Origin of the sequence: Streptomyces cinerochromogenes, from assembly GCF_014648635.1 — a bacterium.
Classification (GTDB): domain Bacteria; phylum Actinomycetota; class Actinomycetes; order Streptomycetales; family Streptomycetaceae; genus Streptomyces; species Streptomyces cinerochromogenes.
This window is the reverse complement of the sequence record NZ_BMRM01000007.1, coordinates 288,358-345,235: the sequence shown is the minus strand read 5'-3', so window position 1 is coordinate 345,235 and position 56,878 is coordinate 288,358. Positions and strand designations below refer to the sequence as shown.

General features: G+C 73.7%; 46 protein-coding genes and 2 pseudogenes (2 of these 48 running past the window's edge). 24 read left to right on the top strand and 24 right to left on the bottom strand.

What is annotated here, in order from left to right:
* Together IEZ20_RS16505 and IEZ20_RS16500 are read left to right on the top strand one after the other, a co-directional pair.
* A protein-coding gene (locus IEZ20_RS16505; RefSeq protein WP_189299080.1) for a PucR family transcriptional regulator crosses the window boundary here: on the top strand, positions 1-367 show its 3' portion. It extends 1,307 nt beyond the left edge of the window; only the last 367 of its 1,674 coding nucleotides appear in the window; its start codon lies beyond the left edge, outside the window; it ends in the stop codon at positions 365-367.
* 176 nt (positions 368-543) lie between these two features.
* Complete coding sequence (locus IEZ20_RS16500; protein ID WP_189299077.1) at positions 544-1,311, top strand: hypothetical protein; 768 nt, start codon at positions 544-546, stop codon at positions 1,309-1,311.
* A 251-nt stretch (positions 1,312-1,562) separates the two neighbouring features.
* Here the strand turns inward: IEZ20_RS16500 and IEZ20_RS16495 are convergent, their stop codons facing one another.
* A complete protein-coding gene (locus IEZ20_RS16495) occupies positions 1,563-2,345 on the bottom strand; it encodes a GntR family transcriptional regulator (RefSeq protein ID WP_229896097.1) in 783 nt (260 codons plus the stop codon).
* Between the two features lie 179 nt (positions 2,346-2,524).
* On the opposite strand from IEZ20_RS16495, the gene IEZ20_RS16490 reads away from it, so the two are divergent.
* Both IEZ20_RS16490 and IEZ20_RS16485 read left to right on the top strand, forming a co-directional pair.
* On the top strand, positions 2,525-3,367 hold the full coding sequence (locus IEZ20_RS16490; protein ID WP_189299073.1) for a (2Fe-2S)-binding protein: 843 nt from the start codon (positions 2,525-2,527) through the stop codon (positions 3,365-3,367).
* A 227-nt stretch (positions 3,368-3,594) separates the two neighbouring features.
* The gene (locus IEZ20_RS16485) at positions 3,595-4,635 is read left to right on the top strand and encodes a DUF2637 domain-containing protein (protein ID WP_189299071.1); all 1,041 of its coding nucleotides are present in this window, start codon (positions 3,595-3,597) and stop codon (positions 4,633-4,635) included.
* 187 nt (positions 4,636-4,822) lie between these two features.
* Here IEZ20_RS16485 and IEZ20_RS16480 read toward each other — a convergent pair whose 3' ends face one another.
* From IEZ20_RS16480 to IEZ20_RS16470, 3 genes are all read right to left on the bottom strand, one after another.
* On the bottom strand, positions 4,823-5,266 hold the full coding sequence (locus tag IEZ20_RS16480) for an ATP-binding protein (protein WP_189299069.1): 444 nt from the start codon (positions 5,264-5,266) through the stop codon (positions 4,823-4,825).
* A gap of 317 nt (positions 5,267-5,583) precedes the next feature.
* Complete coding sequence (locus IEZ20_RS16475; protein ID WP_189299067.1) at positions 5,584-7,326, bottom strand: pyruvate dehydrogenase; 1,743 nt, start codon at positions 7,324-7,326, stop codon at positions 5,584-5,586.
* Positions 7,327-7,354: 28 nt separating this feature from the next.
* Positions 7,355-8,731: a protein phosphatase 2C domain-containing protein gene (locus IEZ20_RS16470; protein ID WP_189299065.1), complete on the bottom strand. Its 1,377-nt coding sequence runs from the start codon at positions 8,729-8,731 to the stop codon at positions 7,355-7,357.
* Between the two features lie 156 nt (positions 8,732-8,887).
* On the opposite strand from IEZ20_RS16470, the pseudogene IEZ20_RS16465 reads away from it, so the two are divergent.
* Positions 8,888-9,025, top strand: a pseudogene (locus tag IEZ20_RS16465) (helix-turn-helix transcriptional regulator); the annotation flags it as partial.
* Positions 9,026-9,047: 22 nt separating this feature from the next.
* On the opposite strand, the gene IEZ20_RS16460 reads toward IEZ20_RS16465, so the two are convergent.
* The 6 genes from IEZ20_RS16460 to IEZ20_RS16435 all read right to left on the bottom strand — a co-directional run bounded on the left by IEZ20_RS16460 (position 9,048) and on the right by IEZ20_RS16435 (position 17,508).
* Positions 9,048-10,286: an SGNH/GDSL hydrolase family protein gene (locus tag IEZ20_RS16460; RefSeq protein WP_189299063.1), complete on the bottom strand. Its 1,239-nt coding sequence runs from the start codon at positions 10,284-10,286 to the stop codon at positions 9,048-9,050.
* Positions 10,287-10,537: 251 nt separating this feature from the next.
* The gene (locus tag IEZ20_RS16455; RefSeq protein ID WP_189299061.1) at positions 10,538-11,935 is read right to left on the bottom strand and encodes a DNA-3-methyladenine glycosylase 2 family protein; all 1,398 of its coding nucleotides are present in this window, start codon (positions 11,933-11,935) and stop codon (positions 10,538-10,540) included.
* Positions 11,936-12,414: 479 nt separating this feature from the next.
* Complete coding sequence (gene rsgA / locus IEZ20_RS16450) at positions 12,415-13,509, bottom strand: ribosome small subunit-dependent GTPase A (protein ID WP_189299059.1); 1,095 nt, start codon at positions 13,507-13,509, stop codon at positions 12,415-12,417.
* Positions 13,510-13,764: 255 nt separating this feature from the next.
* Positions 13,765-15,246, bottom strand: coding sequence for a cellulose-binding domain-containing protein (locus IEZ20_RS16445; RefSeq protein ID WP_189299057.1), 1,482 nt, complete (start codon positions 15,244-15,246; stop codon positions 13,765-13,767).
* Between the two features lie 209 nt (positions 15,247-15,455).
* Positions 15,456-16,775 carry a radical SAM protein gene (locus IEZ20_RS16440; RefSeq protein WP_189299055.1) on the bottom strand — a complete coding sequence of 440 codons (1,320 nt, stop codon included), beginning with the start codon at positions 16,773-16,775 and terminating at the stop codon, positions 15,456-15,458.
* A 58-nt stretch (positions 16,776-16,833) separates the two neighbouring features.
* Entirely contained in the window at positions 16,834-17,508 is a 675-nt protein-coding gene (locus IEZ20_RS16435) for a pyridoxamine 5'-phosphate oxidase family protein (protein ID WP_189299053.1), read from the bottom strand.
* Between the two features lie 173 nt (positions 17,509-17,681).
* Here IEZ20_RS16435 and IEZ20_RS16430 point away from each other — a divergent pair, with 173 nt between their 5' ends.
* From IEZ20_RS16430 to IEZ20_RS16385, 10 genes are all read left to right on the top strand, one after another.
* Positions 17,682-18,971, top strand: a complete 1,290-nt coding sequence (locus IEZ20_RS16430) for an FAD-binding protein (protein ID WP_308434669.1) — start codon at positions 17,682-17,684, stop codon at positions 18,969-18,971.
* Positions 18,972-19,115: 144 nt separating this feature from the next.
* Positions 19,116-20,357: an ROK family transcriptional regulator gene (locus IEZ20_RS16425; RefSeq protein WP_189299051.1), complete on the top strand. Its 1,242-nt coding sequence runs from the start codon at positions 19,116-19,118 to the stop codon at positions 20,355-20,357.
* Positions 20,358-20,368: 11 nt separating this feature from the next.
* Entirely contained in the window at positions 20,369-22,267 is a 1,899-nt protein-coding gene (locus tag IEZ20_RS16420) for a glycoside hydrolase (protein WP_189299049.1), read from the top strand.
* Positions 22,268-22,532: 265 nt separating this feature from the next.
* Positions 22,533-23,795, top strand: coding sequence for an ABC transporter substrate-binding protein (locus IEZ20_RS16415; RefSeq protein WP_189299047.1), 1,263 nt, complete (start codon positions 22,533-22,535; stop codon positions 23,793-23,795).
* A gap of 20 nt (positions 23,796-23,815) precedes the next feature.
* Complete coding sequence (locus tag IEZ20_RS16410; protein ID WP_189299045.1) at positions 23,816-24,781, top strand: carbohydrate ABC transporter permease; 966 nt, start codon at positions 23,816-23,818, stop codon at positions 24,779-24,781.
* Positions 24,778-25,644 (top strand): carbohydrate ABC transporter permease, encoded by an 867-nt coding sequence (locus IEZ20_RS16405; protein ID WP_189299043.1) that lies wholly within the window; start codon positions 24,778-24,780, stop codon positions 25,642-25,644. The genes IEZ20_RS16410 and IEZ20_RS16405 overlap by 4 nt, the downstream gene beginning before the upstream one ends.
* Positions 25,645-25,656: 12 nt before the next feature.
* Positions 25,657-28,560: a glycoside hydrolase family 2 TIM barrel-domain containing protein gene (locus IEZ20_RS16400; protein WP_189299042.1), complete on the top strand. Its 2,904-nt coding sequence runs from the start codon at positions 25,657-25,659 to the stop codon at positions 28,558-28,560.
* 25 nt (positions 28,561-28,585) lie between these two features.
* Positions 28,586-29,902 (top strand): jacalin-like lectin, encoded by a 1,317-nt coding sequence (locus IEZ20_RS16395; RefSeq protein ID WP_189299234.1) that lies wholly within the window; start codon positions 28,586-28,588, stop codon positions 29,900-29,902.
* A 56-nt stretch (positions 29,903-29,958) separates the two neighbouring features.
* Positions 29,959-30,558: a TetR/AcrR family transcriptional regulator gene (locus IEZ20_RS16390; RefSeq protein ID WP_189299040.1), complete on the top strand. Its 600-nt coding sequence runs from the start codon at positions 29,959-29,961 to the stop codon at positions 30,556-30,558.
* Positions 30,555-31,271: an alpha/beta fold hydrolase gene (locus IEZ20_RS16385; protein ID WP_189299038.1), complete on the top strand. Its 717-nt coding sequence runs from the start codon at positions 30,555-30,557 to the stop codon at positions 31,269-31,271. Before IEZ20_RS16390 ends, IEZ20_RS16385 begins: the two co-directional genes overlap by 4 nt.
* On the opposite strand, the gene IEZ20_RS16380 is transcribed toward IEZ20_RS16385, so the two are convergent.
* The 3 genes from IEZ20_RS16380 to IEZ20_RS16370 all read right to left on the bottom strand — a co-directional run bounded on the left by IEZ20_RS16380 (position 31,205) and on the right by IEZ20_RS16370 (position 34,921).
* Positions 31,205-32,017, bottom strand: a complete 813-nt coding sequence (locus IEZ20_RS16380) for an isocitrate lyase/PEP mutase family protein (RefSeq protein WP_189299036.1) — start codon at positions 32,015-32,017, stop codon at positions 31,205-31,207. The genes IEZ20_RS16385 and IEZ20_RS16380 overlap by 67 nt on opposite strands.
* A 9-nt stretch (positions 32,018-32,026) precedes the next feature.
* Positions 32,027-33,814 carry a DUF2264 domain-containing protein gene (locus IEZ20_RS16375; protein ID WP_189299232.1) on the bottom strand — a complete coding sequence of 596 codons (1,788 nt, stop codon included), beginning with the start codon at positions 33,812-33,814 and terminating at the stop codon, positions 32,027-32,029.
* Between the two features lie 66 nt (positions 33,815-33,880).
* The gene (locus tag IEZ20_RS16370; RefSeq protein ID WP_189299034.1) at positions 33,881-34,921 is read right to left on the bottom strand and encodes a rhamnogalacturonan acetylesterase; all 1,041 of its coding nucleotides are present in this window, start codon (positions 34,919-34,921) and stop codon (positions 33,881-33,883) included.
* 221 nt (positions 34,922-35,142) lie between these two features.
* Here IEZ20_RS16370 and IEZ20_RS16365 point away from each other — a divergent pair, with 221 nt between their 5' ends.
* Entirely contained in the window at positions 35,143-36,822 is a 1,680-nt protein-coding gene (locus tag IEZ20_RS16365) for a rhamnogalacturonan lyase B N-terminal domain-containing protein (protein ID WP_189299032.1), read from the top strand.
* Between the two features lie 5 nt (positions 36,823-36,827).
* Here the strand turns inward: IEZ20_RS16365 and IEZ20_RS16360 are convergent, their stop codons facing one another.
* From IEZ20_RS16360 to IEZ20_RS16350, 3 genes are all read right to left on the bottom strand, one after another.
* On the bottom strand, positions 36,828-38,237 hold the full coding sequence (locus tag IEZ20_RS16360; protein ID WP_189299030.1) for an RICIN domain-containing protein: 1,410 nt from the start codon (positions 38,235-38,237) through the stop codon (positions 36,828-36,830).
* 1 nt (position 38,238) lies between these two features.
* Positions 38,239-39,339, bottom strand: coding sequence for a glycoside hydrolase family 43 protein (locus IEZ20_RS16355; protein WP_189299028.1), 1,101 nt, complete (start codon positions 39,337-39,339; stop codon positions 38,239-38,241).
* 137 nt (positions 39,340-39,476) lie between these two features.
* Entirely contained in the window at positions 39,477-40,898 is a 1,422-nt protein-coding gene (locus IEZ20_RS16350) for an amino acid permease (RefSeq protein WP_189299026.1), read from the bottom strand.
* Positions 40,899-41,092: 194 nt separating this feature from the next.
* On the opposite strand from IEZ20_RS16350, the gene mmuM reads away from it, so the two are divergent.
* Positions 41,093-42,019: a homocysteine S-methyltransferase gene (mmuM, locus tag IEZ20_RS16345; protein WP_189299024.1), complete on the top strand. Its 927-nt coding sequence runs from the start codon at positions 41,093-41,095 to the stop codon at positions 42,017-42,019.
* 442 nt (positions 42,020-42,461) lie between these two features.
* Here the strand turns inward: mmuM and IEZ20_RS16340 are convergent, their stop codons facing one another.
* On the bottom strand, positions 42,462-44,033 hold the full coding sequence (locus IEZ20_RS16340) for a carboxylesterase/lipase family protein (RefSeq protein WP_189299023.1): 1,572 nt from the start codon (positions 44,031-44,033) through the stop codon (positions 42,462-42,464).
* A gap of 461 nt (positions 44,034-44,494) precedes the next feature.
* Between IEZ20_RS16340 and IEZ20_RS16335 the strand changes: the two genes are divergently transcribed.
* The 3 genes from IEZ20_RS16335 (at position 44,495) to IEZ20_RS16325 (ending at position 47,107) form a co-directional block, all read left to right on the top strand.
* A complete protein-coding gene (locus tag IEZ20_RS16335) occupies positions 44,495-45,508 on the top strand; it encodes a hydroxyacid dehydrogenase (protein ID WP_189299021.1) in 1,014 nt (337 codons plus the stop codon).
* A 236-nt stretch (positions 45,509-45,744) separates the two neighbouring features.
* A complete protein-coding gene (locus tag IEZ20_RS16330) occupies positions 45,745-46,806 on the top strand; it encodes a LacI family DNA-binding transcriptional regulator (RefSeq protein WP_189299019.1) in 1,062 nt (353 codons plus the stop codon).
* A 97-nt stretch (positions 46,807-46,903) separates the two neighbouring features.
* Positions 46,904-47,107: a hypothetical protein gene (locus IEZ20_RS16325; RefSeq protein ID WP_189299017.1), complete on the top strand. Its 204-nt coding sequence runs from the start codon at positions 46,904-46,906 to the stop codon at positions 47,105-47,107.
* A gap of 83 nt (positions 47,108-47,190) precedes the next feature.
* On the opposite strand, the gene IEZ20_RS16320 is transcribed toward IEZ20_RS16325, so the two are convergent.
* From IEZ20_RS16320 to IEZ20_RS16305, 4 genes are all read right to left on the bottom strand, one after another.
* Positions 47,191-47,466 (bottom strand): hypothetical protein, encoded by a 276-nt coding sequence (locus IEZ20_RS16320; RefSeq protein WP_229896096.1) that lies wholly within the window; start codon positions 47,464-47,466, stop codon positions 47,191-47,193.
* The gene (locus tag IEZ20_RS16315; RefSeq protein ID WP_189299015.1) at positions 47,463-48,326 is read right to left on the bottom strand and encodes an isocitrate lyase/PEP mutase family protein; all 864 of its coding nucleotides are present in this window, start codon (positions 48,324-48,326) and stop codon (positions 47,463-47,465) included. Before IEZ20_RS16315 ends, IEZ20_RS16320 begins: the two co-directional genes overlap by 4 nt.
* Positions 48,327-48,485: 159 nt before the next feature.
* Positions 48,486-49,124, bottom strand: a complete 639-nt coding sequence (locus tag IEZ20_RS16310) for a ThuA domain-containing protein (protein ID WP_229896095.1) — start codon at positions 49,122-49,124, stop codon at positions 48,486-48,488.
* 86 nt (positions 49,125-49,210) lie between these two features.
* Positions 49,211-49,780: a membrane lipoprotein gene (locus IEZ20_RS16305; protein ID WP_189299011.1), complete on the bottom strand. Its 570-nt coding sequence runs from the start codon at positions 49,778-49,780 to the stop codon at positions 49,211-49,213.
* Positions 49,781-49,857: 77 nt separating this feature from the next.
* Between IEZ20_RS16305 and IEZ20_RS16300 the strand changes: the two are divergent.
* A pseudogene (locus tag IEZ20_RS16300) lies at positions 49,858-49,986 on the top strand (VOC family protein); the annotation flags it as partial.
* 28 nt (positions 49,987-50,014) lie between these two features.
* On the opposite strand, the gene IEZ20_RS16295 reads toward IEZ20_RS16300, so the two are convergent.
* A complete protein-coding gene (locus IEZ20_RS16295) occupies positions 50,015-51,469 on the bottom strand; it encodes an MFS transporter (RefSeq protein ID WP_189299009.1) in 1,455 nt (484 codons plus the stop codon).
* A gap of 130 nt (positions 51,470-51,599) precedes the next feature.
* On the opposite strand from IEZ20_RS16295, the gene IEZ20_RS16290 reads away from it, so the two are divergent.
* Together IEZ20_RS16290 and IEZ20_RS16285 are read left to right on the top strand one after the other, a co-directional pair.
* On the top strand, positions 51,600-52,583 hold the full coding sequence (locus IEZ20_RS16290; RefSeq protein WP_189299007.1) for a LysR family transcriptional regulator: 984 nt from the start codon (positions 51,600-51,602) through the stop codon (positions 52,581-52,583).
* Positions 52,584-52,640: 57 nt separating this feature from the next.
* A complete protein-coding gene (locus IEZ20_RS16285; RefSeq protein ID WP_229896094.1) occupies positions 52,641-53,528 on the top strand; it encodes a DUF817 domain-containing protein in 888 nt (295 codons plus the stop codon).
* 74 nt (positions 53,529-53,602) lie between these two features.
* On the opposite strand, the gene IEZ20_RS16280 is transcribed toward IEZ20_RS16285, so the two are convergent.
* Positions 53,603-54,532: a VC0807 family protein gene (locus IEZ20_RS16280; protein ID WP_308434668.1), complete on the bottom strand. Its 930-nt coding sequence runs from the start codon at positions 54,530-54,532 to the stop codon at positions 53,603-53,605.
* A gap of 208 nt (positions 54,533-54,740) precedes the next feature.
* Positions 54,741-55,982 (bottom strand): YihY/virulence factor BrkB family protein, encoded by a 1,242-nt coding sequence (locus tag IEZ20_RS16275; protein WP_229896092.1) that lies wholly within the window; start codon positions 55,980-55,982, stop codon positions 54,741-54,743.
* Positions 55,983-56,122: 140 nt separating this feature from the next.
* Here IEZ20_RS16275 and IEZ20_RS16270 point away from each other — a divergent pair, with 140 nt between their 5' ends.
* Positions 56,123-56,878, top strand: partial view of an acyl-CoA dehydrogenase family protein gene (locus IEZ20_RS16270; RefSeq protein ID WP_189299005.1) — the beginning only. The gene runs 879 nt beyond the window's last position; 756 of the gene's 1,635 nt are visible here — the first part of the coding sequence; it begins with the start codon at positions 56,123-56,125; its stop codon lies off the right edge, out of view.

Here is a 56,878-nt window from a genome sequence, read left to right as displayed (position 1 = left end):
GGAGGAGGCCCGGCACGCCCGCCGGGTCGCCGCCGCCCGCTCCGGCCGGGTCTGCGCGGCCGGCCACCAGGAGCTGGCCAGCCACGTCCTGCTGCTGCCCTTCGTCCCGGACGACGTGCGCCGCGCGTTCACGGCCCGGCTGCTGGACCCGCTGAAGGACTACGACCGCCGGCACCGGGCCGAGCTGATACCGACCCTGGAGGCGTTCCTCGACTCCGACGGCTCCTGGACCCGCTGCGCCACCCGGCTCCACCTGCACGTCAACACCCTGCGCTACCGGGTGGGCCGCATCGAGCAGTTGACGGGACGGGACCTGTCCCGCCTGGAGGACAAGCTGGACTTCTTCCTGGCCCTGCGCATGAGCTGAGGTCAGCGGGGGCGTACGGCGGCCGAACCGGCCGGCCCCGGTCACGCGCGCGCCCCACGACTTTGTGAATTCTTTCACCCACCCTCTTGGCCAGGCCCCGCGATTGGTGCTGGAATGCCGCCACCACTCAACAGCTCGATGGCGCGCTCGGGGAGGGCAACGTGGCGCATACCGCCATGTCTGGTAACGGAACCACCGGTGACGATCCGCTCCAGACCGCGGTATGGCGGTTGCGCAGCCGGGCCTGCTGGGCCGACGCGGCGGCCCTGCTGCCCGCCGACCGGCCCGGCCCGGCGTTGCAGCGGGCCGCCCTGCTGACCGAACGGTGTCTGTACACCGAGCGGGGCTGGGAGGAGGCGGAGGACGCGCTGCGGACGGCGGAGGCGCTGGCCCACGGCGACGAGGAGCGGGGAGCCGCCGCGTGCGAGCGGGGCTACCTGGCGTACGCGTCCACGCTGCTCGGGGTGCGCGACCGGGCCGACGAGGCGCGGGCCGCGCTGGGCCGGGCGGCGGCGCTGATCCCTCCGGGGGTGGCGGGGCGGGCCCTGCTGGACTTCCGGCGCGGGCTGGTGGCCCAGAACCTGGCCGGCGCCCCGCAGGCGGCCCGCGCCGCGTTCCGCCGTGCCCACGCGGGCGCCGCCGCGCACGGCGACGATCTGCTGCTGTCCTTCACCTGGCGGCACCTGGCGGGACTCGCCCTGCGCGACGGCGAGTTGACCGAGGCGCGGCGGGGCTTCGCCGAGTCCCTGCGGATCCGGGAGGAGCTGGGCTACCTGGTCGGCACGGCACCGGCGCTGGCGTCGCTGGCCGACACGGAGGAGGAGCCGGAGGCGTCCCGCCTGCGCGAGGAGGCCCGCCGCCTCTTCCGGTTGCTGGGCGGGGTGCCCACGTGGCTGGCGAGGCAGCTGGCACCGCCGCCCGCGCCGGGGGCGGCGACGGCGTAGGGGGCGGTGGGGGCTTAGGGGGCGGGCCGCCGGGTTCGGCGCCGTAGGGCACGGGCCGCCGGATTCGGGAACGGGCCGCCGGGTTCGTCGCCGGGTGCGGGTCCGCGGGGGTCGCTCGCGCAGTTCCCCGCGCCCCTTCGGGGGCGCTTCAGCCGCGAGCCCCCAGGGGCGCGGGGAACTGCGCGGCCGGCCGCGAGGGGTCCGCACCCGGCAGGCGGCCCCCGCCCCCGACGGCGTCGCCCCGTGACGGCTCAGCTCGTGCCCGCGAAGTGCTCCCCCGCAAGCCCGCGCACCACGTCCACGTCCCCCGCCGCCAACGCGTCCAGCAGAGCCAGGTGTTCCGTCGCGTCGGCGACCAGCTCGGCCCGGTCACGCCGTACCGGCGGCCACTGGGACCGCCGGTGCAGGTCCTCGGCGATGCGGACCAGCTGCTCGTTGCCGGCGAGGGCGAGCAGTGCGCGGTGGAAGGCACGGTCGGACTCGGCGTACGTCGCCGGGCAGCCGGAGGCGGCCGCGCGGACCGTCTCCTCCGCGAGCGGCCGCAGCCCGGCCCACCGCTCGGCCGGCACCGTGCGGGCGAGCCGCAGCATCACCGGCACCTCGATGAGCGCGCGCACCTCGGCCAGCTCGGCCCGCTCCCGCGCCCCGCGCTCGACGACCCGGAAGCCCCGGTTGGGGACGACCTCGACGGCGCCCTCCTGGGCGAGCTGCTGCATGGCCTCCCGCACGGGCGTGGCCGAGACGCCGAAGCGCTCGCCGAGCACCGGCGCCGAGTAGACCTCCCCGGGCTTCAGCTCGCCGGTGACGAGCGCCGTGCGCAGCGCGTCGAGGATCTGCCCGCGCACCGAGGAGCGCTGCACCGCGGCCCGCTGCTCGGGGACCGACCGCTCGCCGTGGGTGTGCTCGCCGCGTGCCGCGCCCGGCACCGCGGCGTCCCGCTCCCGGCCGCACTCCTCGCCGTCCGCGGGCCGCTGCTGCGCCGGCACCGGGGCTGCCGCCGGAGTGCCCGGGGAGCCCTGCGCGCCCTGCTTCACGGGTCCTCCTGGCGGCTTGTCGGCACTTGGGGTCATTAACGACGGGTTGTCGCTTGTCCGTCAAGCACCTTAGGCGCACCGGGCGGCAGTTCAAACTCCGACGACCTTGGGTAAGGTAAGCCTTACCTGTGCAGCCCAGTCCGTGTTCACGGACGCGTCCAAGGACCGGTGGTCCCGCCATGCCCGCTGCGGCCTCGCCGCTCACCGCCGCGTACGACCGCCTCACCGCGGCCTTCCCGGGCCTGACCGTGACCGAGCGGGGCCCGGACGAGCCGATGCCCGCCGGAGCGGGCTGGGTGGGCGCCGACGGGCTCGCCGCGGGCGGCGCGGAGCTGGACGCCTTCCTGGCCTGGGACGCGGCCCAGGTGGTGCGGGACCACGGCCGGCCCGCCCGCCCGGACGTCGTCGCGAGCTTCGGCCTGCACCGCTACGCCTGGCCGGCCTGCCTGCTGTTCACCATCCCGTGGTTCCTGCACCGCCGGGTCCCCCGGCTGCCCGTGACCCACGTCCGCTACGACCGCACGGCCGGCCGGATGGCCGTACGCCGCCCCGTCTCCCTCGCCTGCCTGCCGGGCGACCCCGCCGCCGCGCTGCCCGGCAGCGTGGTCGTACCGGACGAGGAGGCCCTGCGGGCCGAGGTGCGGGCGGCCGTGGCCGAGCACCTGGAGCCGGTGCTCGCCGCGTTCGGGCCGCGGATGCGGCGGCGCGGGCGCGCGCTGTGGGGCATGGCGACCGACGAGGTCGTGGAGGGGCTGTGGTACGTGGCCGGGCTGTTCGGCGAGCGGGAGGCGGAGCGGGCCGTGCGGGAGCTGGAGCTGCTGCTGCCCGGGGCCACCCGGCCGTACGCCGGCGCCGCCGGGTTCCGCACCCTGACCGGGCCGGACGGCACCCCGCTCGCCACCCGGGACCGGGCGAGCTGCTGCATGTTCTACACCGTCCGCCCGGAGGACACCTGCGCCACCTGCCCGCGCACCTGCGACGGCGACCGGGTCGCCCGCCTCACGGCCACCGCCGCCGCTTGATTTCACACGACCCCCTCGTGCCGCACGAAGTTCCCACGGAACCATCCGTCCGGGTAGTCTTATTCGAACTCAACTCCTGCCGGTCATGCGGCAGTTCGAGCAGAACGCCGTCCCGGGCATCCCCTTGCACCTTTATGGCGGCCTCTTGCCCCGAAACCGCCTGAGGGCCCTCAGGAGTGGGCCACTATGGCGGGCGTTACGCCCTATCCCAATGCAAGGGACCCCTGATGAGACTGACCGACATATCGCTGAACTGGCTGCTTCCGGGCGCCGTACTGCTCCTGGGGATGCTGGCGGCGGTGGCGGTGCTCGCGCGCGGCAAGCGCTCCTCCGGGGAGACCGCGAGTGCGGACGACTCGTGGGAGCGCAGCGAGGAGCGCCGCAGGCGCAAGGAGGCCATCTACGGCACGGCCTCCTACGTGCTCCTGTTCTGCTGTGCGGCGGTCGCGGCAGCCCTGTCCTTCCACGGCCTCGTCGGCTTCGGCGAACAGAATCTCGGGCTGACCGACGGCTGGCAGTACCTGGTGCCGTTCGGCCTGGACGGCGCGGCGATGTTCTGCTCCGTCCTCGCGGTGCGCGAGGCGAGCCACGGTGACGCGGCCCTCGGCTCGCGGATACTGGTCTGGCTGTTCGCGGCCGCCGCGGCCTGGTTCAACTGGGTGCACGCGCCGCGGGGCGCGGGTCACGCCGGCGCCCCGCAGTTCTTCTCCGGCATGTCGCTGTCGGCGGCGGTGCTGTTCGACCGGGCGCTGAAGCAGACCCGCCGGGCGGCGCTGCGCGAGCAGGGACTGGTGCCGCGTCCGCTGCCGCAGATCCGCATCGTGCGCTGGGTGCGGGCGCCCCGTGAGACCTACAGGGCCTGGTCGCTGATGCTCCTGGAGGGCGTGCGCAGCCTCGACGAGGCGGTCGAGGAGGTCCGCGACGACAAGCGGCAGAAGGAGGAGGCCCGGCAGCGCCGGCGGGACCAGCAGCGGGTGGAGCGTGCCCAGCTCAAGGCGATCAGCCGGGGCCACCGCGGCTTCGTCGGCCGGGGGGCCGGCCGGGAGGTCGAGGTGCAGGTCGAGCGTGGGCCGGCGCCGGCGACCGCGGAGCCTGCCATATCGAGCGCGGAGCAGCTGCCCGTCCGCGCTCGGCCCTCCCTTCAGCCGGTCCGCAGCGCGGCTGAACCGGTGACCGTCGACCTCACCGCCGAGGACGACACCATGGCCCTGCCGCGCCTGGACTCCCTGGAGCGCAAGCTCAAGGACCTGGAGCAGCAGTTCGGCTGACCGCCCGAACCGCGGCGGGACCGCGGTACCGGGACGGGGGCGTGACCCGCGCGGTCACGCCCCCGTCCCGTTGCCACCGCGCTCTCGCCGACGCCGCGCCCGTCCGTCCGTCCGTCCGTCGGCGGCGTGCCCGTCCGTGGGCCGCGTGCCCGCCCATCGGTCCCGTGCCCTCCGTCGGGGCCGCGCCTCACGCCGCCTCGGCGCCGAGTTCGAACCACACCGACTTGCCCACCCCGTGCGACCGTACGCCCCAGGCGTCGGCGAGGGACTGCACCAGCACCAGGCCGCGGCCGTGGGTGTCGTCGTCCGTGTCCTGGGCGCGCAGCTCGGGTCTGCGGGCCACGAAGTCCCGTACCTCCACGCGCAGTCCGCCGTCCTCCACGACCGCCGTGAGGACGGCGTCGTCGTCGGTGTGGACGAGGGCGTTGGTGACGAGTTCGCTGGTGAGCAGTTCGGCGATCTCGGAGCGGCCGGGTTTGCCCCAGTGCCGCAGCAGTTCGCGCAGCGCCCGGCGCGTCTCCGGGACCGCCCTGAGGTCGGCCCGGCCGAGCCTGCGCCTCAGGCGCCGCGCGTGATCGGTGATGGTGTCGGTCTCTTCCCCCGCTGTCGCCGAGAAGGCCCCTACCGCCATGGGACCGCCTCCTCGTGCCTGCCTCTTCATGACCCCCGCCCGCACGCCGCCGGTCCCTGCCCCTCCTGGTCGAACACGTTCACGGGGGGATGCTTGCCCAGCAGACTCCGGGGCAGTCCTGACGTATGCCCGATCACCGGCGGTTCGGCCATATCCGCACACCGTCCCGGCCGGCCGCCCGGCCGCTCCTGGCCCCTGCCCCGGGCACCACGGACGCCGCTGTACGCCACCGACGCCCCGGGACACCGGTCCGGCCGCCTCCGGCACCGGCTGCCGTCACATCGTCACGCCACGTGAAACTGGCCGAAATCATTCCCCTACGGCCGCGGGACGTTGCGCAGGTTGGAGCGGGCCATCTGGAGCATCCGCCCCACCCCGCCGTCCAGCACGATCTTGGAGGCGGACAGCGCGAACCCGGTGACCATCTCGGCGCTGATCCTCGGCGGGATGGACAGCGCGTTGGGGTCGGTGACGATGTCCACCAGGGCCGGCCCCTTGTGCCGGAAGGCGTCCTTGAGCGCCCCGGCGAGTTGCCTGGGCTTCTCCACCCGCACCCCGTGGGCCCCGCAGGCGCGGGCGACGGCGGCGAAGTCGGGGTTGGTGTTGGTGGTGCCGTACGAGGGCAGGCCGGCGACGAGCATCTCCAACTCGACCATGCCGAGGGAGGAGTTGTTGAACAGCACCACCTTGACCGGCAGGTCGTACTGCACCAGGGTGAGGAACTCGCCCAGCAGCATGGAGAGTCCGCCGTCCCCGCTCATGGAGACAACCTGCCGGCGCCGGTCGGTGAACTGCGCGCCGATCGCCATCGGCAGCGCGTTCGCCATCGACCCGTGCGAGAACGAACCGATGATCCGGCGGCGGCCGTTGGGCGAGATGTACCGGGCGGCCCACACGTTGCACATCCCGGTGTCGACGGTGAACACGGCGTCGTCGTCGGCGACCTCGTCCAGTACGGCGGCCACGTACTCGGGGTGGATCGGGATGTGCTTGTCGACCTTCCGGGTGTACGCCTTGACCACGCCCTCCAGCGCGTCCGCGTGTTTCCTCAGCATCCGGTCGAGGAACCGTCGGTTCGTCTTCTCCTTCACCCGCGGGATCAGGCACCGCAGGGTCTCGCGCACGTCGCCCCACACGGCGAGGTCGAGCCGGGAGCGGCGGCCGAGCACCTCGGGCCGCACGTCGACCTGTGCGATCCGCACGTCGTCGGGCAGGAAGGCGTTGTAGGGGAAGTCGGTGCCGAGCAGGAGCAGCAGATCGCACTCGTGGGTGGCCTCGTAGGCGGCGCCGTAGCCGAGCAGTCCGCTCATGCCGACGTCGTACGGGTTGTCGTACTGGATGTGTTCCTTGCCGCGCAGGGCGTGCCCGACCGGTGACTTGATCCGCCCGGCGAACTCCATGACCTCGGCGTGGGCGCCGGCCGTGCCGCTGCCGCAGAAGAGGGTGACCTTGCCGGCTGCGTCGATCATCTCCACGAGCCGGTCGATCTCGGCGTCACTGGGCCGAACGGTGGGCCGGGAGGTGACCAGCGCGCTCTGCGCGGCCTTCTCCGGGGCCGGTTCGTCGGCGATGTCCCCGGGCAGCGACACCACGCTCACCCCGCTCCGCCCGACCGCGTGCTGGATGGCGGTCTGCAGCAGCCGGGGCATCTGCTTCGGGCTGGAGATCAGCTCGCTGTAGTGACTGCACTCCTGGAACAGCCGGTCCGGGTGGGTCTCCTGGAAGTAGCCGAGGCCGATCTCGCTCGACGGGATGTGCGAGGCGAGCGCGAGCACCGGGGCCATCGAGCGGTGGGCGTCGTACAGGCCGTTGATCAGGTGCAGGTTGCCCGGGCCGCAGGAGCCGGCGCAGGCGGTCAGCCGTCCGGTGACCTGGGCCTCGGCGCCGGCCGCGAAGGCGGCGGACTCCTCGTGGCGTACGTGGATCCAGTCGATGGCGGCGTTGCGGCGCACGGCGTCCACGACCGGGTTGAGGCTGTCGCCGACGACACCGTAGAGGCGGCGCACCCCGGCGCGGACGAGGATGTCGACGAACTGCTCGGCTACGTTCTGTCTGGCCATACCCCCCATACAGTCACAGGGACGGCCATCACGCCTCCCACACGGCCGCCGCCGTACGGTCGTCGGCGTAGCCCTTCACCCGTACCTGGGCGTCGGCGAGGAAGGCGGCGAGACCCGGCGGGGTACGGCAGGACCAACGTCGGGCCAGGTAGGCGCAGAGGGCGGGCTCCCCGCGCAGCGGCTCGGCCAGGCCCGCCGTGCACATCACCAGGGTGTCACCCGGGCGGGCTACCGAGGCCCGGAACCGGAACGGCTCGTGGGGCGGCTCCGGGGCCGGTCCGACGGGCTCGAACGGGCTCGGCGGGGCCGGGATGCCGAGGTCCGTCGTCAGCCGGTCGCCCTCGGGGGTCCGCTCGGAGGGCGGTTCGGGGGTCCGCTCGGGGGGCGAGCCGAAGCCGACGACGGGGGCGCCGGTACCGCCGTCGGACGGCACGCTCGGCTCGATGTCCTGCCAGGCACCGTCCCGCAGCCGGAACAGCCCGCCGTCGCCGACGCCGAAGAACACGCGGGTACGGCAGTCCTGGCCGGCCGGCAGCAGCAGGCAGCGCAGGCTCGTCGTGTACTCCTCCGGGTCCAGGCCCTGTTCGGCGGCGCTCGCGCGGAGCTTGCCGAGCGCGCGGTCGGTGAGCCGGTGCAGGCCGGACTTCAGATCGCCGCGCCGGGCCGCGCGGAGGTCCTCCACGAGCCGCTGGTGGCTGCGGCCCACGGCCCGCCCGATCCACCGGCACGCCTCGGCCGCCGCCAGGTGCGCGCCGGGCGTGGCCCGCGCGCCGGTCGCCATCGCGACCAGGACCAGCGCCTGCTCCCCCGCCCCGAAGCGCGCGGTGAGCAGCGCGTCCCGGCGCGGCTCGCCCCGGTAGCGGGCCGAGTCCCCGCGCAGCGAGACGGCCCGCAGCGTGCTGGTCCCGTACCGGGCGCCGTCCAGCACGGTGTCCGCGACCAGTTCACCGAGCCCGTCCGGGTCGGCGGGCGGCAGCGCGGTGGGCTCGGGGTCGTAGGTGGGAGGGCCGGAGCCTACGTAGTCGACGGCGCCGGCGTGGTCGGTGTGGTCGGCGGAGCCGGCCAAGGGGCCGGGGGACGGCGGGGACGGCGGCGGGTCGGGCGCGGTGCGCTGCGGGGGCACCCCGGCTCTCGCGGGCTCCGGTGCGGGTGATGCCTGCGGCGCGGACCGGGACGGCTCAGGCGGGGACGGCTCGGGTGGGGCCGGTTCCGCCGGGGACCGTTCCGCCGGGGCCGGTTCCAGGGTGTCCGTGGGTGGGCCGACCACCGTGTTCCGCGCCGAGGCGAACCGGTCGTCCAGGGAATCGGGCGCTGTCGTGGGACCCGTGTCCTGGGTGGAGTCGTCGTACAACTGCCCCCACCAGTCGTCCTCGCGACGGGCGGGTCTTCCCCCCTGCTGGTTCATGCCTCTGATTGTCCACCGCACGGGCCGTGTGAAAACGGGGCATCGGGAAAATCCGGCACATCGGCCGCGCCGAAGGGCGTGTCGAGTGAGTGGGCGAACTCCCGTACGAGAAAAGGCCGGTGGTCGCCGGGCGGCCCCACCCCCCACGGGAGGACCGAACAGCTCGACCTGGGCCTGCGGACGGTGCAGCGCCGGGTGCGGCGGCTGATGGAACTGGCCCGGGTGACGACCCGGCTCCAACTGGGCTGGCACGCCCGCGAGCTGGGCTGGGTGAGCCGGGAGGACCCCCGCTGAGCCGGGCAGGCACGGGGAGGCGTCAGGGTGCGCCGCGGCTGGTGGTGCGGGCGGTCGGAGCCAGGGCGCCGGCGGAGCTGTTCGCGGTCAGGGCGCGGTGGACCGTGTCGGCCACGGCGGCCATGCCGGCGTCGTTGAAGTGCAGGTGGTCGCCGGGGTCGTAGGCGGGCAGGATGCGCCCGGGGTCGGCCGGGTCGCGCAGGACGGCGTCGGCGTCGGCGACCGCGTCGAAGGCGCCCCCGGTGCGGATGAAGGCGTTCACCCGCTGCCGTACCTCCTCACCGGCGTCGGTCCAGGCGGGGTAACCGCGGTACGGGGTGAGGGTGACGCCGACGACCCGGATGCCGCGGGCGTGGGCCCGGGCCACCAGGGTGCGGTAGGCGGCCGCGAAGGCGGCGGGGTCGTCCGCCGCCGGGACGCCCTTGATGTCGTTGATGCCCTCCAGGACGACCAGGGACCGGACCCCGGCCCGGTCCAGGGCGTCGGCGTCCAGGCGGGCGAGGGCGCTCGGTCCGGTGCCGTCGCGCAGCAGCCGGTTGCCGGCGATGCCCGCGTTGAGGACGCCGATCCGCCGGCCGGACAGCCGCTGGGCGAGCCGGTCGGGCCAGCGGCTGTTGGTGTCGGGGGTGGAGCCGTTGCCGTCGGTGAGCGAGTCCCCGAACGCGACGACGCTGCCGGCGGCGGGCCCGCGGACGTCGACCCCGGTGACGTAGTACCAGCGGCTGGTGGTCTCCGTGTACGCGGTGCCGGTCTCGTCGGCGGCCCGGTCGGCGCCGGGCCGGGCCAGGTAGCTGGTCTGGAGGGCGGTGCGGTGGTAGGTGGCGGGCCCGGAGTCGTCCGGCGTGTACACGGTGACGAGCAGGTCGGCACCGGCCGGGGCGGACAGCGGCACCGGATCGGTCTCCGCGTCCGCGCCCGGCGGGACGGTCGTCTCCGGGGCGCCCTGGAAGGTGGCGGTGCGCAGGCTGCCGGGTACGGCGTCGGGGCCGGCGGCGCGGCGCAGGGCGACGGTGACCGCGCCGAGGTGCAGCGGCCCGGTGCCGAGCCGGTTGCTGAGCCGGACGCGGACGGCGGTGCCGCCGGCGCTGAGGTGGACGACGTTGCGGACGGCGGCGCCCGGCAGGGCGGCGGCGGTGCCGGAGGGCGCGGTCTCCCAACTGCCGGTCCACGGCGGTGGGGCCGGCTCGGCGACGGCCGGTGCCGTGAGTCCCGGCAGCAGTGCCGGGAGGAGGACCGCGAGGACCCGAACGAACCTGGCCATGTCTGCCCGCCCTTCCCCGAGGCCCGCCGGGGACTTCCCCGTGGCCCTCGGAGGCGACCGTGCCACACGGCCGGGCCCTGTCGCCGGAACATCGGTGCCGATCCACCCGCTCGGCGCAACGCCACGAACGACCGCGCGGCGAGCCGAAGAAGGGGCGGACGGTCAGCGGACCGGCTCTCCCGCCACGCGCACGTGCTGAACGGCGTACGACCAACGCGGCGGCCCGCACGGCCCGGAACGGGGGCGGACGGTCAGCGGACAGGCTCTCCCGCCACGCGCAGGTGCTGGACGGCGTACGACCGCCAGGGCCGCCAGTCGTCGGGGAGGCAGGTGCCGGGCGGGGCGACGTCGGGGTCGCCGAGGGCGCGGACGCGGAGGGCGGCGACGGTGGCCGGGTCCATGCCGGGCAGGGCGAGCAGGGCCTCCTCGGCGTCGTGCCGGTCCGCGCCCGGGTCCAGCCGTACGGTGCCGTCGGCGAGGGCGGCGGCGAGCGCCCCCAGCGGGCCGTGGGGCTCGGCCTCGGCGAGGACCGCGGGCTCCGGGAAGAGGTGGGTGAGGCCGCCGTGGGGCGCGTCGAGCAGCTTGCCGTACCGGCGCACCAGCTCCTCGGCGCCGTGGCTGCCGGCCAGGGCGCGGACGGCGGGTTCCAGCGGGTCCACGGCGCCGGGCGAGCGCAGGCCGGGCCGGGCCGCGACCAGCGGGGCGAGCCGGGGGTCGGCGCCGAGCCGCTCGTCGACCGCGTACGGGTCGGCGTCCAGGTCGAACAGCCGGCGCAGCCGCTGCACGGCGGTGGTGAGGTCCCGGGGGTCGGTGAGGTGCAGCCGGGCGTCGAGCCAGCCGCCCGGGTGGGTGCCGGTGCCGGTCCGGGGGGCGCGGGTGCGTTCCTGGACGGCGGCGAGGGCGGTGCCGTACGGCAGGCGCAGGGTTCGCCGGTAGGTGCGGGCGCCCGGGGCGCCGGTCACCTCCTCGACGCCGGGTACGGCCTCCCGCGCGAGCTGGTCGAAGACGGCGGCGGCCTGGTAGGGGCCGCGGTGGGCGAGCCGGAGCGGGATGCCGGTGCCGGGTGCGGCCCGGCGGGCGGAGCGGCCTTTGGGGGCGGCGGCCCGCAGCTCGGTCGGTGTCGCGGCGTACACCTCCTTGATGGTGTCGTTGAACTGCCGCACGCTGGCGAACCCGGCGGCGAACGCGATCTCGGTGACCGGCAGTTCGGTGGTCTGCAGCAGGACGCGGGCGGTGTGGGCGCGCTGGGTCCGGGCGAGGGCCACGGGCCCGGCGCCGAGTTCCGCGGTGAGCTGCCGCTGGACCTGCCGGGCGCTGTAGCCGAGCCGCGTGGCGAGCCCGGCGACGCCCTCGCGGTCCACGACGCCGTCGGCGATGAGCCGCATGGCCCGGCCGACGACGTCCGCGCGGACGTTCCACTCCGCGGAGCCCGGCACGGCGTCCGGCCGGCACCGCCGGCAGGCCCGGAAGCCGGAGCCCTGCGCGGCGGCGGCCGTCGCGAAGAAGCGCACGTTGTGCCGTTTCGGTGTCACGGCCGGGCAGCTGGGGCGGCAGTAGATGCCGGTGGTCCGGACGGCGAAGAAGAACACTCCGTCGAACCGGCCGTCCCGGCTCCGCACCGCCTCGTACCTGCTGTCCTCGTCCTTCACGCGTTCCAGTGTGGGCCGGGGAGGAGGGACGGGCCAGCGGAAATCGGACGCGGAGGTGACGGGTGCCGGGCGGACGCAGCCGGCGGTGCCGGGCGAGCGGAGCCGACGGGTGCCGGGCGGACGCAACTGACCGATGCCGGTCGAACGCAGCCGGCAGGTGCCGGGCGACGCAACTGACGGGCGCCGGGCGGACGCAGCCGGCGGTGCCGGGCGAGCGGAGCCGACGGGTGCCGGGCGGACGCAACTGACCGATGCCGGTCGAACGCAGCCGGCGGGTGCCGGGCGACGCAACTGACGGGCGCCGGGCGGACGGTACCGGCGGATGCCGAGCGAACGCAGCTGACGGGGGCCGATCGGGCGGAGCCGGCCGGTGCCGGGCGGGCCAGCCGGTCCGTCCGGTGGTGCGGGGACGAGGCCCGCGGGGCCGGAGCGGGGGCCCGGGGGCGACGGCCCCCGGACGCCCGCGGCGGTACCGGCCCCTACGTCCACGGCCCCCGCTTGGCCCGCATCGCCGCCCTCCCTTCGGCTCCCTTCCGCTTCCAGTCCCGCCGAAGCTCCGCACGGACCCGCGCGTCGGTCTTGGCGACGATCCACTGGTTCTCCCGCATGAGCTTGCGGTAGCTCTCCAGCCGCCGCTCGGGCAGCTCCCCGTTCTCCACGGCAAAGCGCACCGCGCAGCCCGGCTCGGTCTCGTGGGCGCAGTCGTGGAACCGGCAGCCCCCGGCGAGTTCCTCGATCTCGGAGAACACCTGCCCGACACCGGTCTCCGCGTCGAAGAGGCCGACGCCCCGCAGCCCGGGAGTGTCGATGAGGACCCCGCCGGAGGGCAGGGCGAGCAGGTTGCGGGTGGTCGTGGTGTGCCGCCCCTTGCCGTCGACGTCGCGGGCCGCCCGCACGTCCATGACGTCGGCGCCGACGAGCGCGTTGGCGAGGGTGGACTTGCCCGCGCCGGACTGGCCGAGCAGCACGCTCGTACCGGAGCCGGCGAGTGCCACGAGCGTGTCGAGCCCGTCGCCGTGCAGGGCGCTGACGGCGAGCACGGGCACGCCGGGCGCGCTGGTCTCCACGTCCTGCACGAGGTGGGCGAGGGTGACCGGGTCCGGCACGAGGTCGGCCTTGGTGAGGGCGACGACGGGCTGGGCGCCGGACTCCCAGGCGAGGGCGAGGAAGCGTTCGACGCGGCCGAGGTCGAGTTCCAGGGCGAGGGACACGGCGACCACGGCGTGGTCGACGTTGGCGGCGAGGATCTGCCCCTCGGACCGCTTGGAGGAGGTGGAGCGGACGAAGGCGGTGCGGCGCGGCAGGTAGGCGCGGACGTACCGCGGGTCGCCGTCGGGGTCGACGGCGACCCAGTCCCCCGTGCACACGACCTTCATCGGATCGCGGGGCACGACGAACTCGGTGTCGGCGCGGACGGTTCCGTCCGCGGTGACGATGTCGCACTGGCCGCGGTCGACCCGGACGACCCGGCCGGGCAGCAGTCCGTCGGCGGCGTACGGGGCGAACGCGTCGGCCCAGGCCTCGTCCCAGCCGTAGGGAGCCAGTGCGGAGAACACAGCAGAGGTGGAAGTCAAGGGAGACCCTTCACAAGGGTGGCCCCGGTCGGGCGCGTGGGGTGCGCCGGCGCGTTCGGTGCGCGCGGTCGGTTCAGCCGGTGGCCACGGAGGTGGACTTGAGGAGTTCCTGGATGCGGGCAGCGCCCGGCACAGTGACTGCCATCGGTCGACACCTCCTCGTCCTCGCTCGCGTGTGCGCACACCACCTCGGCATGCCCGGCAACTGTAGCCCGCCGAGGGGCTCGTGCGTCAAAGGGTTTTTCCGGCGGGCTCTCAGCCGACCGTGCAGGGCTCCCCGTTGAGTGCGAAGGCACGCGGGGTGCGGTTGGTGTCCGCCCAGGTGCCGAGGAAGCCGAAGGACAGGGTGCCGTGCGCGGCGACCGTCCTGTTGTAGTCGGCGGCGGTGGCGGTGACGCGGGAGCCGTTCTGCCGGACGGTGGCGTCCCACATCTGGCCGACCTGCTGGCCGTCGCGGAAGGTCCAGGACAGCTGCCAGCCGCTGAGGGCCCTGTCGGTGGTGACGGAGACGGTGGCCTGGAAGCCGTCGGGCCACTGGCTGTCCAGTTCGTAGGCGACCCGGCAGCCGGGCGACGGGGTGGCGGCGGGTGTGCCGGCGGGTGTGGCGGCGGGGGCGGAGCGGTGCGTGGCGGAGGAGGTCCCCTGGGGTTCGGGGTCGGGCTTCTTCCGGCGGGGGGTGTCCGGCGTGGGGCTCGGGGAACGGGGGGCGGCGGACGAGCGGGTGGGGCGGGGCGCCGTGCTGGACAGGTCCGGGTCGGCGACCGGCTGCCGGTCGTCCTGGGCGGCGGCGGTGCCGTCGCCGGAGTCGCCGAACGGCATCATCGACACGCCGAGCGCCAGTGCCGACAGCAGGACCGCGGCGGCGATGAGCCCGCCGCGCAGCACCCGGCTGCGGCCCGTGCCCTCGTCGGGGCCGGCGGGCTCGGCGGTGCCCGGGCGGCCCGCGCCGAGGCGGACCTCGGTGGCGCGGCGGCGCCGCTCCAGGTAGGCGAGGCCGCCCCAGCCGATCACTCCGCCGGCCAGCGCGGCGGGCAGTCCGCCGCCGTGCAGGCGCAGGCAGGCGGCGGCCTCGGCGCACCGCACGCAGGTGGCGAGGTGCCGGGAGAGGTCGTTCGGGGTGTCGGCGACGGCCGAGCGGGTGACCGCGTCCAGCAGACGGGCGTAGCTGCGGCACTGCGCGTCCATCGGGGAGTCGAGGTGGGCACGGTGGCAGCGGTCCCGGAACAGGGTGCGGACCTGGTCGAGCTCGTCGGCGACGGTGGCCGGTTCCAGGCCGAGCCGGCGGGCCACGGTGGGCAGCGGGAGCGCCTCGACCTCGGCCAGCCAGAGCAGCGCGGCGTCCGCCTCCTGCATGTCCCGCAGTCCGCGCAGCGCGACGGGGCGCCCGAGCGGTGGTCCCGAATACCGCGCGGCGGCCTCGGAGTTGAGCCACAGCCGCAGGTCGGGGTCGAGCCGGTGGCCCTGTCCGTCGGCCTCCCAGGCGGCGGCGGTGGTGCGTACGGCGGTGAGCAGCGCCGGGATCGTCGGCAGCCGTGCGGTACGCCGGCCGGCGCCGCGCACGTGGGTGTGCGCGGCGGCACGGACCTCGCGCATGCCGAGCGTGAACGCCTCGGTCGCCAGTTGCTGGGCCGTCAGGGACCCGGAGGTGCACAGGTCCGCGTACGAGAGCACCGCGTCCCAGCACTCCGAGAACAGCGCGGCCTCGGTGTCGTCCTGGGGGGTCGGCAGGTCGGGCATGGGACTCCTGCATCCACGAGCGAGGTCAACTCACCAAAGGGAAAAGGGGAGTTAAGGGGAACCTCGCGGCAGCGCACAGAGCCTTTCACGTTCTCGACACAACTGACAAGCGGCCTGTTCACATCCGGCTACCGAGGGTGGTGGCTGGTGTGCGCGTCGCTACGGCCCCGCAGCTCCGGCCACTGGTACGGACGCGGACGCGGTTTCGCTCACGCGGGTACGGCGTCGTCCGCGGGCAGGCTGTCCATGAAGGAGCTGACGGAGAACACCGCGCGGCCGGGGCCGGGCGGGCCGTAGCCGGGCGGGGAGGACAGGCCGAAGTCGTCCATGGTCTGCCGGTAGGCCTGCAGCAGCCGGATGTGGTACTCCAGCGGGGCGCCCTGCGGGTTGGCCTTGCCGAGCGGGGTGGTGGGCTCCGGGCACCAGGTCGTGAAGCGGGGCGTGATCCCGTGCGACATGAAGAAGCGCAGGCCCTCGGTGGTGGAGTCGATGGCCTCGTCGACGGTGGTGAAGCCGAACGGCTCGGCCATCTCCACGCCGGCCACGAAGTTCGGGATCACGTTGCGCGCGCCGAACACCTCGGCGGAGTCCAGGATGCGGCGGTGCCACTCGTCCCGGCCGACGTACCGCTCCTTGCCGGGGCAGTACAGCTCGAACAGCCGGCGGTCCCACACCTCGAAGTTGGGGTGGTAGATCTGCACGCCGTAGTCCTTGAACCGCTGCACGTCCGCCTTGGGCAGCGCCTGCGCGACGACCTTGCCGATCCAGCGGCCCGGGAAGCGCTCCTCGATGGCCTTGGCGTAGTGGCCGTAGAAGTCGGCCTCGTCCCGGCCCGCCACCTTCGACGTGATCGCGCCGCCGGTGAGGGTGTAGGCGGTGGAGGCCTTCTGGGTGTCGTAGCGGTCGATGATCTCCAGCGCCTCCAGGACCTCCTCCACGTCCTTGACGCCGGTGTACGGCCGGCCGGCCGCCTTGTGCTGGCGCCAGTTGTGGTTGATGTCGCAGTACTGGCACTCCTCCTTGGCGCCGAAGTACTGGCAGACCCGGAAGACGGTGAGGTAGATCAGGTAGCCCCACTGGATGGTCGGCGCGACCTCCATCACGGACTTCCCGTTGGACAGGGTGTGCCGGTAGTACTCGGGCATCGGCGGCACGCCGACGTCGGCGATGCGCCTGCCGTCGAGGTAGAGCCCGAGCAGTCCCTCCTCGTCGGCGGCGACCCGGTAGGGCGAGGCGGGGTTCACCCGCACGGAGACGACCGTACGCCTCAGGTCGTACGGGCCGCCGGTCAGGATGATCTCCTCCGGGGGCCGGCGCAGCGCGGCCTCGCCCAGTTCGGGCAGGGTGCCGTGGTCGAAGGAGAAGATGAAGTACGACTTCGGCTTGACGTCCCCGCCCTCGTTGTCGCTGAGGGCGGACCGGTCGAAGGCGACACCGCCCCGGAGCAGGTCCTCCTTGAAGACGGCCTCCCGCGGCACGTGCGGGAACCGCTCCATCAGATCCTCGACCAGCGCGGTACGACTGCCCATCCGTCTGTCTCCTCCCGGTTCAGGCGTACGCATCTCACCGTATGCCCCCGTCACGGGCTCATCCCCGCCGGGTCCCCGCCCGGCGCGCGATGTGTTCGGGTACGGCGGTCCCGGGCGGCAGGGCCGGGTCGGGTACGGGAGCGCCCCAGGATCGGGTCAGCGGGAGAACGCCCGCCCACAGACCGAGGGCCGCGTCGGGGCCGTCGCCGTCGTCGGGGGCGCCGGTGCGGATCTTGACGGAGGCCTCCTCCAGGGAGAGGGCGAGGAGGGTGGTGGCGGCGAGTTCCCTGCGGTTCGGGCGGCGGGCGTACGACCACTGTCCGGGGGTCGCGTGCTCGGTGAGCCGGCGCAGCCCCTCCAGCTTCTCGTCGGGGTCGGTGACCTTGCGCGCGTCGCCGTGGATCACGGCGCTCCGGTAGTTGACCCCGTGCTCGAACACGGACCGGGCGAGCACCAGCCCGTCGACGTGCGTGACGGTCACACAGACCGGGAGGCCGCCGGCGAGGCTGCGGCTGGCCACGGACCCGTGGAGGTACAACTGCCGCTCGTCCCGCCCGTACACCGTCGGCACGACCAGGGGCCGTCCGTCGACCACCACACCCAGGTGGCAGACGAAACCGGCGTCCAGGATCGCGTCGAGATCGGCCCGCTCCAGGCTGCCCTGCTCGCGCAGGCGGCGGTGACGGGTGCGGTCGGTCTCGGGGAGGCGGGTGGGGAGGGGGTTGGAGGTCATGCGCGCGACGCTATCGAAAGAGACAGGTACCGGCCAGATTTTTTGCGAATTCCAGGGCCTGACGCAGTTGAGGCAACGATATCCGTTGATCCGTCGTCCGGGGCCGTTTCCACGGCGGCTCGCGCCGGATGAGAGGGTCAGGGGACACGCAACTCTCCTGGAGGGACGCACGGATGACCGAGACAGCGGACATGGGGACCCGGGACGGCGCGGGCGCGCCCACCAACTGGGCGCGCACCGTCACGTACGCGGCGCGGGAGTTCCACCGTCCGCGTACGCCGGAGGAGCTGGCGGCGCTGGTACGGGACAGCATGCGGGTGCGGGTGCTCGGCAGCGGGCACTCCTTCAACCGGATCGCGGACCCGGGCCCGGACGGCGTCCTGATCTCCACCGCCGCCCTGCCCCGGACCGTCGACGTGGACACGGCGGCGCGTACGGTCCGGGTGGCGGGCGGGGTCCGCTACGCCGAACTGGCCCGGGCGGTCCACGCGCACGGGCTCGCCCTGCCCAACATGGCCTCATTGCCGCACATCTCGGTGGCCGGTTCGGTGGCGACGGGCACGCACGGCTCGGGCGTGCGCAACGGCCCGCTGGCCTCGGCGGTCCGGGAGCTGGAGATGGTCGTCGCGGCCGGCGATCCGGGGACGATCGGCCGGGACGACCCGCGGTTCGACGGCTTCGTGACCTCCCTCGGCGCCCTCGGCGTCGTCACCGCCCTCACGCTCGACCTGGAGCCGGCGTACGAGGTGGAGCAGCGGGTGTACACCGAACTACCGCTGGAGGGCCTGGACTTCGAGGCCGTGGCGGCCGCCGGGTACAGCGTGAGCCTGTTCACGGACTGGCGGCGGCCGGGCTTCCGGCAGGTGTGGGTCAAGCGGCGCACGGACCGGCCCGCGGTGGACTTCCCGTGGGCGGCGCCCGCGCCCGGCCCGCTGCACCCGGTACCGGGCATGCCCGCGCGCAACTGCACCGAGCAGCTCGGTGTGCCGGGGCCGTGGCACGAGCGGCTGCCGCACTTCCGGGCGGAGTTCACGCCGAGCAGCGGGGAGGAGATCCAGTCGGAGTACCTGCTGCCGCGGTCGGCGGCCCTCGACGCGCTGCACGCGGTCGACGGCATCCGGGAGACGGTCGCCGGGGTGCTGCAGACCTGCGAGGTGCGGACGGTCGCCGCCGACACGCAGTGGCTGAGCCCGGCCCACGGACGGGACTCGGTCGCGCTGCACTTCACCTGGGTGCGGGACGAGGCGGCCGTGCTCCCGGTGGTGCGCCGGCTGGAGGAGGTGCTGGCGCCGTTCGACCCGCGCCCGCACTGGGGGAAGGTCTTCGAGATCCCCCCGACCGTGCTCCGCGGGCGGTACGCGCGGTTCGACGACTTCGCGTCCCTGGTCCGTCACGTGGACCCGTCCGGCACGTTCGCCAACGCCTTCGTGCGGGACCTCCTCGGGCACCCCGGCCACCGGTAGCCACCGGGGCCTCCGGCCGACTTCCTCCAGCCCCTTTCCTAACCCCTTGTCGAAAGTCCCTCCCTGCCCATAGCCTGACGCCCGCGCCGGTGCCGAAGCCGCCCCGGCCTGGACGGGTCCGGACGGGACGGGAGGGGCAGCCGCGTGAAGCGCACGTCACGTGACATCCGCACCGCGAACCGCTACGAGGTGCTGCGCCAGATCATCGCCGAGTCTCCCACCTCCCGGCAGGAGCTGGCCGCGGCCACCGGGCTGAGCCTCGCCACGGTGGCCACGCTCGTCGGCGAGCTGCTGGACCTCCGGATGATCACCGAGGTCGGTTTCGAGGACTCGGCCGGGGGCCGCCCCCGGGGGCTGGTCGCGGTCAACGCGTCGGGGGGCGCGCTGATCGGCGTGGACATCGCCGAGACGTACGTCCACGTCGAGCTGTTCGACCTCGCGCTGAACGTGCTGGCCCGGGCCGACGAGGACATGCGGCCCGGGGAGAGCCGGCCCGAGCAGGTGGTCGGGCACGTCGCCGCCGCGGTCGGCTCGGTGGTCGCCCAGGCCGGCGTCGAGGCGGCCCGGGTGCTCGGCGTCGGCGTGAGCGTGCCGGGCCAGGTGGACCGGGACACCGGGATCGCCGAGTACGCGCCCAACTGGGACTGGCACGACGTGCCGCTGCTCGACCTGCTCGCCGAGCACATCGCCTACCCCCTCCACCTGGACAACCCGCTGCGCGCCTGCGCCGTGGCCGAGCTGTGGTTCGGGGCGGCGCGGGGCCGCGGGGACGCCGTGGTGGTCAACCTCGGCACCGGCGTCGGTGCCGGCCTGGCCCTCGGCGGCGGGCTGCACCGGGGCGTGAGCAACAGCGCCGGCGAGTGGGGGCACACCACGCTCGTCCTGGACGGCCGGCTGTGCCACTGCGGTAACCACGGCTGTGTGGAGACGTACGTCGGCGCCCCCGGCATCATGCAGAACCTGCGCGAACTCAGCCCGCGCTCGGTCCTGTTGCACCCGGAGGACCAGACCGCCACCATCGACGCGCTGGCCGCCGCGGTCGCCGAGAGCGACCCGGTGGCGCTCAAGGTCGTCCGGGACACCGCCCGCTACCTCGGCGCCGGCATCGCCGACCTGGTCAACCTCCTCAATCCCGAAGTGGTCGTGCTCAGCAGCTGGGTGGCCGCCCGGCTCGGCGAGCCGCTGCTCGAAGAGGTCCGTCAGGCGGTCGCCCGGCACGCCCTGCGCCGGCCGCTGGCCGCCACCGAGATCGTCCTCTCCCCGATCCCCACCGATCCGGTGTCCCTCGGCGCGGCCACGTTCGCGCTGGAGGGGGCGCTGCAGTCCGTCGGGCAGAGGGCAGTGAAACGCACCCACGCAAGGAGCCGTACCGCACCGCCTTCATGACGACGGAAGGGATGCACGTGTCTCACCCCCGCACCTCCCTCTCCCATCCCAGGAGATCCCTCCTGCTGACCGCCCCGGCCGTGCTGGCCGTCACGGGAGCCCTGCTCGCCTCCCCGCCCGCGGGTGCCGCCGGCACCGCCGCCACCGCCGGCACCACCGCCACCGCCGACGCCCCGGTCGCCGCCGAGGTCTCCCCGCACGCCGCGCAGACCATCGACAACATCGGTGCCTCCGGCGCCTGGTGGGTCAACGACCTGAAGAACTTCGACCCGGCGGTCCGCGCCCGGGTCGCCGGACTGCTCTTCTCCAAGGACGGCCTGGCCCTCAGCTCCTACCGCTACAACATCGGCGGGGGCGGCACCGGAGTGACGTACGCGCCGCGCGCCCCGGAGGACTTCCTGGCACCGGACGGCGGCCACGACTGGAGCAGGGACGAGGCCGGCCGCTACTTCCTCTACGCCGCCGCGAAGTACGGCGTGAAGGACCTGATCGGCTTCGTCAACAGCGCGCCCGCCGCGTGGAAGACCAACGGCAAGAGCTGCGGCGGCCACCTGAAGGCGGAGAACGAGCGGGACTTCGCGGCCTATATGGCCGACGTCACCGACCACTTCGCGCGGCAGGGCGTCCGGCTGGACTACATCAGCCCGTTCAACGAGCCGACGAACAGCTTCGACTCGTGCGGCCAGGAGGGCATGCTGGTCGACGTCCCGCAGCGTGACGACATCGTGCGCGCGCTCGGCGCCGAGCAGAGGGCCCGGCACCAGAAGACGACGATCATCGCGGACGAGTCGACCAGCACGGTGAAGTTCAACTCCGAGGTCCCGCAGTGGATCTCGCAGCCGGGCACCGCGCGGTACGTCGCCAAGCTGGCCCACCACACGTACGACAACCCGAGCGACGCCGACCGCGCGCAGGTGTACGAGACGTCGAAGGCGGCCGGCAAGGAGTCCTGGTCGACGGAGATCTGCTGCTTCGGCAAGGGCGGCACCGGCTGGGCGCAGGAGTACGACCCCACGATCGACGGCGGCCTGAACCTGTCCCGGATCGTCCACAAGGACTTCGCGACCGCCCACGACTCGGCGTTCCAGTGGTGGGTGGCGCTGTCGGAGATGATCGGCAGCGACCCGAACGCCCGGAACGACGAGGGCTGGAACGACGGGCTGATCTACTACGACCCGGACTACGCGAAGAACGGCAACCAGACCCTGTACCTCACCAAGCGCTACTACGCGCTCGGCCAGTACAGCAGGTTCGTGCGGCCGGGCGCGGCCCTGCACAACGTGACCGGGGCGCCGGACGGCGTGGAGGTCTCGGCCTACGACAGGAACGGCACCTGGGTCGTGGTGGTCAACAACCACAACACCTCCGGCACCGCGCTGAAGCTGCACTTCAACAGCGGCTCACCGGTGCGCGCCCGGCAGGCCGTGCGGACCTCGGCCGACGAGAACTGGGCGGCGGTCGCGAAGCCGTCGGTGGCCGGCGGCACCCTGTCCGCGACGCTCGCGGCCCGTTCGGTCACGACGTACGTCCTGGAGGGGAAGGGACACGGCAGTACGGCCCTGAGCGGTGCCCTGGTGGGCGGTCAGTCGGGCAAGTGCCTGACGGCCGACGCCTCGGGGGCCGTGCTCGCCGCCTGCACGGGCGCGGCCGGGCAGGCCTGGTCGTACGACGCCCGGGGCACCCTGAAGGGCGCCGACGGCTATCTGACGGCGACGGGTCCGGGCCTCGCGGCCTCGGCCTCGTACAGCGGTGACGCCACCCAGCGGTGGCTGCTGAACGGCAACGGGCAGATCGTGAACGAGGCGTCGGGCAGGTGCCTGGACGTCAGCGGGCAGGCGACGGCCGACGGCAGCGAGGTCGTCCTCTACCGCTGCACAGGCGGCGCCAACGAGGCCTGGACCAGGCGCTAGCGCGACTCCCCCGTACCGAGGGCCGCCGGCCACTCCCCTGCCCCGGCGGCCCTCATCTCGCGCTGCCCGCACGCCCGTTCGTGATTCCGAACCGCGTACAACAAGTCGTACCCACTTCGTCCAACCCCTTGCCGAAGCATTAGCCGAAGGTTAGCGTCCCGCACCACGCCCCCGGTGCGGGCCGCCCGGCCGACGCCGGCGGGGCCGCCGGGCGGGAGAGCCGCACCGTCGAACTCGACGCACTCCACAGACAAGGACGTCAGCAATGTCGGCACAGAGCAGCACCTGGGACCGCCGATCGATACTCCGGGCCGCCGCGGGCCTGGCCGCCGCCGGCACGCTCGCCGCGTGCGGCAGCAACAACGGCCGGGGCGGCGGCTCCGGCTCGGGCAAGCAGCTCGTCCAGTACTTCCACGCCTACGGCGAGCCGGGCACCGAGCAGGCCGTCAAGCGCTACGCGAAGGCCTACACGAAGGCGGACGTGACCACGCAGTGGATCACCGGCTCCAACTTCGAGAGCAAGCTCTTCGCCTCCCTGCTGACCGGCCAGGCGCCGGACCTGTTCGAGTTCCACCCGCAGATCCAGCTGGTCAGGAGCGGGCAGGTGGCGGACCTGACCGACATCATCGGGCCGGCCAAGGACGACTTCAACCAGGCCGACATCCAGTCGCACACCGTCGACGGCAAGATCTACGGCGTACGGATGATCGACGACCCGCAGTTCTTCTTCTACCGCAAGTCGATGCTGGAGAAGGCGGGCGTCGAGCCGCCGCAGACGCTGGACGAGCTGATCGAGGCCGCCGCCAGGCTCACCACGAGCAAGGTCAAGGGCCTGTTCCTCGGCAACGACCTGCACGCGGTGATCAACCCGCTGATCTGGTCGGCCGGCGCCGACACCCTGAACGAGAAGAACGAGATCGCATACCACACCGACGGGGTGGTCCAGGGCCTGAAGCAGATGCGGAAGCTGTTCACCAGCGGCCATCTGCTGCTGGACGCCCCGGCCGACTTCTGGGACCCCTCCGCCCTCAACCAGGGGCTGTGTGCCATCCAGTTCTGCGGCATGTGGGCCATGCCGCAGTTCCAGCAGGCCCTCGGCGACGACCTCGGCGTCATGCCGTTCCCGAAGGTCGGCGACGCGGGCAAGCCGTCCGTCTACAACGGCGGCTGGTCGGTGTTCGTCAACGCCAAGGGCCGGCACGTCGACGCGGCCAAGGAGTACGTCAAGTGGCTGTGGATCGACCAGAAGAAGTACCAGGAGGACTGGGCGACCTCGTACGGCTTCCACATCCCGCCGCGCACCTCCATCGCCCGGTCGGCGACCACGCTGAAGTCGGGTCTGCCGGCCGAGGGCGTGAAACTGTTCAACCAGTACGGGCACTTCGACAACATCGGCTGGACCCAGGCGATGATCACCGCCACGGAGGACGTCTTCGCCGACTGCGTCCGCAAGGGCGGTGACCCGGAGGCCGCGCTCGACCAGTGCGACAGGACGGTCGGCGCCGAGCTGAAGAAGCTGTTCGGATAGGCCGCCGGACGGATCACGCCATGCCGACCACCACCACGCGCGGGGTCACGAGCCCCGCCCCGGCCAAGGCCGCCGAAGCCCGGCCGCGGCGGGGGCTGCGCGGCAGCCGCACCTTCAACTTCTGGCTCTTCTCCGCCCCGTTCCTGATCGGGCTGGCCGTCTTCGTCTACGTCCCGATCGGCTGGAGCCTCTACCTCAGCTTCTTCGAGGCCCGCTTCACCGTCACGCCCAGCGATTTCGTCGGGCTGGGCAACTACCGCGAGATCCTCTCCGACAGCGGGTTCACGGGCTCGCTCGGCACCTTCACCGTCTTCGCCGCGTTCATCGTGCCCACCACCTGGGCGCTCTCCCTGGGCCTCGCCCTGCTCGTGAACCGGCTGCGGTTCATGCGGGCGTTCTACCGGTCGGTGTTCTTCCTGCCGACCGCGTGCAGCTACGTCGCGGCCTCGCTGATCTGGAAGATGTCCCTCTTCAACGGCGTCCGCTTCGGCCTGGCCAACACGGTGCTCGGCCTGTTCGGCGTCGACAACACCGCCTGGCTCGCCAACCCGGACCCGCCCTGGTACTGGCTGGTGATCATCACCGCCCGGCTGTGGCTCCAGTCCGGCTTCTACATGATCCTGTTCCTGGCCGCGCTCCAGAACATCCCGCAGGAGCTGTACGAGGCCGCCGCCATCGACGGCGCCAAGCGCGGCTGGCAGACCTTCCGGTACATCACCCTGCCGCAGCTGCGGGCCACGTCCACGGCCGTGGTCCTGCTGCTGCTCGTCGCCGCCTACCAGGCCTTCGACGAGTTCTTCAACCTGCTGGCCAAGACGACCTGGGGCCGCCCGCCGCTGGTCGAGCTGTACTACACCGCCCTCGGCCAGGACCAGAACTACGGCAAGGGCAGCGCCGGAGCCGTCGTACTGACCGTGCTGATCTGTGTCGTCACCCTGTTCCAGGGCAGGATCATGGGCTTCGGAAGGGGTGAGGAGTCGAAGTGACCACGACCGCACCCGACACCGGCAGGCGCACCCGGCGCGGCGGGGTGATGAGCTCCACCGGCCTGTACGTCGCCACCAGCGTCGCCGCGCTCCTCTTCCTCGTCCCCTTCTACCTGCTGATCCGCAACGCCCTGTCCACCGACCCGGAGATCACCGGCGAGAACTGGAAGTTCTTCCCGACCGACATCCGGTGGGGCAACATCACCGAGCCGTTCGAGGACCCGACGGTCGACTTCGGCCGGTCGATGGGGAACTCGCTGGTGATCGGCGTCCTGCACACGGTCGGCACCCTGTTCGTCTGTTCGCTGGCCGGCTACGCCCTCGCCCGTATCCCCTACCGGCACGCCGACAAGGTCTTCTACGCCGTGCTGGTGACCCTGATGGTCCCGGCCGCGGTCACCTTCGTCCCCAGCTTCGTGCTGGTGTCGTCGCTCGGCTGGGTGGACAGCTACCGGGGACTCGTCGTCCCGGGGCTCTTCAGCGGTTTCACCTGCTTCCTGTTCCGGCAGTACTTCCTCGGGTTCCCGAAGGAACTGGAGGAGGCGGCGCGCGTGGACGGGCTCGGCTACTGGGGCGCGTACTGGCGTGTCGTGGTGCCGAACTCGCTGAACTTCTTCGCCGCCATCGCCACGATCACCTTCATCAACGGCTGGAACGCCTTCCTGTGGCCGCTCGTCATCGGCCAGGACCCGAGCGCCTGGACCGTCCAGGTCGCGCTGTCGTCGTACATGACCAACCAGACCGTCAACTACCACCTGATCTTCATGGCGACCGCCATCTCGATCCTGCCCCTGCTGTTCGTGTTCCTCTTCCTCCAGCGCTGGCTGGTGCAGGGGATCGCGCAGACCGGCATCAAGGGCTGAGCTAGGAGACCGATGTATTTCCGTGCGACCACCGCCTACGTCGAGGACGTCTCGCCGGGTACGGGGGCGCTGCCGCCCCGCGCCTGGTACGCGTCCTCGGACGCCGCGTCCCTCTCCCTGAACGGGAGCTGGCGCTTCAGACTGTCGGACACGGCCGACGCCGAGGACGACTCCTTCGCGGCCGAGGGGTACGACGCCGGTGACTGGGCGGAGGTCACGGTCCCCGGTCACTGGGTGCTCCAGGGCCACGGCTCCCCCGTCTACACCAACCACCTGTACCCGTTCCCGGTCGACCCGCCCCGGGTGCCCACCGAGAACCCGACCGGCGACCACCTGCGCGTCTTCGACCTGCCCGCCGGCTGGCCGGCCGACGGCGGTGCCTTTCTGCGCTTCGACGGCGTGGAGTCCTGCGCCCGGGTCTGGCTGAACGGCACCGAGCTGGGCGAGTTCAAGGGCTCGCGGCTGCCGCACGAGTTCGCCGTCGGGCACCTGCTGAAGCCCGGCGGAAACGTCCTGGCCGTCCGTGTGCACCAGTGGTCGGCGGGCTCCTACCTGGAGGACCAGGACCAGTGGTGGCTGCCGGGCATCTTCCGGGACGTCACCCTGCTGCACCGCCCGGCGGACGGCGTCCGGGACTTCTTCGTGCACGCCTCCTACGACCACGTCTCCGGCACCGGCACCCTCCGCGTCGACTCCGAGGTGCCGGGCCGGGTCACGGTCCCGGATCTCGGCGTCGACGTCGCCACCGGTGAGCCGGTGACCGTCCCGGTCGAGCCGTGGACGGCGGAGACACCGAGGCTGTACGACGGCGTGCTGGCCAGCGGGGGCGAGCGGGTGCCGCTGCGCATCGGCTTCCGTACGGTGGCGCTCTCGGACGGCCTGATCACGGTGAACGGCCGCCCGGTGCTCTTCCGGGGCGTCAACCGGCACGAGTGGCATCCGGAGCGGGGCCGCGCCCTGGACCTCGCGACCATGCGCGAGGACGTGCTGCTGATGAAGCGGCACAACATCAACGCGGTCCGCACCTCCCACTACCCGCCGCACCCGGCCTTCCTCGACCTGTGCGACGAGTACGGCCTGTGGGTGATCGACGAGTGCGACCTGGAGACGCACGGCTTCACCGAGCAGGGCTGGCGGGACAACCCCGTCGACGACGACCGCTGGACCCCGGCCCTGCTCGACCGGGCGGCCCGCATGGTCGAGCGGGACAAGAACCACCCGTCGGTCGTCATCTGGTCGCTGGGCAACGAGGCCGGCACCGGCCGGGGCCTGACCGCGATGGCCGAGTGGATCCACGGCCGCGACACCTCCCGGCTCGTGCACTACGAGGGCGACCCCGGCTGCCGGGACACGGACCTGTACTCGCGCATGTACGCCGACCACGCCGAGGTCGAGCGGATCGGCCGGGGCCTGGACGGCGGACCCCGCAGGCGCCGCGAACTCCCCTTCATCCTCTGCGAGTACGCCCACGCCATGGGCAACGGCCCCGGCGGACTCGCCGACTACCAGCGGCTGTTCGAGGCCCACGACCGGCTCCAGGGCGGCTTCGTCTGGGAGTGGATCGACCACGGCATCGCCCACCCGGAGCTGGGCTTCGCCTACGGCGGCGACTTCGGCGAGGAACTGCACGACGGCAACTTCGTCTGCGACGGCCTGCTGTTCCCGGACCGGAAGCCCTCCCCCGGCCTGGTCGAGTACCGGAAGGTGATCGAACCGGTCGCGATCGGCGGCGACGGCACGGCCGGCACGGTCCGGATCACCAACAAGCACGACTTCGCGGACCTGTCGGCACTGGCCTTCTCCTGGTCGTACGAGGTCGAGGGCGAGACGGTGGACTCCGGCACCCTGTCGGTGCCCGCGCTGGCGCCCGGCGAGTCCGCCGAGGTCAAGCTGCCCGCCGTACCGGCCGGGGCGCCGGCCGGTGAGGCCCACTGGACGGTCCGGGCGGTGCTCGCGGCCGGCACGGCGTGGGCACCGAAGGACCACGTCGTCGCCTGGGGGCAGCTCCCGGTGTCGGCGCGCCGGGTACCGTACGTCGCCGCGACCGCCCGCCCGGTCCCCGGGGACGGTCGGATCACCCTCGGCCCGGGCGTGTTCGACGCCCGCACCGGGGCGCCGCGGACGATCGGCGGGGTGCTGGTCACGGGGCTGCGGCTGGACGTGTGGCGGGCCACGACCGACAACGACGACGGTGCCGCCTGGCAGAGCGACCTGCGCTACGGGCTGCTGTGGCGCACGCTCGGCCTGCACCGGATGCGGCACCGCCTGGACGCGGTCGAGGCGGGCGAGGACGCGCTGACGGTCCGCACCCGGGTGGCGCCGGCCGCCCGGGAGCTGGGGCTGTCGACGGTGTACCGCTGGACGTCGGACGGGGACCGGCTCCGGCTGACCGTGTCCACCACCCCGGACGGCGACTGGACGGTCCCGCTGCCCCGGCTCGGCATCCGCTTCCGGCTGGCCGCGGCGGACGCCGTGCGCTGGTACGGCGGCGGCCCCGGCGAGGCCTACCCGGACACGCGGTCGGCGTCCCGGATCGCCCGCTGGCAGTCGACGGTGGACGGCATGCAGACCCCGTACGTCCGCCCCCAGGAGAACGGCGCCCGGATCGACGTCCGGTGGGCGGAACTGGGCGGCCTGCGGATCGAGGGCGACCCGGTGTTCTTCCTCACCGCCCGCCGCTGGACCACCGAGCACCTGGACGCCGCGGCCCACCGCACCGACCTGGTGCCCGACGGCGGCTTGGCCGCGGGCGTCTGGGTCAACCTGGACCACGCCCAGCACGGCATCGGCTCCCAGTCCTGCGGCCCGGCCCCGCTGCCCCGGTACCACCTGCGGGCCGAACCGGCGGAGTTCTCGTTCGTCTTCTCCGCGACGGAAAGCGTTTTCTCAACTCCCCTTCAAAAACAGGCCGGTTGACGTGACCATGGGTCGCATGCGACCCATGGGACGACTCCTCGGCACGCTCGCCGCCGGCCTGCTGGCCGTGTCCGGGCTCACCGCCTCGACCGGTACCGCGCAGGCCGCCGAATCCGGCGGGTTCAGTGTCCTGACGTACAACGTGGCCGGACTGCCGGAGGGCCTCAGCTCCAGCCATCCGGCCACCAACACCCCGCTGATCTCACCGAGGCTGGCGGGGTACGACATCGTCAACGTCCAGGAGGACTTCAACTACCACGCGGCGCTCTACGCCGGCGACCACCACCCCTACCGCACGGCGACGAGCGGCGGTGCGGGCTTCGGTGACGGCCTCAACACCCTCTCCGACCGCCCGTTCGAGGACGTCGAGCGGGTGCGGTGGAACGACTGCACCGGCACCAACTGCCTGACCCCGAAGGGCTTCACCCTGGCCCGGGTACGGCTCGCCGAGGGTGTCTACGTCGACCTGTACAACCTGCACCCCAACGCCGACGACACCGCCGACGCCCTGGCCGCGCGCCGCGCCAACATCGCGCAGCTGTCGGCCTTCATCCGGGCCAACTCGGCGGGCAACGCGGTGATCGTGATGGGTGACACCAACACCCGGTACACCCGCGCCGGCGACACCATCCGCACGCTCGTCACCGACAACGGCCTGACCGACGCCTGGGTGCGGCTGGTCAGGGGCGGTACGGCCCCCGCCCAGGGCGCCGACCCGCTGCTGTGCCCGGCGTCCGCGCCACCCGACGACTGCGAGGTGGTCGACAAGGTCCTCTACCGCGGCAGCGCCCTGGTCTCCCTGACCGCGACCCGCTACCACGACGAGTGGGCGTCGTTCCTCGACGCGGCCGGCGGCAACCTCTCCGACCACTTCCCGCACACCGTCGACTTCTCCTACACGCCGAGCCCGAAGCTCCGGGCGAGCGATTTCTTCGGCGGCCCGCACGGCACGGCCTTCAACGACGCCGACGACCTCCCGGCGGCCCCCTCCCCGCGCACCCTCACCCTGCGCGGCGGCGCCCGCCTGGACGCCGTGTCCCTCACCCACGACGGCGGGACGGCCCTCACCCACGGCGGCGCCGGCGGTACGGCCGCCTCCCTCACCCTGGCCGCCGGCGAACACCTCACCTCGGTGAAGCTCACCGAGGGCCAGAAGGACGGCCGTACCCGCCTCTTCTCGGCCGCTTTCACCACCGACCGGGGCCGCACCCTCTCGGCGGGCACCCCGACCACCGACACCACCGCCTTCACGGCCCCCGCCGGCTGGCAGATCGTGGGCTTCACCGGCCGCTCGGGCGAGGAGGTCGACAAGCTGGGGGTGCTGTACGCGCCGATCGGCTGACACCCGGTTCCTAGATACCCTAGGATAAATCCTAGGGATCCAAGGGAGGTGGGCGTATGGCCCGGGCAGGGCTCAGTGCCGAACGGGTGGTGGCGGGTGCCGCGGAGCTGGCGGACGAGGCCGGGTTCGAGAACCTCAGCGTCTCCGCGCTGGCCCGCCGCTTCGGCGTCAAGGACGCGAGCCTGTACTCGCACGTCCGCAACCTCCAGGACCTGCGCACCCGGCTCGCGCTGTACGCGGGCGGTGAGCTGATCGACCGGATCGCGGCGGCCGTGGCCGGCCGGGCGGGCAAGGAGGCGCTGACGGCGTTCGCCGGCGCCTACCGGGGCTACGCCCTGGAGCACCCCGGCCGGTACGCGGCCACCCAGATCCGCGTCGACCAGGCCCTGATCGCCGACTCCCCCGCCCTGCGCCGCACCGCGCAGATCACCTACGGCATGCTGCGCGCCTACGGCCTCGAGGAACCGGACCTGACGGACGCCGTGCGCCTGCTGCGCAGCACCTTCCACGGCTACTGCGTACTGGAGAGCGCGGGCGGCTTCGGCGCGGACCGGGACGTACGGGCCTCCTGGGACAAGGCGGTCGACGCCCTGCACGTCGCCCTCACCCACTGGCCGCGCGAGAACGGGGAGCAGAGGGGAGCGGAGGACCGATGACCGGCACGCCCCCCTACGACGTCACGGGCTCCGGTCCCGTGCTGCTGCTCGTGCCGGGCGGTGCCGGGCATCCGATGGGCCTCGGACCGCTCACCGAGCGGCTGGCCACGCGTTTCACCGTCGTGACGTACGACCCGCTGGGGCTCGCGCACGGCAGGCTCGGCGCGCCGGTCACCGAACAGCGGGTCGCGGACTGGAGCGAGGGCGCGCGGCGGGTACTCGAGGAGGTGCTGCCGGCGGGCGCGTCGGCGTCCGTGTTCGGGACCAGCTCCGGCGGCATCGCGGCCTTGGACCTGCTCCTCCGGCACCCCGGACGGCTGGCGCACGTGGTCGCGCACGAGCCGCCGTGCGTGACCGTCCTGCCGGACGGGGCGGCCCGGCGGGCCGAACTGATCGACCAGCTCGACGGGCCCGGACGGCCGCCCGCCGAGGGCGACTCGGCGACCCCGATGGGTGTCTTCCTGGGCCGGGTGCTGCGCCCGTTCACCGCCTACGTGCCCGCCGCCGTCCCGCCCCCGGGCCGGCTCACCATCGCCGCCGGCACCGGCTCGCGCGGACAGCTCCTGCACCGGACGGCCGAGTTCCTCGCCGGACGGCTGGGGTGTGCGTTCACCGAGTTCCCGGGCGGGCACCTGGGCACGCTGGATCACCCCGTGGAGTTCGCCGACGCGCTCACCGGGACGCTGCGCTCCAGTGCGCGGACGTCGGCGTAGGACGGGGTCGTACCGCCCGGTGTCCGCCCGGCCGCGATGTCGGCCACGGCGTCGAGGGCCGCGCCGAGCGCCCGCCGGTACAGCAGCGAGCCGAGGCTGACGCGGCGCACGCCGAGGTCGGCGAGGCGGGCGACCGTGGGGCCGGCGGGCGAGTACAGGACGTTGAGCGGGACGGTGGTGTGCCGGACCAGGGCGGCGATGCGCCCGGGGTCGGTCACGCCCGGGACGAAGACCCCGTCGGCGCCCGCCTCCTGGTAGGCGTCGAGCCGGCGCAGGGTGTCCCTCTCGTCACCGTCGCCCGACCAGTACGTGTCCGTGCGGGCGTTGACGAAGAGACCGGGCACGGCCGCCTTCACGGCGGCGATCTTCGCCGCGTGCCGGCCGGCCGGGCCCAGGCCGTCCTCCAGGTTGATGCCGACGGCGCCCGCGGTCCACAACTCGCCGGCCAGCGCGGCCACGTCGTCCGGGTCGTCGCTGAAGCCGCCCTCGGCGTCGACGGAGAGGAGCCACGGCCCGGAGCCGAGGGCCAGGGCGAGCCGGACGGTGTGCTCGCGGGTCGCCGCCTCCCCGTCGGGCAGGCCGACGGCCGCCGCGACCGCGAGGCTCGTCGTGGCGATCGCCGGGAACCCGCGGGCGGCGAGGGCGGCGGCCGAGGCGTGGTCCCAGGCGTTGGGCAGCAGCAGCGGCTCGCCCGGACGGTGGTGGAGGCCGGCGAAGGAGGCGGCGGGGGCGGGCTCTGGGGTCATACGGCCACGCTAGGCCCCGGACGGTTCGGTCCCCGCCGAACCGTCCGGTGTCCCTCCCTCCTCCCCCGGTCGGAGCGGCGCCACCGACCACGCGTCGGCCGTCGCCCCGTCCGGCGCCGCGAACCGGAAGGCGGCGCTCTCGCCCGCGGACCAGCTCACCCGCACCTCGTGGCCCGGCTTCCCGGCGTCGTCCTGCCGCACCGCCACGGACACCAGCTCCGCGAGCGGCAGCGGGTCCGGCTCCCCGGTGAGCCGGGCGAGCGCCACGAAGAGCGTGGCCCCGCCGTCCCCCGTCACCCCGGTCAGCTCCGCCGACAGGCCGGAGACCGGGGCGAGTTCGCTCCGTACGCCCGGCGCGTCCGGCCAGCCCGTCACCCGCACCGGGGTCCCGGGCGCCGCACCCGCCACCAGATGGGCCCGCACCTCCACGGCACCGCGGACCACCACCAGGCTGGTCACGGTGACCCCGGTGCCCGCGGTGTGCCGGGAGGCGATCCACCCCTCGCCCGTGCCGAGCGGTTCGATCCCCGTGCGGCTCGGATCACCGCCGACGATCACGCTGTTGTCGTACGACGGCGCGGGCGCGGTGGCGGTCGAGTAGGCGAGCCGGGTGTAGTAGGGGTCGTAGCGGACGTCCTCGCTGCCGTGGTTGTGCAGCCGGACCAGGCCGTCCGAACGGGTGGACTGCAGCAGCCAGTTGGGGACGGGCACGGGGTGTGCCGCGTCGGCGCGGTCGGCCGGTCCGGGCTGTTCCGGCGCCGTCCAGACCTCGTGCTCCGGCGGCAGCAGCAGGCCGAGGAAGCCCTTGCTCGCCCAGTACGGCGAGGCGGGTCCCGAGTAGTTCTGCACCAGGGACTCGTCGGGGCCGAGCCAGCCGAGCGGCAGCAGGCCCCGCTCGTCGACCGCGCCGCCGTCCAGGAAGTACCGCAGCGCGCCGGAGGCCAGGCGCCGGGTCTCCCCCGGGGGCAGGGGGGTGTGTCCGGTGAGGGCGCCGAGCCAGAGCGGGGCCGTCGTCGCGAAGCGGTAGGTCAGGGAACGGCCCTGGTGCACCGGGGCGCCGTCGGCGCCGAAGAGGCGGGCGTAGTCGGCGAGATGGCGGGAGAGCCGTCGGCCGTACCGGTCCAGCAGGTCGCCGTCGTCGGCCAGCCAGGCGTGGAGGACCGTGTACAGGTGCATGGCCCAGCCGTTGTAGTAGTCGAACTTCCGGCCGTCGCCGTCGGTGTACCAGCCGTCGCCGAGGTACCAGCCCTCGACCCGCTCCAGCCCCCGGTCGACCGCCCTGCGCGCCGCCTCCTCCCGGTGGCCGGTCTCCAGGAGGAAGCCGCCGACGGTGACCGGGAACAACTCCCAGTTGCACGGCCAGGGTTCGGCGGTGAGCGCGTCCGCCAGCCAGGCGGCGGTCCGCTGGCGCACCGCGTCGTCCAGGCGGTCCCAGAGCAGCGGCCGGGTGAGCCGCAGGGCGAGCGCGACGGAGGCGGACTCGACCAGCGGCTGGCTGCGGTCCGTGATGCGCGGCCAGACCCCGCCGGGACCGGCCGCGAGGCCCTCGGCGTACCGGCCGAGCGCGGTCTCGTCGCGGCGGAACGCGGCCAGCAGCAGCGTGCGGGCGTACCCTTCGAGCCCGTCGGAGACCCGGCCGGAGTGGCTCGCCCGGGTGCCCGGCAGGTGGTAGAGGGCGCGGTCGGCAGTGGCGTACGGCTCCACCGCGGCGAGGAGGGCGTCGGCGGCGGCTTCCCAGTGGGCGCGGGTGTAGCCGGTGCGGGGGCTGGACGCGCGGTCGTCGGCGGGCAGTCGGATCACGGCGGTGGTCTTCCTTCCTGGGGGCCTGGGACGCCCCGGTTCCGGTCGGAGCGCCCCAGGGCTTCATCCCACCCGCACGGCGCCCTCGGGCACCAGACGCAGGGCGAGGAGTTCGTCGCGGACGAGGCCCGCGTAGACGGTGGCGCCGTGCGCGGAGGTGTGCGTGTTGTCGCGCTTCTCGTCGGAGAGGTAGAGGGCCTTGGAGCCCTCCGGTCCGAGGGACTCCACCAGCGCCTTGGTCTTCGCCGTGAGATCGACCAGCGGGACGTCCTCGGCGGCGGCGAGCGCGCGGATGACGGCCGGGTGGTCGACGCCGAGGCCGTTGACCAGCAGGGCGGTGGGGTTGTTCAGGGTGCCGTCGGCGTTGAACCAGCGGCGGACGACCGGGGTGACGAGCACCGGCTCGCCGCCCTTCTCGCGGATGCCCGCGACCAGTGTCTCCAGGTTGGCGCGGTAGGTCGCACCGTCGGTCGTCTTGTCGTTGTGGGCGAGCTGGACGAGGGCGAGGTCGCCGGGCCGGATCCGGGACTGGACGGTGGCCCACAGCCGCGGGTCCCGCAGGTAGGTGACGGTGCTTTCGCCGGAGTCGGCGTGGTTGGCGACGGACAGGCCCTTGCGGAGGTACTGCGGGAGCTGCTGGCCCCAGCCGGAGTAGGGGTCGGCGGGCTGGTCGCAGACGGTGGAGTCGCCGATGAGGACGATCCGGCGGGTGTGCGAGGCGGGGGTGACCCTGATGCCGGCGAGGGCGGGCGCGGAGCCGCCGAGTGCCAGGTCCAGGCCGGGGGTTCCGTCGGGGCCGGTCGGTTCGCCCTCGGGGGTGCGGACGTCGACGGTGAAGCTGCGGGTGACGTGCTCGCCGGCCGGTACGGCCGTCTCCGGCAGGAGCGAGCGCCGGGTCTCGCCGGTGACGCGGGTGCTGGACGCCGTCGCGCCGCCGAGCCGGACCGTGACGTCGTAGGTGCCCGGCGGTACGTCGAAGTGACAGGCGCCGGCCGTGCAGTGCTCGATGCCGAGCGGGCGGCCCGTGCGGGCCTGGGCGGGTGTCGCGGTCAGGGCGGCGCCCAGGGCGGCCGGCACCAGCAGGGCGGCTGTGACGCGTCTCATGAGCGGCTCCTCCGTCGGCCGAACCTCGGCCGACCCGAGACCGTACCGCTCCGGACAAGCGCTTTCTAGCCCTGGGTGTAAATTCAGGCAATTCCCGACCCCCCGGCCGCGAAAGCCCTTTCGCAAAGTCGATTCGGCTGCCACTCTGCCTCACACCCGCACACCCGCACACCCGCACACCCGCACACCCGCAACCCGGACCTCCCGAAGGAGGCACCCCCATGCCCGGATCCCCCGACAGCGCGGTCAGCCGCCGCGCCTTCGTCGTCGGTGCCGCTGCCGCCGCCGGTTCGGCCGCCCTCGCCGGCCCGCTCGCCGGCGCCGCGTCCGCCGCCGGCTTCGGCTGGAGCGACGACGGCGCGAACTACGTGGTCGACACCGGCGCCGGCCTGGTGTTCAAGGTGGGCAAGGCCGACGGCGACCTGACCTCCCTGGTCTACAAGGGCACCGAGTACCAGGGCTACGGCGGCAAGAACTCGCACATCGAGTCCGGCCTCGGCACCTCCACGGTCGGCATCAAGCAGTCCGGCGCGACGATCCTGGTCTCCGTCGCGCACGGCACGCTGCGCCACTACTACGCGGCCCGCAGCGGCGAGAACAACGTCTACCTGTGGACCCACAAGGCCGACTCCTCGGTCAGCGCCACCCGCTACATCCTGCGCGTCAGGGCGGGCCTCTTCCCCAACGACGAGCCGGACTCCTACACCTACACCACCAGCACCATCGAGGCCTCGGACGTCTTCGCGAAGTCCGACGGGCAGACCCGCTCCAAGCACTACTCGGGGCGCCGGGCCGTCGACTACGACTACATCGGCTGGTCCGGCGGCGGCGTCGGCCTGTGGATCGTCCGCAGCAACCACGAGAAGGCGTCCGGCGGCCCCTTCTACCGCTCGCTGCTGCGCCACCGGAGCGCCGACGGCGGCGGGCTGTACGAGATCCTCTACTACGGCGAGAACCAGACCGAGGCCGAGCGGTACGGCCTCCAGGGGCCGTACGTCATCGCGCTCACGGACGGCGGGGCGCCCTCCTCCGCCCTGTACCACGGCACGCTCACCACCCCGTGGGCCGACTCGCTCGGCATGTCCGGATACGTGCCGGACAGCGGCCGGGGCCGGGTCGCCGGCGTCGGCATCGCGGGGCGCAACGCGGCGTACCCGTACACGGTGGGTCTCGCCAACTCCGCGGCCCAGTACTGGGGTCCGGCCCGCGCCTCGGACGGGTACTTCTCGATCCCGCGCGTACTGCCGGGGACGTACACGCTGACCGTGTACAAGGGCGAACTCGCCGTGTACACCGGCTCGGTGACGGTCCCGGCCGGCGCGACGACCACCCTCAACACGATCACCGTCCCCGCGTCGAACGACCCGGACAACGCGAGCGCGATCTGGCGGATCGGCGCCTGGAACGGCACCCCGGCCGGGTTCAAGAACGCCGACCTGATGACGTACGCCCATCCCTCCGACGTCCGGGCCGCGTCCTGGACCGGCAACGTGGTGATCGGCAGCGGCACGGAGACGTCCGCCTTCCCCTGCTACCTGTGGAAGGACGTCAACAGCGGCCTGCTCGTCCACTTCCGGCTCACCGCCGCGCAGGCCGCCGCCGCACACACCCTGAGGATCGGCGTGACGACGGCCTACGCAGGCGGCCGGCCGCGGATCACGGTCAACGACACCTGGACCTCGGCGATCCCCTCCCCGCCCGCCCAGCCGGGTACCCGTTCCCTGACGGTGGGCTCGTACCGGGGCAACAACCACACCTTCACCTACAGCGTCCCGGCCAGTGCCTGGCGCACGGACACCAGCCAGTACAACGTGCTGAGGATCGACGTGGTGAGCGGTTCGGGGACGACGGGCTACCTCAGCGCGGGCACCGCGATCGACGCCATCGACCTGCTCGTCTGACGACGTCAGGTGCCGCGCGTCCACTGCTGGTTGGTGCCCCCGTTGCAGGTGTGGGTGATGAGCGCGGCCGAGTCGGCGGTGGACCCGCCGGAGACGTCCAGGCACTCCCCGCTCGCGCGGGACCTGACGGTGACGTACGAGCCGGAGGCGGTGACCGACCACTGCTGGCCGGTGGCGCCGGTGCAGTTCTCCTGGGTGACGTCACCCGCATTCTCCTGGAGGCACAGGGAACTGCCCCGGCCCACCAGCGCCCGGTAGCCGTTGCCGAGGTCCTTGAACCACCACTTCTGGTTGGCTCCGCCGTTGCAGGTGTACTGCTTGACGGCGACGCCCTGCCACAGTGACTGGCCCGGTACGTCGGCGCACTTGGCGCTGTGCCGGGCGACCAGCGTGTTGTAGGCGGCACTCGTGCCGGTGACCGTCCCGGCGGCGGTGTCGACGGTGATCTCGGGGGACCAGGACATGCTCGTCGAGGTGGAGGTCGGGAAGGTCAGCGGCAGCCAGACGTACCGGGAGTCGTTGACCGTGCCGCCGAAGGAGTTGCCCCAGCGGTCGCCCAGGTACAGGTAGGAGGTGCCCGAACTCCCCTGCACGGCAAGGACGTAGGCGGTCTGGGAGCCGTAGGCGGTGGAGTCGCCGACGTCGGTCCAGGAGGTCCAGGGGCCGGCGAGGGAGGTGGCGGTGGCGTACTGCTGCTGGTTGGGGGTCCAGCCGGTGGCGCCCGACGTCAGCATGAAGTACACGCCGCCCCGCTTGAACAGGGCGGGCGCCTCGCGGTGACCGCCGGGCCAGGGGTTGGCGACCAGTGCGGCGATACCCGTGTAGTCGGCCGTGAGCCGGTAGATGTGCAGGTCGTAGTTCTCGTTGGCGGCCGAGACCAGGTAGGCGGTGCCGTCGGTGTCGACGTACGTGGTCAGGTCGCGGGACATGTACTGGCCGAGCGGGCGGAAGCTGCCCTTGTAGGTGTAGGTGCCGTCGACCGTGTCGGAGACGGCGACGGCGGCGCGCGCCTCGCTGTAGTCGGTGCCGTTCTCCTTGTGCATCCACATGACGAACTTGCCGGTGGCCGCGTTGTAGACGACCTTGGGGCGTTCTATGTAGGCGGTGGCCAGTTCGGGGGCGGAGGACCGGGTGAGGACGCGGGCGCGGAACTCCCAGGTCCTCAGGTCGGTGGAGCGGTAGGCGTCCACGGACCGGAAGGTGTTGTCGCTCCCCCGGTCCTCGCCGAACCAGTAGTAGTAGCCGCCGACCTTGACGACCCCGCCGCCGTGGGCGTGCACCGGGTTCCCCGACGCGTCGGTGAACTGCGTGCCGTTGGCGATCGTCTGCGGTGCCGCCCTGGCCGGTCCGGCCGTCGCCAGGGCGGCGGCCAGGGCGCAGCACAGGGCGAGCAGGGTCGCGTACGCGCGTCTCATCTCACGCCCCCTCCTTCACGGTGTCGGCGACGGGGACGCCGAAGTCCGGGGTGCCGTCCGGCTTCCAGCCGAGCTTCTGGATCCGGGTGTGCCGGTTGGGGTCGTGCAGCGGGTCGCCGGTGATCTCCTTGTACGGGCGGGCGTGGTAGACGAGGACGTCGGTACGGCCGTCCTCGGCGACGGTGAAGCAGTTGTGGCCGGGGCCGTACTGCTTCGTGGTGTCGTTGCTGGTGAAGACCGGGACGGGCGACTTGCTCCAGCTCCGCGCGTCCAGCAGGTCGCCGTGGGCGTCGGCGGTCAGCAGGCCCACGCAGTAGTGCCAGTCGGTGGCGCTGGCCGAGTAGGTGAGGAACACCCGGCCGTTGCGCTGGAGGACGTACGGGCCCTCGTTGACCTTGTAGCCGACGCACTCCCAGTCGTACTCGGGTGTGGACAGCCGGACCTGGGGGCCGGTCAGCGTCCACGGGTCGGCCATCTCCGAGATCCACAGCGCGGTGTTGTTGTCCATGCCGGGCTCGTGCTGGGCCCAGACCAGGTAGCGGGTGCCGCGGTGCTTGAAGGTGGTGGCGTCGAGGGAGAAGGTCTCCCAGGCGGTCCTGATCTGCCCCCGCTCCACCCACGTGCCCCGGAAGGGGTCGGCGTGGGAGTTCTCCAGCACCCAGATGCGGATGGCCCACACGTCCTCGGCGGGGGCCGAGGCGAAGTAGATGTACCACTTGCCGCCGATCCGGTGCAGCTCGGGCGCCCAGATGTGCGCACCCATCGGGCCGGTCGCGTGCGCCCGCCAGATCACCGACTCGGCGGCCGTGGACAGCCCGTTCAGGGTGCGGGCGCGGCGCAGGACGATGCGGTCGTACTCGGGGACGGTCGCCGTGAAGTAGTAGTGGCCGTCCGTGTGGCGGGTGATGTGCGGGTCGGCACGCTGGAGGACGAGGGGGTTCCCGTAGGGGGCCGCCTTGCCGGACACGGACGCGGACAGGGACGGGGACGGGGACGCGAGCGCGGGGGTCGCGGAGGTGGCCGCCAGGGCGCCGGCGGCTGCGGCGCCCTTCAGCATCAGTCTGCGGCTGGGGGCTTGGGGGAGGTCGTGGTCGCGGCTCATGCGGACTGCCTCTCGGTGGGGGGACAGCGGTACCTTCGACAGATCGTGCGTTCGACATGACGAACGGCATTTGTGATCCCGAACGCCGAAAAGGTAAGGGTGGGCCACGAGAGGGTCAATGGGTCGGGCGGGAACTGTCAGCCCGCGGTTCCGGCCGGCTCCTGACGGCCCCGCAGCCACACGTACACCGGGATCCCCGCGAAGAGGAACAGCACGCCCTGGTAGACGGCCGCGTAACCGGCGCCCGCGATCAGCCAGAAGGAGAAGGCGAAGGAGAGCGCGGCGACGGTGAGGTCACGGGCCAGGCCGGCCGGACGGACCCGGGCCCGCGAGCCCCGGGCGAGCCAGTACAACTGGGCCGCGGCGGACAGGAGATAGGGCACGCAGCCGGTGAAGGTGGTGATGAGCACGAGGACACGGAAGGTGGCGTCCGGGCCCGCCGTGTAGTTCAGGGCGATGAGCACCGTGCCGAGGACGGCGCAGGCCCACACCCCGAAGCCCGGCACCCCGCCCCTGCCCTTCTTCGCGAACGGCGCCGGGAAGAGTCCGTCGCGGGCGACGGCGTAGGACGTCTGCGCGGCCATGAGGATCCAGCCGTTGAGGCAGCCGGTGACGGAGACGACGGCGACCAGGGCGATGACCGTGCCTCCCCGGTGGCCCCCGGTGATCGCGTCCACCGCGTCGGCGAACGGCGCGCCGGACCCGGCGAGCCGGTCGTGCGGGACGAGACCGAAGACGGCGACCGTGCCGAGCAGGTAGACCAGCGCCGAGCCCAGCGTGCCGAGGACGCTCGCGCGGCCCACGGTGCGCTCGGGGTCGGCCACCTCACCCGCGCTGACGGCCGCCGACTCGACCCCGAGGAAGCTGTAGAGGAGCAGGGCGGCGGAGGCGGCGACGGCACCCGGGACGCTGTCCCCGGTGGCGTTGAACGGGCCGAAGTTGTCGGCGCGGACGAAGAACAGGCCGACGGTGGCGATGAGGAGGAGCGGCACGAACTTCAGGACGGTGCTGACGATCTGGACCACGCCGACGACGCGGGTGCCGGCGAAGTTCGCGGCGGCCGGCAGCCACAGCGCGAGGAGCGCGGCCAGGCCTTCCAGGAGGCGGTTGCCGTGCAGGGGGACGAGGACGTCGGCGTATCCGACGACGGCGACCGCGAGGGCGGCGATGCTGACCCAGCACATCGTCCAGTACGACCACGCCGACAGGAATCCCGCGAACGGGCCGAAGGCGTCCCGGGGGTAGACGTACAGGCCGCCGGTGACGGGGCTGCGCCGGGCCAGCTGCCCGAACAGCACGGCCAGCAGGACGGCGGCGACGGACAGGACGGCGAAGGCGAGGAGGCTGACCGTGCCGTAGGGGGCCACGGCGGCGGGCAGCGCGAAGATGCCGCCGCCGATGATGTTGCCCATCACCAGGGCGGTGGCGGCGGCCAGGCCGAAGCCGCGGCGCCGGGGCGCCGGGACGGCGGCCTCGGCGGGCTGCGGGGGCTGTGCGGACTGCGGGGGCTGCGCAGGCCGTGCGGGCTGCGGGGGCTCGGTGGAGCTGGGGGCGGTCATGGGGGTTCCGTAGCGGGAGGGGAGCGGGGAGGCGGTGATCGTAACGCGGGCGTCCACATGCTGGGCGATCTGTTCACGAACTGGACACACTCGCTCACCCGCCCCCGGTTTGCGCAGGTCAGGCGGACCATCGGAGCTGTTCACCTGCTGGACACCGGAGCCCGTTCCCGTCGTGCTTGGACTAGCGTCGTGACATGACCAGCGACATCTCCCCCACCCTCGCCGACGCCCTCGCCACCGGGACGGTCGTGCTCGACGGCGGCATGTCCAACCAGCTGGAGTCGGCCGGGCACGACCTGAGCGACGAGCTGTGGTCGGCGCGGCTGCTCGCCGAGCGGCCGCAAGCGGTCACCGAGGCCCACCTCGCCTACTACCTCGCCGGCGCCGGCGTGGCGATCACCTCCAGCTACCAGGCCACCTTCGAGGGCTTCGGCAAGCGCGGCATCGGCCGGGACGAGGCCGCGCGGCTGCTCGGGCTGAGCGTGGACCTGGCCAGGGACGCGGCCCGGCAGGCGCACGCGGCGGGAGTCTCGCGCCCGCTGTGGGTCGCCGCCTCGGTCGGGCCGTACGGGGCGATGCTCGCGGACGGCTCCGAGTACCGGGGCCGCTACGGGCTGAGCGTGGCCGAGCTGGAGCGGTTCCACCGGCCCCGGATGGAGGTGCTGGCCGCCGCCGCGCCGGACGTGCTGGCCCTGGAGACCGTCCCGGACACCGACGAGGCCGCCGCGCTGCTGCGGGCGGTGCGCGGGCTCGGGGTACCGGCCTGGCTGTCGTACACCGTCGAGGGCCTGCGGACGAGGGCCGGACAGCCCCTGGAGGAGGCGTTCGGTCTCGCCGCCGACGCGGACGAGGTGGTCGCGGTCGGCGTCAACTGCTGTGCGCCGGAGGACGTGCCGGGCGCGGTGGAGATCGCGGCGCGCGTCACCGGCAAGCCGGTCGTGGTCTACCCCAACAGCGGGGAGGCCTGGGACGCCGGTGCGCGGGCCTGGCGCGGGCGCGGGACGTTCGGCGCCGAACAGGTGGAGGCGTGGCGCACGGCGGGGGCACGGCTGATCGGGGGCTGCTGCCGGGTGGGCCCGGAGGCGATCGGCGCGATCGCGGGGTCGCTGGCCACGGCCTGAGCGGCACACGGCACCGCCCGGGGCGCGGTGGCGCGGACCCGGGTACGCGCGCCGACGGTGTCGCGGGCGCCGCGGCGGGGTGTGCCCGGTAGGACCGCCCCGTACACCCGGGCCCGGGGGTGCGGGGCGGGCCGGTCGAGGGGTGCCAGCGAGCCCCGTACGGGCAGGGCGTGAACCGGGCCGGTACGAGAGCGCCAGCCAGCCCCGTACGAGCAGGGCGTGAACCGGGCCGGTACGAGGAGAGCGCCAGCCAGGCCGGTGCGCCAGCCGAGCCCGTACGAGCAGGGCGTGAACCGGGCCGGTACGAGGAGAGCGCGAGCCAGGCCGGTGCGGCCGGCCGAGCCCGTACGGGCAGGGCACGAGCCGGGTGCGTGCCGGGAACGGGTCGGTCGTGTGCGCCGGGGGCGGCCGGGCCGACGGTGACGTGCCGGCGCGGGGCGGCTCAGCGGCGCAGCGTGGTGCCCACCGAGCGGCGCAGCCGGCGCATCGCGGCGGCGAGTTCGGCGCCGGGGGCCCGTGGCACGGAAGGCCGCGGGCGTTCCGGGAGCGGGGGCGCGGCCGACCACAGGGCGACCTCGGCGTCCCGCGGGCCGTACGCGGTGTGCGGGACGCCGTCGCCGAAGACCCGCACCGGATGGGTGGCGTCCCAGGCCGCCCAGCCGGGGTCCCCGGTCGTCGCGAACCGCACCCAGGCGCCGTGCATCGCGTCGCACAGCTCCTGCGGTGCGCCCTCGCCGGCCAGCCGCTTCGACTCGGGCACGCCCCCGGTGTCGAAGACGAACCCCAGCTCCAGGGCGTGGCAGGCACCCAGCCCGGGAAGGCGGGACGGCCAGGCGAACTCGTACAGGTAGGACGAGCCCGGGCGGGCGTCGGCGAGCCGGTGCAGCGGCACCCGCAGCAGGTGGTCGGTGACCATCTGGCCGACGATCTCGGCGGTCCCGGCGTCGGGGTGCAGCGCACGGTAGCCGCGCGGTATCTCGTGGCCGGCGTGGCAGCGGGCCATGGCGCCGGCCAGGGCGACCGCGCCCAGCCGGTCGACGCGCTCCAGCAGCCCGCCCGGCACCAGCCACAGCCGGTACTCGTCCCGGGTCCAGCCCATGAGCAGCTCGACGTCCCGGGCGGCGGCGCCCTCTGTCAGCGCCTTCAACGGGTCGCCGGGCACGAGGTCGCCGTCGACGACGATGCCGAACGCGGGTCCGCCCAGTACCGGACTGCTGAGCCGGCCGGCCTCGGCCTGGGTGCGCAGCAGCAGTTCGCGGTCGACGGCGGCGAACGCCTCGGCGGTGGCGGGGATCCGGAGCCGGGTGGCCATCCGGCGCACCATCCGCCGTACCTTCTCGCGGTCGAGGACCTCCGGCGGGCCGCTCTGCAGCACCGCCCGCCGGACCAGGCCCTGCGTCCGGGGCGCGGCGAGCAGGGCGCCGGCGCTGATGGCACCGGCCGACTGGCCGCACAGGGTGATCCGGCCGGGGTCGCCGCCGAACGCCTCGATGGTCTCGTGCACCCAGCACAGGGCGGCGAGCTGGTCGCGCAGGCCGGGGTTCGGGGGCGCGTCCGGGAACAGTCCGTAGCCCTCGATCCCCAGGCGGTAGTTGACCGAGACGCAGACGACGCCGTCGCGTGCGAACGTGCTGCCGTCGTACACCGGTACGGCCGAGGAGCCCCTGGTCAGCGCGCCGCCGTGCAGCCAGACCAGCACCGGGAGCCGGGCGCCCGGTCCCGGCTCGGGGGTCCAGACGTTGAGGTTGAGGCAGTCGTCGCCGGGGATCACCGGGTCGGACAGGTACGGGGCGAAGGCCTCGGAGTACGGCGGTTTCGGCGCGGTCGGCCCGAACGCGCCGGCGTCCCGCACCCCGTCCCAGGGCTCGGGCGGCCGGGGCGGGCGGAACCGGCGGGGGCCGAAGGGCGGGGCGGCGTACGGGATGCCGCGGAAGACCGCGACACCCCGCTCGTACCGGCCGCGTACGGCTCCGTGGGGCGTTCTGACCACGGGGCCCGTCTGGTCTGCCGTCATCGCCCACCAGCCCTTCGCCGCGCGTGCAGTGTTCCTTCAGAGCACCACACCGGCCGGAGGTATTCCGGTGCAGAGCCCCGGCTGTGGGCTGTTCGGCGTACACCGGGGCACCGGAGCCCGGCCGGCCGCATCCGCCGCGGGCGGAGCCGTGGCAACGACGCCCGCCTCACTTGAGCGGGTGGACGACGTCGGTCATCAGCTGCCGGAACGCGGCCGGGCCGAAGCCGGCGTACCCGCGCACGCGTCCGGCGGCGTGGGCGGACTGCCGGCCGTGGTCCCGGCGGCGAGGAGCCGGTCGGCGTCGCCCCGGATGGGCGGGGCCCGGACCGCTACGGTGCCGGAGCCCTGCTCAGGGCCCGCTACCACGCCCCCGCCGCCCGTTGATTGACCCGTTGTTCTGGGCGGACCTACGGTAGAAGGCGCTTTCTGCCGCAGTGTCCACGCCGTTCGTCAGGAGAGCCATGCCCAGCCCTCAGCCGCCGCGGGCCGTGTTCGCGATGGATCCGGTACACCTCCCGCTGCTCTTCCCCCCACCGCTCGTGGACCGGCTGAGGCGGACGGCCGACATCGACCCGGCGCTCGTCGTGCGGGACTTCACGGATCCGGCGGCGGCCGGCGCCCTGGCCGCGGCCGAGGTGCTGATCACCGGCTGGGGCTGCCCGCCCCTGGACGGCGGCGTCCTGGCCGCGGCTCCCGGGCTGCGGGCCGTCCTGCACGCCGCGGGTTCGGTCCGCTCCCTGGTCGGCGAGGCCCTGTGGAAACACGGTGTCACCGTGTCCAGCGCGGTCACCGGCAACGCCCTGCCGGTGGCGGAGTACACGCTGGCGATGATCCTGCTCGCCGGCAAGGACGCCTTCGGTCACCGCGAGCGCTACCGTCGCACCCACACCCGGCCGACCCCCGCCGAGACCGCGGCCACCGGCAACCTCGGCCGCCGCGTCGGGGTCGTCGGCGCCTCCCGCGTGGGCCGCCGGCTCCTGGAGCTGCTCCGGCCGTTCGACCTCACGGTGCTGCTGCACGACCCCTACGTGAGCCCCGCCGAGGCCGCCGCGCTGGGTGCGGAACCACTGCCGTTGGACGAGCTGCTGCGGCGCAGCGACATCGTCACCCTGCACGCCCCCGACATTCCCGAGACGCACCACATGCTCGACCGCGCCCGGCTCGCCCTCGTCCGGGACGGGGGTGTGCTGATCAACACCGCGCGCGGTGCGCTGGTCGACCAGGAGGCGCTGACCGACGAGTTGGTCTCGGGACGCCTGTGCGCGGTGCTCGACGTCACCGAACCCGAGCCGCTGCCCGCCGGTTCCCCGCTGTACCGGCTGCCCAACGTCTTCCTCACCCCGCACATCGCGGGCTCGCTCGGCATTGAACTCGAGCGGCTGGGTGCCATCGTGGTGGAGGAGCTGGAGCGGCTGGCCGAGGGGCTGCCGCTGCGGCACGAGGTGCGGCACGCGGATCTGGCCCGGGTCGCCTGACGCCGGCTCCCTGGGGCTCCCCCGCCGACCACTCCCCCGGCCCGACACCCCGGGCCCCGCTGTTCGGGGTTTCGAAAGTACCGGCGCCGCCATCCCGCGAATTCCGGTGTCTTCCCGCCGTGTTGACGCGCACCTATCGTAGGAAGCGCTTTCTGCACGGTCGGTGAGCAGGCCGCGGAAGCAGCGTTGGTCGCGACTTTCGGTGGCCCACGGGCGGGCCGGAGAGGTGGTTCCCTATGGTCCGTGCGGGGAGTGCGAGCGTGGCGGCCGGGCCGACGCTGGCGGTGGTGGCCCGGGAGGCGGGCGTGTCGGTGCCCACCGCGTCGAAGGTGGTCAACGGCCGGGAGGACGTCGCACCGGAGACCCGCCGCCGGGTGACCGAGGCCCTCGACCGGCTCGGCTATGTGCGCCGCCCCCGCTTCGACGCGTCGAAGGCGCCGGGCCTGATCGACCTGGTGCTGCACTCGCTGGACAGTTCCTGGTCCGGCGCGGTGCTGCACGGGGCGGAGGCTGCCGCCTACGAGGCCGGCCTGGAGATGGTGGTCTCGGCCGGGCCGACCCGGACCCGGGACGCCGGGCCGGAGCGGGGCTGGCTGGACAAGCTGACCGCGCGCGGGTCCTCGGGGGTGCTGTTCGACCTGGCGGAGCTGTCGGCCGCGCAGTACGCGTGGCTGGACCACCACCGCGTCCCGTACGTGCTCATCGACCCGGCGCACGAGCCGCCGGCCGGGGTGGTCTCCGTCGGGGCGGCCAACTGGCAGGGCGGGGTGAGCGCGGCCGAGCATCTGCTGGGGCTCGGCCACGAGCGGATCGCGGTGATCGCCGGGCACCGGCGTGCGATGGCCGACGGCGCCCGGGTGGCCGGCTACCGCTCGGCGCTCGCCGCCGCGGGTGTGCGGCACCGCGCCGAGTACGTCCGGCACGCGGGCGGTGACGAGACCACCGCACGGCTGCGCACGCACGAACTGCTGGACCTGCCCGAGCCGCCGACCGCGGTGTTCGTGTGCTCGGACCGGATGGCGCTCGGCGTGTACGCGGCGCTGGCGGAACGGGGGGTGCGGGTGCCGGACGCGATGAGCGTGGTGGGCTTCGACGATCTGCCCGAGGCCCGCTGGGTGGCCCCGGCGCTGACCACCGTCCGCCAGCCGCTCGCGGAGATGGCGGCGACGGCGCTCCGGCTGCTGGTACGCATGATGCACGGCGAGCGCCCCGAGGGCACCCGGACGGAGCTGTCGACCCGGCTGGTGCAGCGCGCCAGCACGGCCCGGCCCCCGGCGTGCCGTCCGGCCCGCGCCTGAGTGCCGGCCGGGCGGCCGGGCGGCCGACCGCGTGACGTCGACGGCCGGTTCGGGCGCCCGGCGGTGACCCCGCCCCCGCGGAGGTCGTTCGCCGGGCATGAACCACACCACGCGTACCGCCGCGGCCCTGGCCGCGGCCGCAGTCGCCCTGGTCACCGCCTACGGCACGGCACATGCCGCGGGCCGCGTCCTCGCCCCCGGTCCGCACCGCGCCACCGTGGCCTCGCCCGCCGACGAGCACGACCCGAAGGAGGACGTCGAGCTGGACGAGAACGGCCGCCCCGACCACACCGAGGACTGAGTCCCGGGAGGTTCCCGCCCGCACGCGGACGGCCGGGCACCTCCCGCACGGGGTGCCCGGCCGCTCGGCTGTCGCGTTGCCGCTCAGTCCTCCTCGCCCCGGTCGGCGCCGACGAGGGCCTCCACCACGTCCACGGCACTGCCGTCGTGGTCGCTGCCGGCGGTGCCGCTGCCGGTCTGCGCGTTGGCCGTGCGGTCGACCTCCAGGATCGAGTCCGTCTCCGAATTGTCGGTGCCGGTCCGCGAGTTGTCGATCACGGTGATCAGGCCTCCCGAGGCGACGGCGGGTACGGCGCCGGCCCCGAGGAGCGCGGCGGCGACCGCCGTGGCCACGCCGAGCCGGGGTAACGCGCGGGTCACACGCCCACGCCCTCGGGGGTGAGCCGGTCGCGGGCGATGTTGCGCTCCAGCAGGGTGGTGGAGGCCTTCACGCCGACCCCGCTCGCGGGATCCACCTCCGGCAGCCGGCCGTCGGCGGCCTTCAGGTCCGAGAGCGCGGAGTCCATCGCCTCGTGCGCGGCGAACAGGCACGGGGTGCTGTAGATGGCGACGTCCACGCCGAGGTCGGACAGCTCGCCGAGGGACAGGCGGGGCGACTTGCCGCCGGCGATCTGGTTGAACAGCAGCGGTTTGTCCCCGACGACCTCGCGGATCCGCTTGATCCAGTCGACGCTGCGCACTCCGTCGACCAGGACCACGTCGGCGTCGGTGGCCGCCAGCCGTTCGGCGCGGTGCAGGATGTCGTGCTCGTCGGTGGCGTCCGTGCGGGCGACGACGACCAGGTCCTTGCGGGTTTCCAGTACCTTGTGCAGCTTCTCCAGATACTCCTCCAGCGGCAGCACCTGCTTGCCGTCGGCGTGGCCGCAGCGGCGGGGCCGCTTCTGGTCCTCCAGGATCACTCCGGAGGCGCCGATGCGTTCGAGCCCCTCGACGACGTGACAGGCGACCTCCGGGTCGACGTACCCGTCGTCGATGTCGACCAGCAGGTGGTGGTGCGGGAACGCGCCCCGCAGCCGCTGGACGAAGGCCACCATGTCGGGCCAGGCGATGAATCCGATGTCCGGCAGTCCGTAGTACGAGGCCGCGAACCCGAAGCCCGAGACGAACATCCCGTCGTAGTGCTTGGCCGCGATCGACGCGGAGTACATGTCGTACACGCCGATCAGCGGTGTGGTCCCGGGCCCGGCGATGCGCTCGCGCAGCTTCTTCCCGTAAGTCAAGGTCCGGCTCCTCCTGTGGGTGGGTGACGCGGGCGAACGGGGTGGCCGCCGCGTCCGACGCCCTTTGCCAAGACAAGAGCATCTCTAGATAGTCACGTGACCATCCGCCTACGCCAGCTTTACTCACTCCAATGGCGGAACCGGTTCACCGCAGAAACGTCACTCGGCGAGCCGTCCCGCCCAGGCGAGCCCGCCGTCCAGGTGGGCCAGGAAGACCGGGTCGCGGTAGGCGTCGGCGCGGTGGCCCAGGGCGGTGTAGAAGACGCGCCCGGCCGCGGGGCCCTGCTCACGGCACCAGGCCAGCGGATGGTCGGCGCCCATCCCGCCGCCTTCGTACGACGTCTCGTCGGCGCGCAGCAGCACCCGGGCCCCGCCGCCCGGGACGCGGTCGAAGTCGTACCACTCGTCGGTGAACCGCCACTCGGCCGGCAGCTGCCGGGTGGCGGGATGGCCGGGGTCCGCGACCAGGATCCGGCCGCGCCGGCAGGCCGGGTGCCGGGTGAAGCGGGCGCCGAGGAGTTCGCCGTAGTACGGCCACCCGTACTCGGTGCAGGCCGCCGCGTGGACCCCGGCGAAGCCGCCGCCCGAGCCGACGTACCGCTCCAGCCGCGCGCGTCCTGCCGGGGTCAGCACGTCGCCGCTGGTGGAGAGGAAGACCACGGCCGCGAACCCGTCCAGGGGCCGTTCGAGGTCCGCGGGGTCCTCCGTGTGCTCGACGGCGAACCGGCCGAGCGCCCGGACGGCGGCGACGGCGTCCGGGAGGGAGTCGTGACGGTAGTCGGCGGTACGGGTGTACACGAGGAGCCGAGGAGGCGTGCCACGGGACTCCGGGCGGACGCGGGCCCGTCCGGCGGACGTGCCCGGCCACCGGCGGCCGGGGCCGGTCAACCTCCTTCACCCACATGGTTGTCGGGCGCTCCGTCGCCGTACGACGGAAGGTCTCCGCGCCGCACCGGGGCCGTGGCCGTGGGGGCCGGCGGCAGCAGTGCGGCGAGTTCCGCCGGTGTGGGGCGGTGGACGGCGGCCGCGGCCCTGCGGAGCACACCGGGCCCGAGCTTCTCGCCGTAGACCCGCACCACCTGGCCCTTCGCCGGCGCCAGGCAGGCGTAGCCCTCGGGGCAGTCGGTGGCGCTGCCCCGCTCGGCGTAGAGGTGGAGCACGGCACCGTCCCCCGCCCAGTACGCGGCGGAGAAACCGTCGTCCCCGTTCACCCCGACCGACTGCTGCGCGAGCGTGAAACCCGGTACGTCCGTGACGTAGACCAGTTCCGGCGCGATGCCCAGCGCACGCAGCCGCGCGTCCGCCTCGGACCGCCCGAGGGTGGCCGGCGGGGACTGCCGGGGGGTGGCCGCCGCCGGGTCCCGGGCGTCGCCGGTGGCCGCCTTCTCGGTGCCGCACGCCGTGAGCAGTACGGGGAGGAGGAGCAGCGGCAGGGCGCGTGCGGTACGGATCATGTGCCCATGGTGCCGCACGGCCGTTCCCGCCGCGGCCCCGATCCCCCGACTCCTCGGCGAGGAACGCCGTTCCGCCGCTGCCGGACCATCTCGCCCTGGCCCCGCCCGACTTGGGCGCCACGGTCGCGGACTTCGCCCGACGGACCGGGGTCACCCCGGCACCAGGCGGGGTGCACCTGGGACCGGGGACACGCAGTCACCTGGTGGGCCGTGCACCACCTCGCCGGCGAGGGATCAGCGGGCGGCGGGGAGTTCGTCGGCGGTCCGGTCGGCGGGGGCACCCGACGCGGCCACCGTGACCGCCGGCCGGCCGCGCAGTCCGAAGGCACCGATCAGCGCGGCGAGCAGGGCCGCGGCGAGGGGGACCCACAGGGCCGCCCTGTACCCGTGGAGCAGCGCGGCCGGTGACGACGACGCGGTGGCCGACACGTTGACGGCGGTGGCCGTGGAGAGGCCGATCGCGGCACCGAACTGGAAAGAGGTGTAGAGCAGTCCGCCGGCCAGGCCCTGCTCCTCCTCCCGGACACCCTCGGTCGCGACGATGGTGAGGGGGCCGTAGGCGAGGGAGAAGGCGATGCCGAGGGTGAGCAGGCCGGGAAGCATCGCCAGGTAGGTCCAGTCGGCCCCGAGCGGCAGGAACAGGGCGTACGACAGCGAGGCCAGAAGCAGTCCGGCGAAGATCACCCGGGCGTTGCCGAAGCGGTCCACCAGCTTCGGGGTGAGGACCGGGGACAGGATCGCGTCGACACCGATGACGATCATCGCGAAGCTGGTCTGCAGTGTCGACCAGTCGCGCAGCTCCTGGAGGTAGAGGACGACCAGGAACTGGAAGCCGAAGAAGCCCGCCGCGAAGAGCAGTCCGACGAGATTGGCGCGGACCAGGGCGCCGCTGCGGAAGATGCCGAGCCGGACCAGCGGGGAGGCCGAGCGGCGCTCCGTGGCGATGAACGCGGCGAGGAGCACGAGGCCCGCACCGAGTGTGCCGAGGGTCCACAGCGGGCTCGTGTGGCCGGCGCGCTCCACGCCGAGGACGAGCAGGATCACGGCCGCGGTGATGGTGAGGCCGCCGGCCAGGTCGACGCTCCGGCCGGTGCGGTCGGGACGCGGCGTCCTGGGCACGAGGGCGAGCGCCGCGAGGAGGATCAGCGCGGCGAGCACGACCGGTGCGAAGAACACCCAGCGCCAGCCGGCCGAGGCGAGCAGCCCGCCGACGACCAGCCCGACCGAGAACCCGCCGGCCGCGGTGCCGGAGTAGAGGAGCAGGGCCTTGGTGCGCCGCGGGCCCTCCTCGAAGCTGGTGGTGATGAGGGAGAGTCCGGCCGGGGCCATGAAGGCGGCGGCGACTCCGGTCACGAACCGGGCGACGATCAGCGTCCAGCCCTCCGTGGCGAATCCGCCCAGTCCGGAGAAGAGCAGGAAGACCGAGAGCCAGAGGACGAACATCCGGCGGCGCCCGAAGAGGTCGGCGGCGCGTCCGCCCACCAGCATGAAGCCGCCGTAGCCGAGGACGTACGCGCTCATGACCCACTGCAGGGAGCCGGTGGACAGACCGAGGTCGGCCCGGATGGACGGCAGGGCCACATTGAGCATGGCCACATCGATGCCCTCAAGGAAGATCGCGCCGCACAGGACGAGCAGGACCCCCCAGTCACGTGCGCTCAGAGCGGCCGCCGTTTTCCGTGAACTCATGTCGGTTCCTCGAATTTTCAGGGATGTTGTCGGCCCGACCACCTTCGACCCGGCACGGAGGAGGAACAACGGCGAAGATCGCGACGTTCGTTCAACCAGGCTTACCGATCCGACGGACCCGGGGGCGTCGATGGAACGCGATGAACTGGAGTGCTTCCTCCTGCTCGCCGAGGAGCTGCACTTCGGGCGGACGGCCGAGCGCATGAGGCTGTCACGGGCCCGGGTGAGCCAGCTCGTGCAGCGCCTCGAACGCCGCGTCGGCGCCCCGCTGTTCATCCGGACCAGCCGCCGCGTCGCCCTCTCCTCGCTCGGCCGGCAGCTGCGCGCCGACCTGGAACCGCACCACCGCGCGATCGAAGCCGCCCTGGCACGGGCCGCCGCCACCGCGCGCGGCGTCGACACCGTCCTGCACGCCGGCTTCTCGAACCCGCTGACCGGCGAGATCGTGATGAAGACGACCGAGGCGCTGCGCGTCAGCCACCCCGGGCTCGCCGTGGAGATCTGCGAGGTCCCGCTCGCCGATCCGTACGGGCAGCTGCGCAAGGGCGAGTTCGACCTCCAGATCGCCGAACTCCCCGTGCGTGAGGCGGATCTCGACGAGGGCCCCACACTGCTCACGGAGGAACGCGTCCTCGCGATCGGCTCGGTGCATCCGCTCGCCGCCCGCCCCTCGGTGTCCCTTGAGGACCTGGCCGGCGTACCGCTGCTCACGGTCGTCGGCAACGTTCCCGGCTACTGGCTCGAGCACCACGCCCCCGCCCGCACACCCAGCGGCCGGCCGATCGCCCGCGGCCCCGGCATGACCAACATGCAGGAGGCCTTGATGCTGGTCGCCGCCGGCAAGGGCGCGTTGCTCACTCCCGCGCACACGGCCCTGTACCACGCCCGCCCCGGTGTCGCCTACGTTCCCTTCACGGACGCGGAGCCGACCGGCTACGGCCTGGTGTGGCGGGCCGGACACAGCACCGGCGCGGTACAGGCCTTCGCCCGAGCCGCCCGCGAGGCCGCCAGGACCATGACGCGGCAAGCTCCCCGAGCCGCGGTACCGGGAGCCGCGCCCGCACCGCGCGGTCTCCCGGGCCCGGCCGTGCCGGCACCGCACCCGCATGTTTGAACACGTTCAATTTCGCGCCTAGTATCAGCCCCCTCGCTGTGGCACGGAGGAGGGGGCATGCGCGACGAGGAGAGGTCCGCCGTGGGCGGGCTCCGGCACGGCCTGGCCCAACTGGTCCGGTTCGGCGTGGTCCAGGTCCGCGCCTGCGCCTTCGCCGGGGCGCTGCTGGCCGGGATCGGCGCCTCCCGGCTGCTGCCCCCGCTGCCCGTGGCGCGCTACGACCTGGTGCTGGTCTACGGCGTGCTGCTCACCCTCGTCGCCCGCCGGGTCGGCTGGGAGACCCGGCGGGACACCGCCGTGATCGCCGTCTGCCATCTGCTCGGCCTCCTGTTCGAGCTGGTCAAGGTGCGCCTGGGATCGTGGAGTTACCCGGAGGACGCCCTCACGAAGATCGCCGGGGTGCCGCTGTACGGCGGCTTCATGTACGCCGCGGTGGGCAGTTACGTCTGCCGGGCCCGGCGGCTGATGCGACTGCGCTACACCCGCTACCGCGCCGCCGCCACGACCCTGGTGGCCGCCGCCGTCTACCTCAACTTCTTCACCCACCACTGGCTACCGGACCTGCGCTGGCCGCTCGCGGTGGCGATGACCGCCGCGACCGCCGGGACCTGGGTGGGGTTCAGCGTGGGCGCCCACCGCTACCGCATGCCGCTCGCCGTCTCCTTCGTCCTGATCGGTTTCTTCCTGTGGGTCGCCGAGAACGCCGCGACCTATGCGGGCGCCTGGAGCTACCCGCAGCAGCTCGGCGGCTGGCAACCGGTGCCGCTGACCAAGTTCGCCGCCTGGTCCCTGCTGATCAGCGTCACCTTCGTGCTCGTCGAGCGCCTCGGGGCCTCCCGGCCCGGACCGCCGCACCGCACGCCCCGTACCCGGCCGGTGGCCGCCGCGGGTGTTCCCGGTGTCCGATTCCTTCACGACCGGCTGACCGGCCGCCGCCTACGGTGACCGCATGACCGTACGACGCGCCGGGACCGGCCTCAGCGTACGTCGCCGGCGGTGCCCGAGTGCGGCCCGGACGGTCAGCCCGGCCGGCGCACCACGGACGACGAGGGTGCCGGGACGGGGCCGGCGCAGGGGGCCCTCTCCGGGGCTGATGCCGGTGCCGGGGCCGTTGCCCGGGCCGTTGCCGGGGCTCCGAACAGGGGGAGGGCGTGCCGTGTGCGGAAGCGGCGGGCGTAGACCGCGGTGGCCCCGGCGGTCAGGCCCAGCAGGAGGAGGGACAGGACGCGGTCGAACAGCGGCACCGTGTCCGTCGGCAGCATGGCCGCGGCGAGCGTGCTCAGGGCGCCGTCCAGGAGCTGCTCGGCCGCCCAGAGCAGGGTGAGGACACGCAGGCCGTGACGGAAGGGGGCGCTGTCCCGCCAGAACACCGCCCGTGCACGGACCGCGCTTGCCCGGTGCAGTCGTTGTCCCAGCTGGAACGCGAGTGGTCTGCCGGTGAACGCGGTGGCGAGCGCCCAGCCGCCGACCGCGAGGGACAGTGCGGCGTTCTTGAACAGCAGGACCCGGGGGCCGCCGCCGATCAGGGACACCAGCGCCGCGGTGGCCAGCAGGACCGTCAGGAACAGGTCCACCCCGTCGACGCGGCGGTGCCGCACCGCCGCGGCCACCAGGCGCAGGGCCGGCGGCGCCCCGCTCAGCAGCAGGGCGGGCGCCGGGCCGGCACCGAGCGCCCGGGCCGCGTAGTAGACGAGGAGCGGCAGGAGGATGTCCACGGCGAGGGACAGCAGGGCACCGCGGGCCGCTCCGGACGGCTTGGATGGCCCGGGCCTGGGCGGACCGGGAGGCTCCGGCTCAGGCGGCTCCCGGGGCTCCGGGGGCCCGGGAGGCTCCGGCGGCTCGGCGGGCTCGATCTCCCCGGCCGTCCCCCGCACCGTGCCCCGCCCCCGCCTGTGCCCCCTCGGTTCCGGAGATTCCGTCGGTCCCGTCAGTTCCGTGGGTTCCACCATGTCCGCTGCCTCCCTGCCCGGTCTCGGAGCCGTGACGCCTGTGCCCTCACGCTAGGCGCGGCACCGTGACCGACGGATCGGCGCCGGGGTGGAGTGCAGGGTGGAGATCCCGGGGACAAGCACGGCCGCCTTCTCCACCTCAGGGTCGGCACCGAAGCGCCCAAGGGTGGAGACGAAGACCGCCGGGTGGAGCCGGACACCACCGGGATCAGGAAGGGCTGTCGCTGCCGCCACGGCCCCCCTGGCCGCCGTAGCCCCCGTGGGCTCCAGGGTCACCGTGGCCTCCAGGGTCACCATGCCCCCCGTGCCCCCCGCCGCCCTTGTGGGCGTGGTGGGGGTTCTTCGCGTGGGTGCGCAGGCGGGCCGTCACGTCCTCCGGGGGGAGGAAGCGGGACCAGCGCTCGGGGAACTCGGAGGGCATGTCCGGGTCGTCGGGATCGTCGGGGTCGGCCGCGCGGACCGCCGCGGCGCGCGCGACGTACTCGGCGACCTGCGCATGCCGCACCCGCTCGTTGGCCTCGCGCGCCGCGGCCGTGGCCGCGGCGGGCCAGACCCGGTCGATGGCCGCGTTCACGGCCGCGCCGACCAGCACCGCGAACGCGGACACACCGATCCACAGCAACACGGCGACGGCGGCGGCGAGGGAGCCGTAGATGGTGGCGCCCTCGATGGTGTGCGTGAGGTAGATGCGCAGCAGGAAGCTGCCCAGCACCCACATGGCGAGGGCGACCAGGGCGCCCGGCACGTCCTCGATCCACGGCGAGCGGACCGGCACCGACACGTGGTACAGCGTGGTCAGGAAGACGATGGACAGGACGATCACGACCGGCCAGTACAGCACCTGGACGACCGTCTCCGACCAGGGCACGATCCGGACCACCGCGTCCGGCCCCGCCACCATCAGCGGCAGCGCCACCGAGCCGATCAGCAGGGCCACGATGAACAGCAGGAACGCCATGATCCGGGTCTTGACGATGCCCCGGACGCCGTCCAGGCCGTACATGACGGTGATGGTGTCGATGAAGACGTTCACGGCGCGCGAGCCCGACCACAGGGCGAACAGGAAGCCGATGGAGATGACGTCGGGCCGGCCGCCCTTCATCACGTCGTCCAGGATCGGCTCGGCGATCTCCTTGACGCCCTTGTCGGAGAGGACCGTGCGGGAGGCCTCCAGCAGGTTGGTCTCCAGGCTGTGGATGGTGTCGGCGCCGGTCCAGTCGTCGACGTACCCGAGCAGTCCGATCAGGCTCAGCAGCAGCGGCGGCACGGACAGCAGCGTGAAGAACGCCGCCTCGGCCGCCAGGCCCAGGATGCGGTACTCCATGCAGGAGTTGACGGTGTCCTTGAGCAACAGCCAGGCGGTCCTGCGCTTGGATACGTTCCGGTAGAGGGCTCTGGCCCTGTGGAGCCGGCCGGCCGGCTGCTCGGGGATGTCACTTGCTGGCTGCACGTCCTAACGGTATCCGCCGCACGGGCCCGCCCTCACCTTCCGGGGGCGGTCGACGGTCCTTCGCTCCGGGCCGGCCGCGCCGTGCCGCTCCGCGGGCCGTCACTGCCATCATCGGCGCCGTCCCGGGTAGGTTCGCAGTCATGGCAGGCACCTCCACCCACACCGTGACGAACCAGCCGCCCCCGCTGGTCGGCTATGACGTCTTCACCGCGGACCGGGCCCTCGTGGAGGCCGTCGACCGGTACACCGGTCCGGACGTCCTGGACGAGGTGCGCGGCGAGCTGTCGGCGCTCGGCCGGGCCGCCGGCTCGGCGCAGCTGCAGGAGTGGGCGGTACAGGCGAACGACTGCCCGCCCCGGCTGCGCAGCCACGACCGGTACGGCCACCGGATCGACGAGGTCGAGTTCCACCCCGCCTGGCACCGGCTGCTCGGCAAGGGTGTCTCGGCCGGCCTGACCGGCGCCTGGACCCGGCCCTCCGGGCACGTGCGCCGGGCGGCCGGCTTCCTGGTCTGGACGCAGGCCGAGGCGGGCACCTGCTGCCCGCTGTCGATGACGCACGCGGCCGTGCCCGCGCTGCGCGCCGACCCGGAGCTGGCCGCCGAGTGGGAGCCCCGGCTGGCGTCCACGGTCTACGACCGGGAGCTGCGGCCCGCCGGTCAGAAGCCCGGTGCGCTGTTCGGGATGGGCATGACCGAGAAGCAGGGCGGCAGCGACGTCCGCGCGAACACCACCCGGGCCCGGCCCCTCGCGGAGTCCGGGACGTACGCGCTGACCGGGCACAAGTGGTTCTGCTCGGCGCCCATGTCGGACGCGTTCCTGGTGCTCGCGCAGGCGCCGGACGGGCTCACCTGTTTCCTCGTCCCGCGGGTCCTGCCCGACGGCGGCCGCAACACC

What these genes read in the sequence shown, in the direction of transcription:
- IEZ20_RS16295 (WP_189299009.1), bottom strand. Translation starts at nt 51,469, where the DNA reads ATGAGTTCACGGAAAACGGCGGCCGCTCTGAGCGCACGTGACTGGGGG.
- IEZ20_RS16360 (WP_189299030.1), bottom strand. Translation starts at nt 38,237, where the DNA reads ATGAGACGCGCGTACGCGACCCTGCTCGCCCTGTGCTGCGCCCTGGCC.
- IEZ20_RS16420 (WP_189299049.1), top strand. Translation starts at nt 20,369, where the DNA reads ATGCACGTGTCTCACCCCCGCACCTCCCTCTCCCATCCCAGGAGATCC.
- IEZ20_RS16400 (WP_189299042.1), top strand. Translation starts at nt 25,657, where the DNA reads ATGTATTTCCGTGCGACCACCGCCTACGTCGAGGACGTCTCGCCGGGT.
- IEZ20_RS16385 (WP_189299038.1), top strand. Translation starts at nt 30,555, where the DNA reads ATGACCGGCACGCCCCCCTACGACGTCACGGGCTCCGGTCCCGTGCTG.
- IEZ20_RS16500 (WP_189299077.1), top strand. Translation starts at nt 544, where the DNA reads ATGTCTGGTAACGGAACCACCGGTGACGATCCGCTCCAGACCGCGGTA.
- IEZ20_RS16435 (WP_189299053.1), bottom strand. Translation starts at nt 17,508, where the DNA reads ATGACCTCCAACCCCCTCCCCACCCGCCTCCCCGAGACCGACCGCACC.
- IEZ20_RS16440 (WP_189299055.1), bottom strand. Translation starts at nt 16,775, where the DNA reads ATGGGCAGTCGTACCGCGCTGGTCGAGGATCTGATGGAGCGGTTCCCG.
- IEZ20_RS16475 (WP_189299067.1), bottom strand. Translation starts at nt 7,326, where the DNA reads ATGGCCAGACAGAACGTAGCCGAGCAGTTCGTCGACATCCTCGTCCGC.
- IEZ20_RS16285 (WP_229896094.1), top strand. Translation starts at nt 52,641, where the DNA reads ATGCGCGACGAGGAGAGGTCCGCCGTGGGCGGGCTCCGGCACGGCCTG.
- IEZ20_RS16480 (WP_189299069.1), bottom strand. Translation starts at nt 5,266, where the DNA reads ATGGCGGTAGGGGCCTTCTCGGCGACAGCGGGGGAAGAGACCGACACC.
- IEZ20_RS16370 (WP_189299034.1), bottom strand. Translation starts at nt 34,921, where the DNA reads ATGAGACGCGTCACAGCCGCCCTGCTGGTGCCGGCCGCCCTGGGCGCC.
- IEZ20_RS16340 (WP_189299023.1), bottom strand. Translation starts at nt 44,033, where the DNA reads ATGACGGCAGACCAGACGGGCCCCGTGGTCAGAACGCCCCACGGAGCC.
- IEZ20_RS16350 (WP_189299026.1), bottom strand. Translation starts at nt 40,898, where the DNA reads ATGACCGCCCCCAGCTCCACCGAGCCCCCGCAGCCCGCACGGCCTGCG.
- IEZ20_RS16355 (WP_189299028.1), bottom strand. Translation starts at nt 39,339, where the DNA reads ATGAGCCGCGACCACGACCTCCCCCAAGCCCCCAGCCGCAGACTGATG.
- IEZ20_RS16290 (WP_189299007.1), top strand. Translation starts at nt 51,600, where the DNA reads ATGGAACGCGATGAACTGGAGTGCTTCCTCCTGCTCGCCGAGGAGCTG.
- IEZ20_RS16395 (WP_189299234.1), top strand. Translation starts at nt 28,586, where the DNA reads ATGGGACGACTCCTCGGCACGCTCGCCGCCGGCCTGCTGGCCGTGTCC.
- IEZ20_RS16305 (WP_189299011.1), bottom strand. Translation starts at nt 49,780, where the DNA reads ATGATCCGTACCGCACGCGCCCTGCCGCTGCTCCTCCTCCCCGTACTG.
- IEZ20_RS16460 (WP_189299063.1), bottom strand. Translation starts at nt 10,286, where the DNA reads ATGGCCAGGTTCGTTCGGGTCCTCGCGGTCCTCCTCCCGGCACTGCTG.
- mmuM (WP_189299024.1), top strand. Translation starts at nt 41,093, where the DNA reads ATGACCAGCGACATCTCCCCCACCCTCGCCGACGCCCTCGCCACCGGG.
- IEZ20_RS16410 (WP_189299045.1), top strand. Translation starts at nt 23,816, where the DNA reads ATGCCGACCACCACCACGCGCGGGGTCACGAGCCCCGCCCCGGCCAAG.
- IEZ20_RS16365 (WP_189299032.1), top strand. Translation starts at nt 35,143, where the DNA reads ATGCCCGGATCCCCCGACAGCGCGGTCAGCCGCCGCGCCTTCGTCGTC.
- IEZ20_RS16380 (WP_189299036.1), bottom strand. Translation starts at nt 32,017, where the DNA reads ATGACCCCAGAGCCCGCCCCCGCCGCCTCCTTCGCCGGCCTCCACCAC.
- IEZ20_RS16415 (WP_189299047.1), top strand. Translation starts at nt 22,533, where the DNA reads ATGTCGGCACAGAGCAGCACCTGGGACCGCCGATCGATACTCCGGGCC.
- IEZ20_RS16325 (WP_189299017.1), top strand. Translation starts at nt 46,904, where the DNA reads ATGAACCACACCACGCGTACCGCCGCGGCCCTGGCCGCGGCCGCAGTC.
- IEZ20_RS16485 (WP_189299071.1), top strand. Translation starts at nt 3,595, where the DNA reads ATGAGACTGACCGACATATCGCTGAACTGGCTGCTTCCGGGCGCCGTA.
- IEZ20_RS16470 (WP_189299065.1), bottom strand. Translation starts at nt 8,731, where the DNA reads ATGAACCAGCAGGGGGGAAGACCCGCCCGTCGCGAGGACGACTGGTGG.
- IEZ20_RS16280 (WP_308434668.1), bottom strand. Translation starts at nt 54,532, where the DNA reads ATGGTGGAACCCACGGAACTGACGGGACCGACGGAATCTCCGGAACCG.
- IEZ20_RS16335 (WP_189299021.1), top strand. Translation starts at nt 44,495, where the DNA reads ATGCCCAGCCCTCAGCCGCCGCGGGCCGTGTTCGCGATGGATCCGGTA.
- IEZ20_RS16390 (WP_189299040.1), top strand. Translation starts at nt 29,959, where the DNA reads ATGGCCCGGGCAGGGCTCAGTGCCGAACGGGTGGTGGCGGGTGCCGCG.
- IEZ20_RS16330 (WP_189299019.1), top strand. Translation starts at nt 45,745, where the DNA reads ATGGTCCGTGCGGGGAGTGCGAGCGTGGCGGCCGGGCCGACGCTGGCG.
- IEZ20_RS16430 (WP_308434669.1), top strand. Translation starts at nt 17,682, where the DNA reads ATGACCGAGACAGCGGACATGGGGACCCGGGACGGCGCGGGCGCGCCC.
- IEZ20_RS16490 (WP_189299073.1), top strand. Translation starts at nt 2,525, where the DNA reads ATGCCCGCTGCGGCCTCGCCGCTCACCGCCGCGTACGACCGCCTCACC.
- IEZ20_RS16445 (WP_189299057.1), bottom strand. Translation starts at nt 15,246, where the DNA reads ATGCCCGACCTGCCGACCCCCCAGGACGACACCGAGGCCGCGCTGTTC.